Annotated in this window: 48 protein-coding genes (2 of these 48 cut by a window edge); 22 read left to right on the top strand and 26 right to left on the bottom strand. The window is 61.2% G+C overall.

Going from position 1 to position 57,671, the window contains the following annotated elements:
• From feaR to paaY, 3 genes are all read right to left on the bottom strand, one after another.
• Positions 1-83, bottom strand: the start of a protein-coding gene (feaR, locus tag AB7M25_RS09710) for a transcriptional regulator FeaR (protein WP_429519057.1). It extends 832 nt beyond the left edge of the window; 83 of the gene's 915 nt are visible here — the first part of the coding sequence; the start codon lies at positions 81-83; its stop codon lies off the left edge, out of view.
• A gap of 101 nt (positions 84-184) precedes the next feature.
• Positions 185-1,108, bottom strand: a complete 924-nt coding sequence (gene paaX / locus AB7M25_RS09705; RefSeq protein ID WP_007972019.1) for a phenylacetic acid degradation operon negative regulatory protein PaaX — start codon at positions 1,106-1,108, stop codon at positions 185-187.
• Between the two features lie 157 nt (positions 1,109-1,265).
• On the bottom strand, positions 1,266-1,862 hold the full coding sequence (gene paaY / locus AB7M25_RS09700) for a phenylacetic acid degradation protein PaaY (protein WP_429519059.1): 597 nt from the start codon (positions 1,860-1,862) through the stop codon (positions 1,266-1,268).
• A gap of 348 nt (positions 1,863-2,210) precedes the next feature.
• Between paaY and paaF the strand changes: the two genes are divergently transcribed.
• The 15 genes from paaF (at position 2,211) to paaZ (ending at position 18,509) form a co-directional block, all read left to right on the top strand.
• Entirely contained in the window at positions 2,211-2,984 is a 774-nt protein-coding gene (gene paaF / locus AB7M25_RS09695) for a 2,3-dehydroadipyl-CoA hydratase PaaF (protein ID WP_454237220.1), read from the top strand.
• Between the two features lie 40 nt (positions 2,985-3,024).
• Positions 3,025-3,816 carry a 2-(1,2-epoxy-1,2-dihydrophenyl)acetyl-CoA isomerase PaaG gene (gene paaG / locus AB7M25_RS09690; RefSeq protein WP_429383482.1) on the top strand — a complete coding sequence of 264 codons (792 nt, stop codon included), beginning with the start codon at positions 3,025-3,027 and terminating at the stop codon, positions 3,814-3,816.
• A 3-nt stretch (positions 3,817-3,819) separates the two neighbouring features.
• A complete protein-coding gene (gene paaH, locus AB7M25_RS09685) occupies positions 3,820-5,337 on the top strand; it encodes a 3-hydroxyacyl-CoA dehydrogenase PaaH (RefSeq protein WP_454237219.1) in 1,518 nt (505 codons plus the stop codon).
• Positions 5,330-5,776 carry a hydroxyphenylacetyl-CoA thioesterase PaaI gene (paaI, locus tag AB7M25_RS09680; protein ID WP_429392345.1) on the top strand — a complete coding sequence of 149 codons (447 nt, stop codon included), beginning with the start codon at positions 5,330-5,332 and terminating at the stop codon, positions 5,774-5,776. The genes paaH and paaI overlap by 8 nt, the downstream gene beginning before the upstream one ends.
• The gene (gene pcaF, locus AB7M25_RS09675; protein WP_429392348.1) at positions 5,773-6,984 is read left to right on the top strand and encodes a 3-oxoadipyl-CoA thiolase; all 1,212 of its coding nucleotides are present in this window, start codon (positions 5,773-5,775) and stop codon (positions 6,982-6,984) included. The genes paaI and pcaF overlap by 4 nt, the downstream gene beginning before the upstream one ends.
• Before the next feature lie 99 nt (positions 6,985-7,083).
• Positions 7,084-8,409: a phenylacetate--CoA ligase PaaK gene (gene paaK, locus AB7M25_RS09670; protein ID WP_454237218.1), complete on the top strand. Its 1,326-nt coding sequence runs from the start codon at positions 7,084-7,086 to the stop codon at positions 8,407-8,409.
• Positions 8,410-9,179: 770 nt separating this feature from the next.
• Complete coding sequence (gene paaA / locus AB7M25_RS09665) at positions 9,180-10,169, top strand: 1,2-phenylacetyl-CoA epoxidase subunit PaaA (protein WP_218479320.1); 990 nt, start codon at positions 9,180-9,182, stop codon at positions 10,167-10,169.
• A 139-nt stretch (positions 10,170-10,308) separates the two neighbouring features.
• Complete coding sequence (paaB, locus tag AB7M25_RS09660; RefSeq protein WP_007943393.1) at positions 10,309-10,590, top strand: 1,2-phenylacetyl-CoA epoxidase subunit PaaB; 282 nt, start codon at positions 10,309-10,311, stop codon at positions 10,588-10,590.
• An 8-nt stretch (positions 10,591-10,598) separates the two neighbouring features.
• Positions 10,599-11,360, top strand: a complete 762-nt coding sequence (paaC, locus tag AB7M25_RS09655; RefSeq protein ID WP_454237217.1) for a 1,2-phenylacetyl-CoA epoxidase subunit PaaC — start codon at positions 10,599-10,601, stop codon at positions 11,358-11,360.
• Positions 11,347-11,880, top strand: coding sequence for a 1,2-phenylacetyl-CoA epoxidase subunit PaaD (paaD, locus tag AB7M25_RS09650; protein ID WP_454237216.1), 534 nt, complete (start codon positions 11,347-11,349; stop codon positions 11,878-11,880). The genes paaC and paaD overlap by 14 nt, the downstream gene beginning before the upstream one ends.
• A 34-nt stretch (positions 11,881-11,914) precedes the next feature.
• The gene (gene paaE, locus AB7M25_RS09645) at positions 11,915-12,991 is read left to right on the top strand and encodes a 1,2-phenylacetyl-CoA epoxidase subunit PaaE (RefSeq protein ID WP_429383503.1); all 1,077 of its coding nucleotides are present in this window, start codon (positions 11,915-11,917) and stop codon (positions 12,989-12,991) included.
• Positions 12,992-13,165: 174 nt separating this feature from the next.
• Positions 13,166-13,474: a DUF485 domain-containing protein gene (locus AB7M25_RS09640; RefSeq protein WP_007978006.1), complete on the top strand. Its 309-nt coding sequence runs from the start codon at positions 13,166-13,168 to the stop codon at positions 13,472-13,474.
• On the top strand, positions 13,471-15,117 hold the full coding sequence (locus tag AB7M25_RS09635) for a cation acetate symporter (protein WP_454237215.1): 1,647 nt from the start codon (positions 13,471-13,473) through the stop codon (positions 15,115-15,117). Before AB7M25_RS09640 ends, AB7M25_RS09635 begins: the two co-directional genes overlap by 4 nt.
• Before the next feature lie 22 nt (positions 15,118-15,139).
• Positions 15,140-16,393, top strand: a complete 1,254-nt coding sequence (locus tag AB7M25_RS09630; protein WP_454237214.1) for an OprD family porin — start codon at positions 15,140-15,142, stop codon at positions 16,391-16,393.
• A 58-nt stretch (positions 16,394-16,451) separates the two neighbouring features.
• The gene (gene paaZ / locus AB7M25_RS09625) at positions 16,452-18,509 is read left to right on the top strand and encodes a phenylacetic acid degradation bifunctional protein PaaZ (protein ID WP_454237213.1); all 2,058 of its coding nucleotides are present in this window, start codon (positions 16,452-16,454) and stop codon (positions 18,507-18,509) included.
• 142 nt (positions 18,510-18,651) lie between these two features.
• Here paaZ and AB7M25_RS09620 read toward each other — a convergent pair whose 3' ends face one another.
• The 3 genes from AB7M25_RS09620 to AB7M25_RS09610 are packed head-to-tail and all read right to left on the bottom strand — an operon-like array spanning position 18,652 to position 22,121.
• The gene (locus AB7M25_RS09620) at positions 18,652-19,560 is read right to left on the bottom strand and encodes a helix-turn-helix transcriptional regulator (RefSeq protein WP_008049805.1); all 909 of its coding nucleotides are present in this window, start codon (positions 19,558-19,560) and stop codon (positions 18,652-18,654) included.
• On the bottom strand, positions 19,557-20,975 hold the full coding sequence (locus AB7M25_RS09615) for an aminotransferase (protein WP_454237212.1): 1,419 nt from the start codon (positions 20,973-20,975) through the stop codon (positions 19,557-19,559). Before AB7M25_RS09615 ends, AB7M25_RS09620 begins: the two co-directional genes overlap by 4 nt.
• A gap of 39 nt (positions 20,976-21,014) precedes the next feature.
• The gene (locus AB7M25_RS09610; RefSeq protein WP_429561433.1) at positions 21,015-22,121 is read right to left on the bottom strand and encodes a polyamine ABC transporter substrate-binding protein; all 1,107 of its coding nucleotides are present in this window, start codon (positions 22,119-22,121) and stop codon (positions 21,015-21,017) included.
• A 215-nt stretch (positions 22,122-22,336) separates the two neighbouring features.
• On the opposite strand from AB7M25_RS09610, the gene AB7M25_RS09605 reads away from it, so the two are divergent.
• Positions 22,337-23,119 carry an enoyl-CoA hydratase-related protein gene (locus AB7M25_RS09605; protein ID WP_429561434.1) on the top strand — a complete coding sequence of 261 codons (783 nt, stop codon included), beginning with the start codon at positions 22,337-22,339 and terminating at the stop codon, positions 23,117-23,119.
• Complete coding sequence (locus AB7M25_RS09600) at positions 23,116-24,297, top strand: acetyl-CoA C-acyltransferase family protein (protein ID WP_454237211.1); 1,182 nt, start codon at positions 23,116-23,118, stop codon at positions 24,295-24,297. Before AB7M25_RS09605 ends, AB7M25_RS09600 begins: the two co-directional genes overlap by 4 nt.
• A gap of 281 nt (positions 24,298-24,578) precedes the next feature.
• Here the strand turns inward: AB7M25_RS09600 and AB7M25_RS09595 are convergent, their stop codons facing one another.
• The 8 genes from AB7M25_RS09595 to AB7M25_RS09560 form a co-directional block, all read right to left on the bottom strand.
• Positions 24,579-27,929: an ImcF-related family protein gene (locus AB7M25_RS09595; RefSeq protein ID WP_429561436.1), complete on the bottom strand. Its 3,351-nt coding sequence runs from the start codon at positions 27,927-27,929 to the stop codon at positions 24,579-24,581.
• Between the two features lie 10 nt (positions 27,930-27,939).
• Positions 27,940-29,169 carry a hypothetical protein gene (locus AB7M25_RS09590; RefSeq protein ID WP_429561437.1) on the bottom strand — a complete coding sequence of 410 codons (1,230 nt, stop codon included), beginning with the start codon at positions 29,167-29,169 and terminating at the stop codon, positions 27,940-27,942.
• A 2-nt stretch (positions 29,170-29,171) separates the two neighbouring features.
• Positions 29,172-29,435: a PAAR domain-containing protein gene (locus tag AB7M25_RS09585; protein ID WP_429561438.1), complete on the bottom strand. Its 264-nt coding sequence runs from the start codon at positions 29,433-29,435 to the stop codon at positions 29,172-29,174.
• Between the two features lie 132 nt (positions 29,436-29,567).
• The gene (locus AB7M25_RS09580; RefSeq protein WP_429561439.1) at positions 29,568-30,002 is read right to left on the bottom strand and encodes a hypothetical protein; all 435 of its coding nucleotides are present in this window, start codon (positions 30,000-30,002) and stop codon (positions 29,568-29,570) included.
• A gap of 157 nt (positions 30,003-30,159) precedes the next feature.
• Positions 30,160-30,579, bottom strand: a complete 420-nt coding sequence (locus AB7M25_RS09575) for a hypothetical protein (RefSeq protein WP_429561440.1) — start codon at positions 30,577-30,579, stop codon at positions 30,160-30,162.
• Between the two features lie 350 nt (positions 30,580-30,929).
• Positions 30,930-31,646 (bottom strand): hypothetical protein, encoded by a 717-nt coding sequence (locus AB7M25_RS09570; protein ID WP_429561441.1) that lies wholly within the window; start codon positions 31,644-31,646, stop codon positions 30,930-30,932.
• A 4-nt stretch (positions 31,647-31,650) separates the two neighbouring features.
• Positions 31,651-34,320: a hypothetical protein gene (locus tag AB7M25_RS09565; protein ID WP_429561442.1), complete on the bottom strand. Its 2,670-nt coding sequence runs from the start codon at positions 34,318-34,320 to the stop codon at positions 31,651-31,653.
• A gap of 31 nt (positions 34,321-34,351) precedes the next feature.
• Positions 34,352-36,769: a type VI secretion system Vgr family protein gene (locus tag AB7M25_RS09560; RefSeq protein ID WP_454237210.1), complete on the bottom strand. Its 2,418-nt coding sequence runs from the start codon at positions 36,767-36,769 to the stop codon at positions 34,352-34,354.
• A 333-nt stretch (positions 36,770-37,102) separates the two neighbouring features.
• On the opposite strand from AB7M25_RS09560, the gene AB7M25_RS09555 reads away from it, so the two are divergent.
• Both AB7M25_RS09555 and AB7M25_RS09550 read left to right on the top strand, forming a co-directional pair.
• The gene (locus tag AB7M25_RS09555) at positions 37,103-38,224 is read left to right on the top strand and encodes an HlyD family secretion protein (RefSeq protein WP_454237209.1); all 1,122 of its coding nucleotides are present in this window, start codon (positions 37,103-37,105) and stop codon (positions 38,222-38,224) included.
• Entirely contained in the window at positions 38,221-39,813 is a 1,593-nt protein-coding gene (locus tag AB7M25_RS09550) for a DHA2 family efflux MFS transporter permease subunit (RefSeq protein ID WP_104447975.1), read from the top strand. Before AB7M25_RS09555 ends, AB7M25_RS09550 begins: the two co-directional genes overlap by 4 nt.
• A gap of 22 nt (positions 39,814-39,835) precedes the next feature.
• Here AB7M25_RS09550 and AB7M25_RS09545 read toward each other — a convergent pair whose 3' ends face one another.
• The 5 genes from AB7M25_RS09545 to AB7M25_RS09525 all read right to left on the bottom strand — a co-directional run bounded on the left by AB7M25_RS09545 (position 39,836) and on the right by AB7M25_RS09525 (position 44,395).
• Complete coding sequence (locus tag AB7M25_RS09545; protein WP_104447976.1) at positions 39,836-40,276, bottom strand: carboxymuconolactone decarboxylase family protein; 441 nt, start codon at positions 40,274-40,276, stop codon at positions 39,836-39,838.
• Between the two features lie 131 nt (positions 40,277-40,407).
• Entirely contained in the window at positions 40,408-41,850 is a 1,443-nt protein-coding gene (locus AB7M25_RS09540) for a mechanosensitive ion channel domain-containing protein (RefSeq protein WP_429383526.1), read from the bottom strand.
• Between the two features lie 218 nt (positions 41,851-42,068).
• Complete coding sequence (gene ycaC, locus AB7M25_RS09535) at positions 42,069-42,695, bottom strand: isochorismate family cysteine hydrolase YcaC (protein WP_007977984.1); 627 nt, start codon at positions 42,693-42,695, stop codon at positions 42,069-42,071.
• 56 nt (positions 42,696-42,751) lie between these two features.
• Positions 42,752-43,435: an isochorismatase family protein gene (locus AB7M25_RS09530; protein ID WP_007977982.1), complete on the bottom strand. Its 684-nt coding sequence runs from the start codon at positions 43,433-43,435 to the stop codon at positions 42,752-42,754.
• Between the two features lie 93 nt (positions 43,436-43,528).
• The gene (locus AB7M25_RS09525) at positions 43,529-44,395 is read right to left on the bottom strand and encodes a pirin family protein (protein WP_429383528.1); all 867 of its coding nucleotides are present in this window, start codon (positions 44,393-44,395) and stop codon (positions 43,529-43,531) included.
• Between the two features lie 104 nt (positions 44,396-44,499).
• Here AB7M25_RS09525 and AB7M25_RS09520 point away from each other — a divergent pair, with 104 nt between their 5' ends.
• The 3 genes from AB7M25_RS09520 (at position 44,500) to dkgB (ending at position 47,104) form a co-directional block, all read left to right on the top strand.
• Positions 44,500-45,408 carry a LysR family transcriptional regulator gene (locus AB7M25_RS09520; protein ID WP_095968029.1) on the top strand — a complete coding sequence of 303 codons (909 nt, stop codon included), beginning with the start codon at positions 44,500-44,502 and terminating at the stop codon, positions 45,406-45,408.
• Positions 45,409-45,528: 120 nt separating this feature from the next.
• Positions 45,529-46,068: a PaaI family thioesterase gene (locus AB7M25_RS09515; protein WP_102699257.1), complete on the top strand. Its 540-nt coding sequence runs from the start codon at positions 45,529-45,531 to the stop codon at positions 46,066-46,068.
• Between the two features lie 232 nt (positions 46,069-46,300).
• Positions 46,301-47,104, top strand: coding sequence for a 2,5-didehydrogluconate reductase DkgB (dkgB, locus tag AB7M25_RS09510; protein ID WP_429561698.1), 804 nt, complete (start codon positions 46,301-46,303; stop codon positions 47,102-47,104).
• A gap of 3 nt (positions 47,105-47,107) precedes the next feature.
• Here the strand turns inward: dkgB and AB7M25_RS09505 are convergent, their stop codons facing one another.
• The 7 genes from AB7M25_RS09505 to AB7M25_RS09475 all read right to left on the bottom strand — a co-directional run.
• Entirely contained in the window at positions 47,108-50,347 is a 3,240-nt protein-coding gene (locus AB7M25_RS09505) for a transporter substrate-binding domain-containing protein (RefSeq protein ID WP_454237208.1), read from the bottom strand.
• Positions 50,348-50,974 (bottom strand): response regulator, encoded by a 627-nt coding sequence (locus AB7M25_RS09500; RefSeq protein WP_429392394.1) that lies wholly within the window; start codon positions 50,972-50,974, stop codon positions 50,348-50,350. It lies immediately after the preceding gene.
• A 108-nt stretch (positions 50,975-51,082) separates the two neighbouring features.
• Complete coding sequence (locus AB7M25_RS09495; RefSeq protein WP_429383536.1) at positions 51,083-51,484, bottom strand: ANTAR domain-containing protein; 402 nt, start codon at positions 51,482-51,484, stop codon at positions 51,083-51,085.
• Positions 51,485-51,611: 127 nt separating this feature from the next.
• On the bottom strand, positions 51,612-52,328 hold the full coding sequence (locus tag AB7M25_RS09490; protein ID WP_104447983.1) for an MgtC/SapB family protein: 717 nt from the start codon (positions 52,326-52,328) through the stop codon (positions 51,612-51,614).
• A 131-nt stretch (positions 52,329-52,459) separates the two neighbouring features.
• The gene (mgtA, locus tag AB7M25_RS09485) at positions 52,460-55,174 is read right to left on the bottom strand and encodes a magnesium-translocating P-type ATPase (protein ID WP_454237207.1); all 2,715 of its coding nucleotides are present in this window, start codon (positions 55,172-55,174) and stop codon (positions 52,460-52,462) included.
• 570 nt (positions 55,175-55,744) lie between these two features.
• Positions 55,745-57,082, bottom strand: a complete 1,338-nt coding sequence (locus AB7M25_RS09480; RefSeq protein WP_258681976.1) for a lysine N(6)-hydroxylase/L-ornithine N(5)-oxygenase family protein — start codon at positions 57,080-57,082, stop codon at positions 55,745-55,747.
• 147 nt (positions 57,083-57,229) lie between these two features.
• Positions 57,230-57,671: the 3' portion of a sigma-70 family RNA polymerase sigma factor gene (locus tag AB7M25_RS09475; RefSeq protein WP_104447986.1), read on the bottom strand. 41 nt of this gene lie beyond the right edge of the window; only the last 442 of its 483 coding nucleotides appear in the window; the start codon falls outside the window, past its right edge; the stop codon is at positions 57,230-57,232.

The following is a 57,671-nucleotide window of genomic DNA, read 5'->3' as shown; positions in this document are numbered from 1 at the left end:
GCGTTGAAGGCGCCACAGATCTGGTTGATCTGATGGATCCACTGGTCGAACCCATCATGACGCTGTGCTGTTGTAGAAATCATGTCAGGCCTCACGCAGGCTTATTTTTATTGTCTACGTCAATCCACACGACACCGGATGCTTCGAGTCTCCTGAACCGCACCACTCCCTGAACAATGACGTGCTACTTCAGTCCGCCAAAACGCCGATAGAAGCTTTCACCGACATCTGGCAACGGGCCGTCGGCCGTTTCCAGCGCAGCGTTCAGCCATTCTTCGGCCTTGGCGTAGATCAAACGGTAAATGTTGCGGCACAACTGGCGGGCGGCGCGGCCTTCCCAATCGCCGGGCAGCAACTCGTCCGGCAATTGCGGGTCGCGCAGCAGCAGCTTGCGGTACTCGTGAATCAACAACACCCGCGCCAGGAAGCAGTCGGCCGGTTGCAGGTTTTCCTGCTCGCGCAGGGCTTGCCACAGCGGCCGGAACAACTGGATGAACTCGCTGTAATGCGCGGCCAGCTCCTCGATGTTCCAGCTCTCGCGCACTTGCAGGCGCAGGGCCTTGGAGGCCAGTACGTCCTGGGCGGTGGTTTCGAAGACGATGGTGTCTTCCTGGGCGCCGAGGTCGAGCAGGGTCGCGTTGACGTCGGAACGGTCGCTGCGCGGACAGGCCAACACCACCGGCGAAATCGCGCCGAAGCCTTGCCATTCCAGTTCCTCGCGCACCTGTTTGCGTTTGTCCTGGGTCAGTTGCGAAAGCATCACCAGGCACCAGGAGCCATCCCAGGCCGGCATCGTGGTGCTGTAGACCCGCTTGAAGGCCTTGTCGAAACGGCGACGACCGGTGCCGGTCAGGCTGTAGTAACTGCGGCGACCGACTTTCTCGGCGGTCAGCCAGCCTTCCTTGGTCAGGCGAAAAATCGAGGTGCGGATCAGCCGTTCGTTGATGCCGATGGGTTCGAGCAACTGGATCAGGCTGCCCAGCCACACGGTGCCGCCATGGGGTTCGATGGCATCCCCGTACAACGTGATGATCAAGGAACTGGCGCGGATCGGCGTCTGCTCCTGGAAGCGGGTAATCAGGTGGTTCAAGGGAGTCAGGGACGACATGGGCGTTCCGTGCAAAAAAGAAAAGGAATATACCGAAAGCCGACTGGTTAAGCCCAATCCCTTGTAGGAGCCAGCTTGCTGGCGATGGTGTGTCAGTCGCCACCAAGGTAGCTGACACACCTTCGCCAGCAAGCTGGCTCCTACAGGGGTTCGGTGTTCACAGGTTGCTGCTTTTCGGTCGAAGGCCACTGTCACTGATACGCGGGCGATCCGGTTCCGGTTCGCTCAGCGGTTCGCACACCTGCATCTGCTCGAGGCAACGCTGGGCCAGCTGCTGATACTCCCGGGTGCCGGCCTGTTTCCACGCCACTTCCTGATCGCTGAGGCTGCGCCTGATGCTGGCCGGTGCGCCCATCACCAGCGACTGCTCCGGGCATTCGAAACCGGCCTTGACGAACGCCGCCGCCGACACGAATGAACGCGGACCGATCCGGGCGTTGTCCATCACCACCGCATTCATGCCCACCAGCGCATCGGCGCCGATCCGGCATCCGTGCAGCACCGCGCCGTGGCCGATGTGGCCGTTGCGCTCCACCACCGTGTCGCTGTCGGGGAAGCCGTGCATCACACAGGTGTCCTGCAGGTTGGCGCCCTCCTCCAGCACGATCCGCCCGAAGTCCCCGCGCAGGCTGGCCAGCGGGCCGACATAGCAATGCGGGCCGATGATCACATCGCCGATCAATACGGCAGACGGGTGCACATAAGCGCTCGGGTCAACCACCGGAGTCAGGCCATCAAGGCTGTAGCAGGTCATGGCAGGTTCCTTCGCAAAGCGATGCAAATAATGACCTATTTTGTATCACATCACTTTTACCAGCACAAAGACTAAAAACCGTATCACTTGAAATGCCCCTTTCCGACGAAAACCAACGCGCCCCTAAAAACGCTACAAAACCCAATGAACTCAGGGAAAAATCCATTATCAGTGCCCCTTGAACAGAAAGACAAAAAATAGAAAGTCATCCAATTAAGACACATTAAATCAATTTTATTATTGCATTTGCGTATCACGTTGTAGCTATACTTGGGCAAAACCGGCCCCCGAGGCCGATCCAATAACGAGCCGGCACCACGCCGAGCGTGCACCCTGAGGGCATCCGCCATGCCTCTGACCCTTGCCGTCGAACTGATCGAGCCTGGCGTCCGCCTGATTACCCTGCAGCGCCCGCAAGCCCTGAACGCCTTGACCACCGAGTTACTGGGCGAGCTGGCCGCTGAACTGAACATCGCGCAAGCCGACCCCGACACCCGCGCCGTGGTCCTCACCGGCAGCCGCAAGGCCTTCGCCGCCGGTGCCGACATCAAGGAAATGGCCGAACGCAACCTGGTCGGCATCCTCGACGACCCGCGCCAGGCCTCGTGGCAAACCATCACCCGCTTCAGCAAACCGCTGATCGCCGCCGTCAACGGCTTCGCTCTCGGCGGTGGCTGCGAACTGGCGATGCACGCCGACATCATCATTGCCGGGGAAGACGCGCGCTTCGGCCAGCCGGAAATCAACCTCGGGATCATGCCCGGCGCCGGAGGCACCCAGCGTCTGCTGCGCGCCGTCGGCAAATCCATGGCCATGCAGATGGTCCTGACCGGCGAGCCGATCGACGCCCGCCAGGCCCAGCGCGCCGGCCTGGTCAGCGAAGTCACCCAACCGGAATTCACCGTCGACCGCGCCCTGCACATCGCCCGCAGCATTGCGACCAAGGCGCCACTGGCCGTGCGCCTGGCCAAGGAAGCGCTGCTCAAGGCCATGGACACCGACCTGGCCAGCGGCCTGCGCTTCGAGCGTCACGCTTTCACCGTGCTGGCCGGCACCCGCGACCGCGACGAAGGCATTGCGGCCTTCCAGGAAAAACGCGCGCCGACCTTCACCGGTCAGTAATCCAACGAATTCGAACGACTGCCAAGAGAACGCCCAGACCATGAACTTCGAACACATCCTGTTTTCCATCGACGCCGGTGTCGCCCTGCTCAGCCTCAATCGGCCGGACCAGCTCAACAGCTTCAACACCCAGATGCACGGCGAAGTGAAAGAAGCACTCAAGCAAGTGCGGCAGAACCCGGACGTTCGCGTTTTGCTGCTGACCGGTGAAGGCCGCGGCTTCTGCGCCGGGCAGGACCTGAGCGACCGCAATGTCGCGCCGGGCAGTGCCGTGCCGGATCTGGGCGAATCCATCGAGAAGTTCTACAACCCGCTGATCCGCCAGTTGCGCGACCTGCCGCTGCCGGTGATCTGTGCGGTCAACGGCGTCGCCGCCGGCGCCGGCGCCAACATTCCGCTGGCCTGCGACCTGGTGCTGGCGGCGCGTTCGGCCAGTTTCATCCAGGCGTTCTGCAAGATCGGCCTGATTCCCGATTCCGGTGGCACCTGGACCCTGCCGCGCATGGTCGGCATGGCCCGAGCCAAGGCCCTGGCCTTGCTTGGCAATCGCCTGAGCGCCGAACAGGCCGAACAATGGGGCCTGATCTACCAGTGCGTGGACGACGCCGCCCTGCGCGACGAAGCGCTGAAACTGGCCCGCCACCTCGCCACTCAACCCACCTACGGCCTGGCGCTGATCAAACGCAGCCTCAACGCCAGCCTGAGCAACAGCTTCGACGAACAGCTGGAACTGGAGCGCGACCTGCAACGCCTGGCCGGGCGCAGCGAGGACTATCGCGAAGGCGTCGGCGCCTTCATGGAAAAACGCACCCCAAGCTTCAAGGGGCGCTGAGTCATGACCGCATTGAACACCTCTGCACGCATTGCCGTGATCGGCGCCGGGGCCATGGGCGCCGGCATCGCCCAGGTCGCGGCGCAAGCCGGCCATCCGGTGTTGCTGCTGGACAACCGTCCCGGCGCGGCGGCGCAGGCCATCGAAGGCATCGATCGACAACTGGGCAAACGGGTCGAGAGCGGCAAACTGTCCGCCGAATCGCGCAGCGCAACCATTGCCCGCCTGCAAGCGGTGGAAGCCATCGAAGCCCTGGCCGATTGCGAGCTGATCATCGAAGCCATCGTCGAGAACCTCGAGGTCAAGCGTGCACTGTTCCGCCAGCTCGAAGGCATCTGTAGCGAACACTGCATTCTCGCCAGCAACACCTCGTCGCTGTCGATCACCAGCATCGCCGCGCAGCTGGATCATCCGGAGCGCCTGCTCGGCCTGCACTTCTTCAACCCGGCGCCGGTCATGGCGCTGGTGGAAATCGTTTCCGGCCTGGCCAGCAATCCCGTCCTGGCTGAGTGCCTGTACGACACCGCCAAAGCCTGGGGCAAAAAACCGGTGCACACCCGCTCCACGCCGGGCTTCATCGTCAACCGCGTGGCCCGGCCGCTCTATGCCGAAAGCCTGCGGATGCTGCAGGAAGGCGCGGCCGACTGCCCGACCCTGGATGCGCTGATGCGCGAAGCCGGCGGCTTTGCCATGGGCGCGTTCGAGCTGACCGATCTGATCGGCCACGACGTCAACTACGCCGTGACCTGCTCGGTGTTCGACGCCTACTACCAGGACACGCGTTTCCTGCCGTCGTTGATCCAGAAAGAACTGGTGGACGGCGGCCGCCTGGGACGCAAGAGCGGCCAGGGTTTCTACAGCTACGGCCAAGGGGCGGAACGTCCGCAAGCCGCTGAAATCAGCAGCGATGCGAAGGTCGAGGTCTGTGCCGTGGAGGGCAACCTCGGTATCGCTCAAGGCTTGCTCGCACGCTTGCGTGAACAAGGCGTCGAGATCGTCCAGCGTGATGGTCAGGGCTTGCTGCGAGTCGGTGATGCCGTTCTGGCCTTGAGCGATGGGCGCATGGCCTGTCAGCGGGCTCGCGAAGACGGGCTGCGCAACCTGATCCTGCTGGATCTGGCGTTCGATTACGCGAATGCCAAACGCATCGCCATCAGCCATGCGGCAGGCATTGATCCACTAGCGCTCAAACAAGGCGTGGCCCTGCTGCAACGGGCCGGCCTCAAGGTCAGCCTGCTCAGCGACAGCCCGGCCCTCGCCGTTCTGCGTACCGTGGCGATGCTCGCCAACGAAGCCGCCGATGCCCTGCTGCAGGGCGTCGCGTCGGCCGCCGACATCGATCTGGCGATGCGCGCCGGGGTCAATTATCCGCAAGGGCCGCTGGCCTGGGCCGATGCCATTGGCCTGTCGCACATTCTTCAAACGCTGGAAAACCTACAAGCCAGTTATGGCGAAGAACGCTACCGGCCGTCGCTGCTGCTGCGCCGTCGCGTCGCCGAAGGGAGAACCTTCCATGACTAACCATGAAGCCATGACCCTGGCCAGTGAATGCGCGCAATCGCTGTTCCAGCGCGACGCCGCCAGCCAGGCCATGGGCATGCGCCTGCTCTCGGCCGGTCCCGGTTGCGCCCGGGTCGGCATGACCGTGCGCGCCGACATGGTCCAGGGCCACGGCACCTGCCACGGCGGCTACCTGTTCGCCCTCGCCGATTCAGCGTTCGCCTTTGCCTGCAACAGCTACAACGAAGCCACCGTGGCCATCGGTTGCAGCATCGACTACATCGCCCCGGCCCGCCTGGGTGACACGCTGAACGCCGACTGCATCGAGCAGAGCCGCTCCGGGCGCACCGGCAACTACGACGTGCGTATCGAAAACCAGCAGGGCCAGTTGATCGCCCTGTTCCATGGCAAATCCTACAAAGTGCGCGGCCCGGTGCTGACGCAGGAGACCCCCGAATGAATGACGCCCTGATCATCGATGCCGTCCGCACCCCGATAGGCCGCTACGCCGGTGTCCTGAGCAGCGTGCGCGCCGACGACCTCGGCGCGGTGCCGCTGCGCGAACTGCTGCGCCGCCACCCGCAAGTCGACTGGAGCACCGTCGACGACGTGATCTACGGCTGCGCCAACCAGGCCGGCGAAGACAACCGCAACGTCGCGCGCATGTCGGCGCTGCTGGCCGGGTTGCCGGTCAGCGTGCCCGGCACCACCCTCAATCGCCTGTGCGGCTCCGGGCTGGACGCGGTGGGCACGGCTGCCCGGGCGATTCGCAGCGGCGAAACCGGGTTGATGCTGGTCGGCGGTGTCGAATCGATGTCCCGCGCGCCGCTGGTGATGGGCAAGGCCGAGCAGGCGTTTTCCCGTGCGGCCGAGATCTTCGACACCACCATCGGCTGGCGCTTCGTCAATCCGCTGATGAAAAAGGCCTACGGCATCGACTCCATGCCGGAGACTGCGGAGAACGTCGCCGAACAGTTCAACATCTCCCGGGCCGACCAGGACGCCTTCGCCCTGCGCAGCCAGCAGCGTGCAGCGGCCGCCCAGGCCAACGGGCGCCTGGCCAAAGAAATCGTCGCCGTGGAAATCCCCCAGCGCAAAGGCCCGGCCAAAGTGGTCGAGCACGACGAACATCCACGCGGCGACACCACGCTCGAACAGCTTGCCAAACTCGGCACGCCGTTCCGCGAAGGCGGCAGCATCACCGCCGGCAACGCTTCCGGGGTCAACGACGGTGCCTGCGCGCTGCTGCTGGCCAGCCCCGAAGTCGCCAAGCGCCACGGCCTGACCGCCCGTGGCCGGGTCGTGGCCATGGCCACTGCCGGCGTCGAACCACGGATCATGGGCATCGGCCCGGTGCCGGCCACGCGCAAGGTGCTGGAAGTGGCCAACCTGAGCCTGGCCGACATGGACGTGATCGAGCTCAACGAAGCGTTTGCCGCACAGGGTCTGGCGGTGCTGCGCGAGCTTGGCCTGAGCGACACCGATCCGCGGGTGAACCCCAACGGCGGCGCCATCGCCCTCGGCCACCCATTAGGCATGAGCGGCGCGCGACTGGTGACCACCGCCCTGCATGAGCTAGAGGAACGTAACGGCCGCTACGCCCTGTGCACCATGTGCATCGGCGTCGGCCAGGGGATCGCGCTGATCATCGAGCGTCTATCCCACTAAAGAATCGCGATTCCCGAGGAGCCGAGAGGTATCCTTGGGGCATGCACTCAAAGCCCTTGTGCAAAAGGGCTGGAACACAAAAACAATTCGAGTGAACACATGAACATGCCAATTGCCCAAGCCGCGCTGAACCCTGTGCTGGACCCGCTGGAAACCGCCAGCATCGACGAGCTGCGCCAGCATCAGCTGGAGCGCCTGCGCTGGAGCCTGAACCACGCCTACAACAACGTGCCGCTGTACCGTCAGCGTTTCGATGCGCTGGGCGTACACCCGGACGACATCAAGTCCCTCGACGACCTGGCGAAATTCCCTTTCACCACCAAATCCGACCTGCGTGACAACTACCCCTACGGCATGTTTGCCGTGCCGATGAACGACATCGTGCGCCTGCACGCGTCCAGCGGCACCACCGGCAAACCGACCGTGGTCGGCTACACCCAGAACGACATCGACACCTGGGCCAACGTGGTGGCCCGCTCGATCCGCGCCGCCGGTGGCCGCCGTGGCGACAAGGTGCACATCTCCTATGGCTACGGCCTGTTCACCGGCGGCCTCGGCGCCCATTACGGCGCCGAACGCCTGGGCTGCACGGTGATCCCGATGTCCGGCGGCCAGACCGAAAAACAAGTGCAACTGATCAAGGATTTCCAGCCGGATATCATCATGGTCACGCCGTCGTACATGCTCAACATCGCCGACGAAATCGAGCGCCAGGGCATCGACCCGCACAAACTGGCCCTGCGCCTGGGCATCTTCGGCGCCGAGCCGTGGACCGCCGAACTGCGCAGCGCCATCGAAGCGCGCCTGGGCATCACTGCCCTGGACATCTACGGCCTGTCGGAAATCATGGGGCCAGGTGTCGCCATGGAATGCGCCGAAACCAAGGACGGCCCGACCATCTGGGAAGACCACTTCTACCCGGAAATCATCGACCCGATCACTGGCGAAGTACTGCCGGACGGGCAGATGGGCGAACTGGTGTTCACCTCCCTGAGCAAAGAAGCCCTGCCGATGATCCGCTACCGCACCCGCGACCTGACGCGCCTGCTGCCGGGTACGGCGCGACCGATGCGCCGCATCGACAAGATCACCGGACGCAGCGACGACATGCTGATCATTCGCGGGGTCAACGTGTTTCCGACGCAGATCGAGGAACAGGTACTCAAAGTCAAACAACTTGCCGAGTGCTATGAGATTCACCTGTATCGCAATGGCAACCTGGACAGCGTTGATGTGCATGTCGAGTTGAAGGCCGAGCACCAGCACCTGAGCGAAGAACAGCAGAAGGCTGTTTGCGGGGAATTGAGCAAACACATCAAGACGTATATCGGGATCAGTTCGCGGGTTGTTTTGCAGCCTTTCCATTCGATCAAGCGGTCGGAGGGCAAGGCTTGCCACGTGCTGGATAAACGTCCTAAAGCATGACTGCTGCACCCTTTATGGCCCCGCTTATTGCGGGGTTTTTTTTGGTTTTTTTTACACATCCATGGCTGCGGCATCAGTCCTGTAGGAGCGAGCTTGCTCGCGATGGACGTCAACGATAACGCGTGCTGCCTGGATCCCCCCGCTGCCTGGACGTTCTTCGCGAGCAAGCTCGCTCCTACAGTGAAACGAGTACATCCGTGAAATCCGGTCGGCTGGCAGGCCGCCATCGCCGGCAAGCCAGCTCCTACAGAAGAGCAGAGCAAAAGCAGAGCAGCCCACACCGCGCCGCTTCTCACCACTCAACAGGCCGAGCGTTAGCTCGCCTGCAGCTCTTGATCTTGATCCACCCGCCCCCTCGGCAGGCTGAGCGCAGGTGTTCATCCGGGGATGGGCGCGCAGCGCCGTTCGACGCAGTCGAACTCATTGCATGTAGGTCGAAGCGAAGCCGACCGGAGGGCAATGCCCCCGGATGAATACCGCAGCGAAGGAACCCCGAGCCTCAGCGAGGGGCCGTACGTAAGGGGCGAGACTTTTTGGTTCCTTTTGGCTGGGCCGGCACTCCGGGCGTTTGACAAAAGGGACTCGCCGTAAGGGCGAAACCGCCAGCCGCCGCTACCTCAATAACGGATATGTCCCCCCCTCAAAGAACAACCTCCCCCCAAAGCGATACAAAAAACAAATACGACACATCATTTTGTGTTTGATATTAAATTCCGTATCGCTTATAAAGTCCCCATGCCCCAGAACAGATTCAAGGCGGGAACTCAAAAATGTACGCACAGCTCGTAGAAACAGGCGTAAAGCGCATCAAGGACCTCTCGGAAATGTCCGACCAGGAACGCGCCTTCCAGGAAAAAATCGATTCAGAAATCAAGATCGAAGCCAAGAACTGGATGCCAGATGCCTACCGCCAGACCCTGATCCGACAGATCTCCCAGCACGCCCACTCCGAAATCGTCGGCATGCTGCCCGAAGGCAACTGGGTCACCCGCGCGCCGTCGCTCAAACGCAAACTGCAACTGATGGCCAAGATCCAGGACGAAGCCGGCCACGGCCTGTACCTGTACAGCGCCATGGAAACCCTCGGCGCCGACCGTGATGAAGAGATCGCCAAACTGCACAGCGGCAAGGCCAAGTACTCGAGCATCTTCAATTACCCGACGCTGAACTGGGCCGACATGGGCGCGGTGGGCTGGCTGGTGGATGGCGCGGCGATCGTCAACCAGGTGGTGCTGCAGCGCACCTCCTACGGCCCGTATTCCCGGGCGATGATCCGCATCTGCAAGGAAGAGAGCTTTCACCAGCGCCAGGGCTACGAAATCCTCCTGACCATGATGCGCCACGGTAACCAGGCGCAAAAAGACATGGTCCAGGACGCGATCAACCGCCTGTGGTGGCCGTCGCTGATGATGTTTGGCCCAAGCGACGAACACTCGCCGAACAGCGCCCAGTCCATGGCCTGGAAAATCAAGCGCCAGAGCAACGACGAACTGCGCCAGCGCTTCATCGACCAGACCATCCCGCAGCTGGAACTGTTGGGCTGCACCTGCCCCGACCCGGACCTGAAGTGGAACGCCGAGCGCGGCCACTACGACTTCGGCGAAATCCAGTGGAACGAATTCTATGAAGTGCTCAAGGGCAACGGCCCGTGCAACCAGGAACGCGTCGCTGCCCGCCGCAAGGCGATCGAAGACGGCGCCTGGGTTCGCGAAGCCGCCGTCGCCCATGCCCGCAAAAAACAAAACAAGAACGCCGCCTAAGACAACCGTACCCCCTGTAGGAGCGAGCTCGCTCGCGATGGTCGTCAACGTTAACGTTGGTTGCCTGACACCCCGCGGTGCTCGCGGGTACATCGCGAGCAAGCTCGCTCCTACAGAGCCTCAATGTGGAGTAACTGAAATGTCCGAGTGGACCCTCTTCGAAGTTTTCGTGCGCAGCAAGCACGGCCTGAACCACAAGCACGTCGGCAGCGTGCATGCCGCCGACACGACCATGGCCATCGAAAACGCGCGCGAGCTCTACACCCGTCGCAGCGAAGGCGTAAGCCTGTGGGTGGTGCCTTCGGCATTGATCACCGCCTCGTCGCCGGATGAAAAAGACCCGCTGTTCGATCCGTCGGACGACAAGGTCTACCGCCACGCCAGCTTCTACGAGCTGCCGGCCGAAGTCGGGCATATGTGAGGTCGACCATGGACAACAAGACTGATCTGATCGAATACCTGCTGCGCCTCGGCGACAGCGCCCTGATCCAGGGCCAGCGCCTGTGCCAATGGTGCGGCAAGGCACCGGCACTGGAAGAAGAGCTGGCACTGATGAACGTCGGCCTCGACCTGGTGGGCCAGGCGCGCAACTGGCTGGAATACGCCGCCGAACTGCTGGCGGACGGCCGTGACGCCGATGACCTGGCGTTCCGTCGCGACGAGCGCGCTTACCGCAATCTGCTGCTGGTGGAACAACCCAACGGCGACTTCGCGGTGACCATGCTCAAGCAGTTCCTCTACGACGCCTGGCATTTGCCGGTGTTGCAGGGCCTGAGCCAGTCCAGCGACGAACGCATCGCCGGGATCGCCGCCAAGGCGGTAAAGGAAGTGACCTACCACCTGCGCCGCTCCGGCGAGTGGATCGAGCGTCTGGGCGACGGCACCGAGGAAAGTAATCGACGCATGCTCGCGGCGATTCCCGAGGTCTGGCGCTTCACCGTCGAGCTGATCGCCGCCGATGACAGCGAGCAGCGCCTGTGCGACGCCGGCATCACCCCGGACATCGCCAGCGTGGCCGCCCAGTGGCAAGCCAAAGTCGAGCAGATTTTCACCAGCGCCACCCTGCCCGTTCCCGCCGCCCCGAGCTATTTCTACCTGAATGCACGCAAGGGCCTGCACAGCGAACACCTGGGCATCCTGCTGGCCGAAATGCAGTGCCTGCCACGAGCGTACCCCGATGCAACCTGGTGAGCTGATCGCCAGCGACCTCGGCGCCCGGCCGGCGGGGCCGACCGACCTGGCCGCCGCCTGGGCGATTCTGGCTGAGGTCATGGACCCGGAAGTGCCGGTGGTCAGTGTGGTTGACCTGGGCATCGTCCGCGACCTGGACTGGCAGGCCGGTCACCTTCACGTGGTGGTCACGCCGACCTACTCCGGCTGCCCGGCCACCGAAGTGATCGAGAGCGATATCCGTGAAGCCCTGGAACTCGCCGGGTTCAAGGCACCGCAGCTTGAGCGCAAATTGACCCCGGCCTGGACCACCGACTGGATCAGCGCCAGCGGCCGTGAACGCCTGCGCGCCTACGGCATCGCACCGCCCGAGGGCAGCACCAGCAAGCGCAGCCTGCTCGGCGAACGTCCGCAGGTTGTCTGCCCGCAATGCGGCAGCGCCCACACCGAGGTCCTCAGCGAGTTCGGCTCCACCGCCTGCAAGGCCCTGTACCGCTGCGTCGATTGCCGGGAACCGTTCGACTATTTCAAGTGCATCTGAGCGGCGAATCGGCCGTCCCAGCTGGAGAACAACAATGAGTAAATTTCACAGCCTGACCATCAAGGACGTGCGCGCCGAGACCCGCGACGCGGTGTCCATCGCCTTCGAGATTCCGCAGCACCTGCAAGACAGCTTTCATTTCACCCAGGGCCAACACCTGGTGATGCGCACCCGACTGGACGGCGAAGAAGTACGCCGCTCCTATTCGATCTGCACCGGGGTCAACGACGGTGAATTGCGTATCGCGGTCAAGCGTGTGGTCGGTGGACGCTTTTCGGCGTTTGCCAACGAACAACTCAAGGCCGGGCACACCCTGGAAGTGATGCCGCCCGCCGGGCATTTCTGCGTCGAACTCGACCCGGCTCGCCACGGCCACTACCTGGCCGTGGCCGCGGGCAGCGGGATCACGCCGATCCTGTCGATCATCAAGACCACCCTGGAAACCGAACCCCACAGCCGCGTGACCCTGCTGTACGGCAACCGCTCCAGCTCCGGCGCGCTGTTTCGCGAGCAACTGGAAGACCTGAAGAACCGCTACCTGCAACGCCTGAACCTGATCTTCGTGTTCAGCCGCGAGCAGCAGGACGTCGACCTGTACAACGGCCGGATCAACGCCGAGAAGTGCGAGCAGCTGTTCACCCGCTGGCTCGACGTCAAGGCGCTCGATGCGGCGTTTATCTGCGGCCCGCAGGACATGACCGAGACCGTGCGCGACAGCCTCAAGGCCAAGGGCATGCCAGCCGAACGCATCCATTTCGAACTGTTTGCCGCCGCCGGCAGCGAGCAAAAACGTGCGGCCCGCGAAGCCGCCCGCCAGATCGATGCGGCGGTCAGCCAGATCACCGTGATCAGCGACGGCCGCGCCCTGGCCTTCGACCTGCCGCGCAACAGCCAGAGCATTCTCGACGCCGGTAACGAGCAAGGTGCGGAACTGCCCTACTCGTGCAAGGCCGGCGTGTGCTCGACCTGCAAGTGCAAGGTCATCGAAGGCGAAGTGGAAATGGACAGCAACCACGCCCTGGAAGACTACGAAGTGGCCGCCGGCTACGTGTTGTCGTGCCAGGCGTTCCCGATCAGCGACAAGGTGGTGCTGGATTTCGATCAGCTTTGATATCCGATTCACACCAAGCACTTGTGGGAGCGGGCTTGCTCGCGAAGACGGAGTATCAGGCGCCATCCATGTTGAATGTGATGGCCCCTTCGCGAGCAAGCCCGCTCCCACATTGATCGGGTTCCAACCCGAAACGGTTTCACCCAAAACAAAAACAACAAAGGAGCGCGCGTCATGACACCCCAGGAAATAGAACTCATCCGCCAGCACCCGGATTTCATCCAGCTGGTTCGTCGCAAACAGAAGCTGTACTGGTCACTGAGCCTGGCCATGCTGGTGATCTATTACGGCTTCGTGCTGCTGGTGGCTTTCTCCCCTTCCACCCTCGGCCAATCCCTGAGCGGCGGCGTGACCACCGTGGGCATGCTGGTGGGTGTCGTGATCGTCGGGCTGGCCTTCGCGCTGACCGGTTTCTATGTCTATCGCGCCAACAACGTGATCGATCCTTTGAATGAAAAACTCAAGCAGGAGTGCGCCCGATGAGCCGCCTTCTCGCCTTGTTCCTGCTGCCGCTGGCGGTGGTCACTGATATCGCGGTGGCCGCCGACGGCGTTTCCCGCCCGCTGAACTGGAACGCCATCGGCATGTTCCTGGTGTTCGTCCTGTTCACCCTCGGCGTCACGCGCTGGGCCGCACTTCGCACCCGCTCCGCCGCCGACTTCTACACCGCCGGTGGCGGTATGACCGGCTTCCAGAACGGCCTGGCGATTGCCGGCGACATGATCTCGGCCGCCTCGTTCCTCGGCATTTCCGCGATGATGTTCCTCAATGGCTACGACGGACTGCTCTACGCATTGGGCGTGCTGGCCGGCTGGCCGATCATCCTGTTCCTGATTGCCGAACGCCTGCGCAACCTGGGCAAATACACCTTTGCCGACGTGGTGTCCTATCGCCTGGAACAGACCCCGGTGCGCCTGACCTCGGCTTTCGGCACCCTGACGGTGGCACTGATGTACCTGGTGGCGCAGATGGTCGGCGCCGGCAAGCTGATCGAACTTCTGTTCGGCATCGACTACCTCTATGCGGTGATGCTGGTCGGCGTATTGATGGTGTTCTACGTCACCTTCGGCGGCATGCTCGCCACCACCTGGGTGCAGATCATCAAGGCGGTGATGCTGTTGTTCGGCACCACCTTCATGGCGTTCATGGTGCTCAAGCACTTCGGCTTCAGCACCGAGGCCATGTTTGCCGGCGCCACCGCCGTGCATGCCAAGGGCAACGCGATCATGGCCCCCGGCGGCTTGCTGTCCAACCCGGTCGATGCGATTTCCTTAGGGCTTGGCATGATGTTCGGCACCGCCGGCCTGCCGCATATCCTGATGCGCTTCTTCACCGTCAGCGACGCCAAGGAAGCGCGTAAAAGCGTGTTCTACGCCACCGGATTCATCGGCTACTTCTACTTGCTGCTGATCATCGTCGGCTTCGGCGCCATCGTCATGGTCGGCACCGATCCGGCGTTCCGCGACGCCAGTGGCGCGATCATCGGCGGCGGCAACATGATCGCCGTGCACCTGGCCCAGGCGGTGGGCGGCAACCTGTTCCTCGGTTTCATCTCGGCGGTCGCCTTCGCCACCATTCTGGCGGTGGTTGCCGGGCTGGCCCTGTCCGGCGCCTCGGCGGTATCCCATGACCTGTATGCCTGTGTGATGCGCAAGGGCCAGGCCACGGAACAGCAGGAAATGCGCGTGTCGCGAATCGCCACCCTGTGCATCGGTGTGCTGGCGATCATCCTCGGCCTGCTGTTCGAGTCGCAGAACATTGCCTTCCTCTCGGGCCTGGTGCTGGCCATCGCCGCGTCGGTGAATTTCCCGGTGCTGTTCCTCTCGATGTACTGGAAAGGCCTGACCACCCGCGGCGCCGTCCTCGGCAGCCTGTCCGGCCTGGTCTCGGCGATTGTCCTGCTGGTGCTGAGCCCGGCGGTGTGGGTCAACGTGATACATCACGACAAGGCGCTGTTCCCGTACTCCAACCCGGCGCTGTTTTCCATGAGCCTGGCGTTCTTCAGTGCATGGCTGTTTTCCGTCACCGACACCTCGCCCCGTGCAGCCCTTGAGCGCGGTCGTTATCTGGCGCAGTTCATCCGCTCGATGACCGGCATCGGTGCCACCGGCGCCAGCAAACACTGAATATTGGCAGGGAATAAAAATAATGAAGCCCGCACGTAACGCACCTCGTGAATCACTATTTTCGCTGGCCGCCGCATTAAGCCTGCCCATGTTCGCGCCGAGCGCCATGGCCGACTTCATCGGCGACAGCAAGGCCCGCATTGATATGCGCAACCACTACATCAACCGCGACTTCCGTCAGCACAACGCGCCGCAATCCAAGGCCGAGGAATGGGCCCAGGGTTTCACGGCGCGTGTCGAATCCGGATTTACCGACGGCACCTTCGGTTTCGGTCTCGACGCATTGGGAGAGTTGGGGCTGAAGCTCGACTCCAGCCCGGATCGCCGTGGCACCGGGCTGTTGCCGTTTGGCCCGCAGAGCCATGAGCCCGACGACGAGTACAGCGAACTGGGCCTGACCGGCAAATTGAAAGTATCCAAAAGCATGTTGAAGCTGGGCACCCTGCAACCCTTGTTGCCCGTGGCCACTTACAACGACACACGCCTGCTGGGTTCGACCTTTGAAGGTGGCTTGCTGACCAGCCAGGAAATCGACGGCCTGACGGTGAATGCCGGACGCCTGACCATGGCCAACCTGCGCGACTCCTCCAGCAACGATGACATCGGCTACGGCGCCGCCACCAGCGATCACTTCGACTTCGGCGGCGGCAGCTACGCGTTCAGTCCACAACTGAACCTGAGCTACTACTACGGCAAGCTCGACCAGATCTATCGCCAGCAATTTGCCGGACTGCTGCATACGCAAGCGCTGGGCAACGGCTTCAGCCTGCGCAGCGATGTGCGCTACTTCGACAGCCGGGGCGACGGTGCCGAGCGGGCCGGGCGCATCGACAACCGCAACTTCAACAGCATGTTCACGGTGTCCCACGGCGCCCACAAGGTCAGTGCCGCCTACCAGCAACTGTCCGGCGACAGCGCCTTTCCGTTCCTCAATGGCGGTGACCCCTACGTGGTCAACCTGGTGACGTTCAACACCTTTACCCGCGCCGAGGAGGATTCCTGGCAGCTGCGTTACGACTATGACTTCGCGGCGCAAGGCATTCCCGGCCTGACCTTCATGACCCGCTACACCGACGGCCGCCACGTCAAGGCGGGCAGCGTCGACAACGGTCGCGAATGGGAGCGCGACACCGATATCAGCTACGTCATCCAGAGCGGTGTGTTGAAAAACGTCAGCCTGCGCTGGCGCAACGTGACCTTCCGTTCCGGCAATGGCTTGACGACCGACCTCGATGAGAACCGCTTGATCGTCGGTTACACCCTGGCGCTTTGGTAATTCCGAAAGGGCGCGGTCGCGGCCGCGCCACAACCCTTCATCACCTGGAGCAATCGTGATGTCCTCTTCACCTGCAACTCTGCAAAGCTTCATCGCCGGCCGCTGGATCGGCCAACACGGCGCACAAATCCTGCGCAGCGCCATCGACGGCCATGAAATCTTCCGTACCCATGAAGAACGCCCGGACTTCGCCGAAGCCATCGAGCACGGTCGTCGCCAGGGCATCAGCGGCTTGATGGCGCTGGACTTCCAGCAGCGCGCCCAGCGTCTCAAGGCCCTGGCCCTGTACCTGAGCGAGCGCAAGGAACAGCTCTATGCGATCTCCCACCACAGCGGCGCGACCCGTGCCGACAGCTGGATCGACATCGAAGGCGGCAACAGCACACTGTTCACCTACGCCAGCCTCGGTTCGCGGGAACTGCCGTCGGGCAACGTCGTCCACGAAGGCCCGGCGCTGCAACTGAGCAAAATGGGCACCTTCGCCGGTACCCACATCCTCGTGCCGCGCGGTGGCGTGGCCGTGCACATCAATGCCTTCAACTTCCCGATCTGGGGCATGCTGGAGAAATTCGCGCCGAGCTTCCTCGCCGGCATGCCGTGCATCGTCAAACCGGCCAGCGCCACCAGCTACCTGACCGAAGCCGTGGTGCGCCTGATGGATGAATCCGGCCTGTTGCCAGCGGGCAGCCTGCAACTGATCATCGGCAGCACCGGCGACCTGCTCGACCGCCTGCAGGGCCAGGACGTGGTGACCTTCACCGGTTCCGCCGACACGGCGGCCAAGCTGCGGGTCAATCCGAACCTGATCTGCAACTCGGTGCCGTTCACCGCCGAAGCCGACTCGCTGAACTGCGCGATCCTCGCCCCGGACGTGACCCCGGACGACGAAGAATTCGAGCTGTTCATCAAGGAAGTCGCCCGGGAAATGACCACCAAGGCCGGGCAGAAATGCACCGCCATCCGCCGCGCCATCGTGCCGGCCAAACACATCGACGCAGTCGCTACCCGTCTGCGTGATCGCCTGGCCAAAGTGGTGGTCGGCGACCCGTCGGTGGAAGGCGTGCGCATGGGCGCACTGGCTTCCCACGACCAGCAGAAAGACGTGGCCGAGCGCCTTGAAGCCCTGTTGCAGAGCAGCGACATGCTGTTCGGCGCCCGCGACGGTTTCGAACCGCGCGGCGAGAACGTCGACAAGGGTGCGTTCTTCGCCCCTACCTTGCTGCAAGCGCGCGATCCGCATGCCGAAGGCGGCGCTCACGATATCGAAGCGTTTGGCCCGGTCAGCACCCTGATGGCTTACGACGATCTCGATGAAGCGCTGGCCCTGGCGGCACGTGGCAAAGGCAGCCTGGTCGCCAGCCTGGTGACCAAGGATCCGCAAATCGCCGCCAAAGCCATCCCGGTGGCGGCTGCGTTGCACGGGCGCCTGCTGGTGCTGGATCGCCATTGCGCCGGTGAATCCACCGGCCACGGTTCGCCGCTGCCGCAGCTCAAGCACGGCGGACCGGGTCGTGCCGGCGGCGGTGAAGAACTCGGCGGTTTGCGCGCGGTGAAGCACTATCTGCAACGGGCGGCGGTGCAAGGTTCGCCGACCATGCTGGCAGCGGTCACCGGCGAATTCGTGCGTGGCGCCAAAGTCATCGAAACCGATGTGCATCCGTTCCGTCGCTACTTCCAGGACCTGCAGATCGGCGAGTCGCTGCTGACCCATCGCCGCACCGTCACCGAAGCGGACCTGGTGAACTTCGGCTGCCTGTCGGGCGACCACTTCTACATGCACTTCGACGACATCGCGGCCAAGGAATCGCAATTCGGCAAGCGCATCGCCCACGGTTACTTCGTACTGTCGGCAGCGGCCGGGTTGTTCGTATCCCCCGGCGTCGGCCCGGTGCTGGCCAACTACGGCCTGGACACCCTGCGCTTCATCAACCCGGTGGGCATCGGCGACACCATCCAGGCGCGCCTGACCTGCAAACGCAAGATCGACCAGGGCAAGAAGAGCCCGCAGGGGATTCCGCAAGGGGTGGTGGCGTGGGATGTGGAAGTGACCAACCAGTTGGGTGAACTGGTGGCCAGTTATGACATTTTGACCTTGGTCGTAAAACGCGAAGACTGACCATCGCCCTGTAGGAGCCGGCTTGCCGGCGATCGCGATGTGTCAGCGACCACGGTCCCGACTGACAGGCCGCCATCGCCGGCAAGCCGGCTCCTACAAGTTTGCTGGTTGGCCACGGATTTTGTGATCTGCATTGCCGGACTTAATGCTTGCGCAACCACTCGATAAACAACGCAAACAACTCCGACTGCGACCCCACCTCCAGTTTCAGGTACAGGTTCTTGCGGTGCATGCGTACGGTTTCCGGCGAGATGTTCATCTGGCTGGCCGTGGATTTCACTGAATGCCCGCGCAACACCATGTGCGCCACTTCCCGCTCGCGTTCGGTCAGCAATTCACAACCAAAGTTCTCGAACGCCGCCTGTACCCGATGCTTGAGATCATCGCGCAGGCCTTGCTCGTCATCACGCTCGATCCCGGCACTGCGCAGCAGTCCACGCTGGCTGAACTCGCTGATGAACTCACGCACCAGCGGTTCGACGGCGCGCAGCAGGTTCAACTGTTCGTCGCTCAGACACTCACCGCCGAAACCCTGATAGAGGCTGACCGAAATCTTCGTGTCATTGCCGGTATCGACGATGTAGTAGCTGTCTTCCGAACAGCCCGCCTTCAGGTAATAGGATTTGTAATAGTCACTGTCGAAGAAGTTGTCCGGGGCGATTTCCTCCAGGTGATAGAAGCCTTGCGCCAACCCCTGCTCCACCGCCAGGCAGAACGGGTCGAGCAAATAGCCCCCGGAAAAATAGCGCTCAAGAATCGAGACCTGATACTCCTGGGCAATCCCGCGCTGATGCAGCAGCTGGGGCGCGCGGTCCTTGCGCTCCAGGCTGATCATCATCGACTCGACGGACACCAGCTGCGCCAACGCTGACGCCAGGTACTGCAGGGCGTCAGGCTCATCGACATGGGCGAATGCCTCGCGCATTCCCCCATGCCATTTGTGCAACGCCCCGAAGGGCATCGCGATCAGCGTATCGTCGTCTGGTTTGCTCATGCCCCGCAGTCTAGCGGGTGCGCAAGCCCTTGGTAATAGCCTGTTCAGCGAGTTCATTGGCCGAAATACTGGCCGCTCTGCTCAAGCTCGGCCGCCACTTCCAGAATGCAATCGCGCAAGGTCTCGACGATTTCATCGACCTGGGCAAACGTCAGGATCAACGGTGGCGACATCACGTTGAGGTGCATGATCGGCCGCACCAGCAACCCCCGGGCCTGTGCCCGCACGTGGATCTTCTCGCCGATGTTGATCTCGTCGGGGAACAGTGCCTTGGTGTGTTTATCGGCGACGAACTCCACGCAGGCCATGAGTTTCTGGCAGCGCACATCCCCCACCAGCGGCAAGTCGCGCAGGGTGGCCAGGCGCTCTTCCAGATAAGCGCCCACCGTGTCGACATGGGCCAACAGGTTTTCCCGCTCGATGATTTCGATGTTCTTCAGCGCCGCCGTGCAGCACACCGGGTGGCCGCTGTAGGTGAAGCCGTGGGTGAAGCAGCGGCCCTTGCCCGGCTCGGCGATGACCTTCCAGATGCGCTCGGAAAAGATGCACGCGCCCAGCGGCAGGTAAGCCGAGGTCAGGCCCTTGGCGGTGGTGATGATGTCGGGCTGCACGTCGAACACATCCCGGGAAGCGAAGAACTTGCCGAGGCGCCCGAACGAGGTCACCACTTCGTCGGCGACGAACAGGATGTCGTAGCGCTGGCAGACGTCCCACATGCGTTTGAGGTAGCCCCGGGGCGGAATGATCACCCCGCCCGAGCCCATGATCGGTTCGGCAAAGAAAGCGGCGACCTTGTTCGCGCCAATCGACAGGATCTTGTCTTCGAATTCCTTGACCAGGAACTCGAGGAACTGCGCCTCGTCCATGCCGTCCGGCGCGCGGTACGGGTTGGGGTTGGAGACGTGGTGGATCAGCGGGTTGGCGTAATCGAACTCCGGCACCCGGTCGGCGGCCTTGTTGCCGATCGACATGGTCAGGGTGGTGGAGCCGTGATAGGCGTTGAACCGGGCGATGACGTGTTTCTTTTCCGGCTTGCCACGGCAGTTCTGGTAGTACTGGATCAGCCGGTAAGCGGTGTCCACGGCGGTGGAGCCGCCGGTGGTCAGGAACACATGGTCGAGGTCGCCGGGGGCCAGGCTGGCGAGTTTTTCGCACAGCTGGATGGCAACGTTGTTCGACATGTCGGAAAACGGGTTCGAATAGGCCAGCTGGCGCACCTGGTCGGCGATGGCCTCGGCCATTTCCTCGCGGCCCAGGCCGATGTTGGTGCACCACATGCCGCCCACCGCATCGAGAAAGCGGTTGCCCTGGGTGTCGTAGATGTAGGCGCCATCGCCGGCAACGATGTTCAACGAGCCTTGCTCGGCGTGTTCGTCGAACATGTGGTAGCCGTGCATGTGATGGGCCTTGTCGGCCTTGACCAGCCGGGACTCGTCCGCTGGGGAAAAAACACTGCGTGTTGGCGTCGCCATAAATAAACCTCTAACCGAAATGACTCACGATCGAACAAATCAGATGCCGCTTTTCACGGTGCTCCAGACCCGGGTAATCGCCCGCATGTCCTTGGCGTCCTGGGTCTTCTGCGGGAACAGGCGCTTGCGGGTCTGTGCATCGGGGTAGATCGCCGGGTTGTCGCGTACTTCGGCGTTCAACAGGGGCGTGGCCGCCGCGTTACTGTTGGCGTAATTGATGTAGTCACTCACATCCGCCATCACCTGCGGCTGCATCAGGTATTCCAGGAATTTGTGCGCATTGGCGACGTGCGTCGCATCGGCCGGGATGTACAGGTTGTCGAACCAGATGAGCGAGCCTTCCTTGGGGATGAAGTACGCCAGGTTGATCTGCTTCTTGGCTTCTGCCGCGCGGGCCATGGCCGTGGCGTAATCGCCGGACCAGGTCATGGCCATGCACACATCGCCGTTAGGCAGGCTGGTCAGGTAATTGACCGAGTCAAATTTGCGGATGTAGGGCCGCACCGACAACAGCAACTCCTGGGCGGCCTTCAAATCCTCCGGCGCGGCGCTTCTCGGATCGCGCCCCAGATACGTCAAGGCCATGGGGATGACTTCGGTTGGCGCATCGAGCAGGGTCACGCCACAGTCGGCGAAGCGCGAGACGATCTTCGGATCGAAGATCATCGCCAGCGAACCGATCGGCGCGTCCGGCATGCGCTCCTTGATCTTGTCGACGTTGTAGGTCACGCCGTTGCTGCCCCAGGTGTAGGGCGCCGAGTACTGGGTGCCGGGGTCGTAGCCTTGCAGATCCTCAAGGACTTGCGGGTCGAGGTTGGTCCAGCCCGGCAGCTGTTTTTTGTCCAGCGGCTGGAACACCTTGGCCTTGATCAGGGGTGGCGCGAGCGAGGCGTTCAACACGATCAGGTCATAACCGGAATGGCCGGTGAGCAACTTGGCCTGCACCGTTTCATAAGAGTCGAAGGTGTCGTAGACCACCTTGATTCCGGTGGCCTTTTCGAAGTCGGCGATGGTTTTTTCACCGATGTAATCCGCCCAGTTGTACAGCCGCAGCGTATTACTGTCGTCCACTTGTGCGGCGTAGGCATGAAAGGTCAGCGGTACAACAAACAGACTGGAAATCACCTTAAGCAGTGTCTTGCCCATAGCAAATGCACCTTATAGCGAGTTCGGCTCTGGATGAGCGGATGCCTCCACTATTGGTCGATTGGCCGGGCGGAACCATACCCCGAATGGGTGTGTGTCGTTTTTTGGCACACCGGCATGGCAAAAAGCGGCAGCGCAGTTGACCCGTTTTGCCATAGATCGGGATTTGTCCGGCGCTTAAAGTGGCAGCCTGAACCGACCCTGCGGAGCCTGCGATGACAGAATTGATCAAACACGAGCAACGCGACGGCGTGTTGACGCTGACCATCGACCGCCCGGACAAGCTCAATGCGCTGAACAACGCCATGTACACGCAACTGGCCGACCTGTTGCTGGCCGCCGACGAAGACCCGCAGACCGGCGTGATCATCCTCACCGGCGGCCCGGCCTGCTTCACCAGTGGCAATGACCTGGTGGATTTCCTCCAGCATCCGCCGACGCATCTGGACGCCCCGGCGTTCCGCCTGATGAAAGTCGTCACGCGCCTGCAAAAGCCGCTGATCGCGGCAGTCTGCGGGGCGGCCATCGGCATCGGCACCACCTTGCTGCTGCATTGCGACCAGGTGCTGGTCACCCGCAACGCCAAGCTGCGCATGCCGTTCGTCAACATCGGCCTGTGCCCCGAGTTCGGTGCCAGCCTGTTGCTGCCACGCCGGCTCGGTCACGCCCGCGCCGCGAGCCTGCTCCTGCTGGGCAACGGCCTGGACGGCAACGACGCGGTGAACTGGGGCATCGCCAACGAAGCCTTCGATGACGGCGAGCAATGCCTGGCAGCGGCCAGAAAAATCGCCCAGCGCTTTTTGGCCCTGCCCCAGGAGGCCTTGCGCCAGTCCCGGCAGTTGATGAAACAGGCGACGTTGCCGGAACTGGAAGCCACCCTGCGCGAAGAAAACACGCTGTTCATCCAGCGCCTGAATACCGACGAGGCGAAAAACGCCTTGAACGCCCTGCTCAATCGCAGTACAGACAAGAATCCACCGAAAGGAAACCAGCCATGAACACTCCGGAAATCTACGTCGTCAGCGCCGCCCGTACCGCCATCGGTACGTTCGGCGGTTCGCTCAAGGACGTGCCCCTGGCCGACCTCGCGACCACGGCCGTGAAAGCCGCCCTGGAACGAGCCGCCGTGGACCCGGCGCTCGTTGGCCATCTGGTGATGGGCAACGTGATCCCGACCGATACCCGCGACGCCTACATCTCCCGCGTCGCGGCGATCAACGCCGGCATCCCGAAGGAAACCCCGGCCTACAACGTCAACCGCCTGTGCGGTTCGGGCCTGCAAGCGATCATCAACGCCGCCCAGACCCTGATGCTCGGCGATGCCGACATCGTCGTCGGCGCCGGTGCCGAATCCATGAGCCGCGGCCCGTACCTGATGCCGTCCGCCCGTTGGGGTTCGCGCATGGGCGACGCCCAGGTGATCGACTACATGCTCGGCATCCTGCATGACCCCTTCCATGGCATCCACATGGGCATCACCGCCGAAAACGTCGCCGCGCGCAACGGCATCACCCGCGAAATGCAGGACGCCCTGGCCCTGGAAGACCAGAATCGCGCGGCCCACGCGATTGCCAACGGCTACTTCAGCGAGCAGATCGCGACCGTGGAAATCCAGGATCGCAAAGGCGTCAAACTGTTCAGCGTCGACGAACACCCGCGCGCCACGTCCCTGGAACAACTGGCAGCCATGAAGCCGGCGTTCAAGAAGGACGGTTCGGTCACCGCCGGCAACGCCTCGGGCCTCAACGACGGCGCCGCCGCGCTGGTCATGGCCAGCGGCAACGCGGTCCAGGCCAACAGCCTGAAGCCACTGGCCCGCCTGGTCAGCTACGCCCACGCCGGCGTCGAACCGGAATTCATGGGCCTGGGCCCAATCCCGGCCACCCGCCTGGCGCTCAAGCGCGCCGGCCTGACCGTCGCCGACCTGGACGTGATCGAAGCCAACATCGCCTTCGCCGCCCAGGCCTGCGCCGTCAGCCAGGAACTGGACCTCGACCCGGCCAAGGTCAACCCGAACGGTTCGGGCATCGCCCTGGGCCACCCGGTGGGCGCGACCGGCGCAATCATCGCCACCAAGGCCATCCACGAACTGCACCGCACCGGCGGCCGTTACGCGCTGGTGACCATGTGCATCGGTGGCGGCCAGGGGATTGCGGCGATTTTCGAACGCGTGTAATCACCCTGCCTTACGCAAAACTGTAGGAGCTGGCTTGCCAGCGATGACGACCTCAAGGCCCCCCCGACCCTGAGGCCCCCATCGCCAGCAAGCCGGCTCCTACGGACCGCAACCCCCGCATTTCTCCTTGATGTATTTACCCGCCAACAAGTCGCATTTCGTCAATCCGCGCCCTGGATTAGCCCCCAGAACACGCAGCCGTTCCGCGCGGCCAGTGACTGATGAGATCGCTACCCTCCACATCACCGGCTTCGCCGCAAACCGGCTGCCACCAATCGAAATCAAAGCGGCGCCTTTTCCCCCTTGTCCAGAAAGATCTGCGCCGGCAATTCAAAGCCGCGCAACTTGAGCAACGCCAGTGGCCCTGCGCCCAGTTCGGTGCGCAGGTGCCAGGTCAGGTCGAGGCCATCAGGTGCCCTGAGCTGCACGCGGTACTGGCTGTCGGTGTCGTTCAGCGCGGTGACTTTCGCTTGTTCCAGCAGGCGGATCAGCCCCCAGGTGCCTTCGTAGTCGCCGAACAGCCGTTCATTGGCCAGCACACTGATCCACAACAAACGCGTGCCCGGATGCTGGCTGAAGCCCGGCCAGCTGAAGCGCTGCCAGCGTTCCTTCTGGTTGAAGTACTCATGCTTTTCGCCGTTGAGGATGAAGGTGGTCTGCACCACGTCGCGCACCGGCTTGCCGCGCAGCTCGAAACTCAGGCCCATGCCGCCGTCGGTGTAGAGCACGTCGGCGAGGTGGCTGAGCTGGTTGATCGCCGTCAGGAACTTCGGGTTGAAGTGCAGACCCTGGCTGTGCCGCGCGTCGGCCACCCAGCGGCTGCCTTCCTTGCGCAGCACACCGCCCAATTGCTGCTGGAGGAACTGGTCGATGCGCCCGGCGTCGGCGCGGATCATCTGCCCGAGCATCGGCAGCGAGGCGTCACTGCCGGTGGCAGCAAAGGGGTAGCGCCCGGCAAACGCGCCCTGCCAGTCCTTGACGATCGCCCGCTGCCACTGGCTGTTGAGGCCCGCCGTCGAGGGTTGCAGCACCCGTTGCCAGGCCTGCTCCAGCGGCTGCACGAACAGGGTCTGGCCGATCCCGTCCCACTCGGCACCGAGGCTGGCGGCGAGCAGGCTGCCGTAGGCCCGGGTGTCGGTGAGGTCGACGCTGTGGCCCTGGAACACGCTCTGCGCCAGGGCCTGAGTCATGGCCTGCGGGTTCGGCGCGTTGCTCACTTGTTGCAGCTTCAGGCGCACCCGCGTGACCCGGTTGAGGAAGGCTTGCAGGCTCAGGCGCTCGCTGTCGTTGGTGCGCTCGGCGTCCTTGCCCAACAGGCTCAGCAACGGCCCGAAGGTGGCGTCCAGCGGACCGCCCGGACCACTGAGCGACTGCTCGATCGGCGGCACGCTGTCCTGGGCGATCAGCTTCTGCGCCGACTTGATCAACGAATCGCCCAGGGCCTGGCCGCGCATGCCGGCCTGCCCCTGCCAGGCCAAGGTGTTCATCAGCGCGATCAGCGGCGACTGGCGCACGTCGCTCATCAGCGCCAGTTGATCGATCACCTCGCCCAGGCTGTCGACCGGTTGCCAGCGCAGGTGGTTGAGGAAGTCCAGCCAGGCGTTGGCGTAGTCCTGGAAGTAGCGTTCGGTCAGACGCTCGCGCAGTAGCTCCGGGCTCAATTCGACAGCGAGACTGGCGGGATTGTCGCTGAGCACCCAGTCGATTTCTTCGCGACGGGCCTCGGCGATGGCGGCGATGGCCGGACGCACCTGGCCTTCCCAGGCCTGACGAGTGAACACGCCGGGCACTTCGGCCGATGTGACGAACAGCGCCGCTGCCTCGGTGTCGCCGACCATCTGTGGCAGGCTCAGCGCCGGATAATGGTTGGCCGCGTCATCGAGGATTTTGCGGTACAGGCTGGCTTCGCCATTGCGCTGGCCCAACTGGCCAAGCAGCACTTGACGGGCCTGGGCCACCAGTCGCGGGTCGGCTTCGATGCGCCAGGCCGGATGGGCCGACAGTTGCTCGGCATAGAACTGCCACAAGGTGGGGGCCAGGCCCTGCCAGAGTCCCGGCGAGAACCCGGCGCGTTGCGGCTCGGCGTCGGTCAGGGCCTGGGCCAGGAACGCCGCGTCGGTTTTTTCCGGGCGCGCCAGCATCAGGTAGGCCTTGAGTTGCGCGTAGGCCACACCGGCACGCTTGCTGCGCTCGGGGCTGTCCGGCGGCAGTGTGACCAGCGCGTCGAGCCGCGCCTGCAAGTGGGCCACCGCCGGATCGCGCAGCAAGCGATTGTTGGCCTCGACGTAACGCGGCCACAGCATGGCCAGCAGCGCATCGTTTTGATTCAGGCCAAAACGCTGATACCACGGTGTGCCGTGCTCGGCGCGGTAATCCAGGCGAGCGAGTTCGCGGACCAGTTCGTTGAACGCCAGGAATTGCTCATCAGCGCTTTGCGATTGTTCGAGGGTGGTCAACACGGTCTGCACCTGCGCGATCTGCACGCGGTTGGTAGCGAACGACAGCAGCAGGCCAGCGCCCCAGATCACTGCCAGAGCCAGCACCGCTGCGTAGCCGATGCGCACGGCGCTCCAGCCCAGACGGCGACGGTGCACGGCTTTGTCGCCGAGCACGCCCTCCCAAGGCGGCGTAACATGCCACAGACGCCCGGCATCTTCCGCGCCGCCCGGCAACGGCAGGCTGAACCACAAACCGCGCAACGGCACGCTCCGGGCAAAGATACGGAACATCGGCGCCAACGCCTGACGCCAGCGGGCAATGCCCTCGACCTGCAGATCGCGGGCCAGGCGCACCAGAAAATCGTTACCCATCGAGTCTTGCATCTGCCCCCAGCCGGCGTTGCGCAGGGGTTGTACCAGGTTGTCCAGAGCCCCTTCCACCGCCTGCGGCGTCACGGGGATGGGCAAAAGGCAACCGACCGGATGGGTCGGGCGCCGGTCCTGTTTCCACTGGCTGTCGCAGACCTGCCACAAGTGCAGCGGTAGCTGCCAGCGCAGCTTGCGTGCCAGGGCTTGCAGGTGGCGTACGCCGTGGTCCATGGCGCGAGGGTCGGCGCTTTGTGGTTTGTTGAGGGCCCAGATGACGCCGTCGAGGGCACGCCAGCGGCTCAGCCATTGGCACAGGTTCAGTACCCTGTCGCTGGCAACAGTTTGCGTACTGCCGCCCCAGAGCAGGACGATGTCGTGACCTTCCAGCCAATGATGCTTGGCCAAGTCGGGGGCGATGGCGTTGATCTGCTCGGGTTCGCCGACGACCAGGAACACACGAACCTTGAACCGCCAGAGCAGGCCGTGTTGCTCGCGCAGGTGCTCATTGATCGCCGTGATGGTTCGTGCCACCTGGGACTCGACAGACTCCTCGAGGGAGACTGGCGCAGCCTGGCGAGCATCATCCCCCTCGAGCTGAAGATAATCGGCGCGCCCCAGTTGACGCCCCAGCCAATGGTAGCCACCCCGAAACATCACCCCGAGGGTGAGGACCGATGTCACCGCCAGCCAGATCCTGTGCCGGTCACTGCCGGCGGCAATCCCCAGCCATTCGGGATGGAGCCAGAGCACTCCCCCCAAGACCAGACCGGTGAGCAACATCCCACCGATCAGCACACCGATCCCTACAGAGCGTCGAAACTGCATTCGAGACTTCCTATATCGAAAGTGGAGACACCGGCATCAGCACCGTGCTCCAAAGCCCGGCCGTGGCAGCGCCACCACCACTGAAAATGAATTGCGGCCCAGCGCCGCGCTCAACCGTATACGCAGCGGCAGCAATGGCCAGCCAGGGGGAGGCTTTCCCCGGTTGCCTGAGCAACGCATCGAGGTTGCACACACCCTGTGGCAGCTGGACTGGCATGGGCACCTCCCTCAACACGGTGGCGATAGCGGCATGACGTTGCGCATCGATCCCCGCCCGCCAGACCCGTTCGACCGCCTGCGCTTGCAGAGGCACCCAGTCGAGGGCCTGACGCGTGGCGTAGAGCAGATCGGTGTAAGTGGGCTCGCGTTCCTGCTCAGGGCGATGAAGGTAGGCGATCGGTGCCAAAGTGTTTTGCGTCAGACGATTGCCCAACAACAAACTCACGGCCGCTGTTGCCGTGCCTTCGGGTTGTTCAGGGGAAACATGCACGGCCAACACCAGCAACAAAGCCTGATCACCAATGCGCTGATCGAGCCATTGATCTACAGCAGCCAATCCACTGCCCTCGACAGCTACCGTCGATTGGCGGATGCCGGACTCTCGCCATATCCTTTGCCATGCAAAGCGCCATTGCTCCTCTGGCAACTTGCAATCGACCTCAAGTAACAGGGCCAAAGGCTTATCGTCAGACAATTGCTTAAGGATAGGTACCAGATCGGCAAGCCCCTGCCTTAGTAGAGTCAGTAATACCGCTTCCGGATCTTCACCCGAATCTTTAAACAATCGGCTGTGACTCACTGCTGCACCGCCCATACTGGGCGTTTGCGCCTTAACCTCAATCCCTCTCGGGAACGCTTCAAGTCCGGTCGTTTGCTCATCTGTTGGAGCTTGCAGCGAGGTGTACAAATTCACCCCCAAAACTTGCTGAGAGCGCCGCCCCCGACGGATCCTGCGGACCATGTCTTCCTCGCGGGCTTCATCCCATCCATCGGCAGCAGATTGTTCGCCGATGTGCAACAGCACTCGTCCGAAACCCAACACACACCAAGCCAGGAATGGAAGACCAAAAGCAAAGCTAAAAAAATCAGCAGGTTGTTGGCGCAAAGGTTCATCGCTGAACAATAAAGTCGCGCCCACGCCCAGCAGCAAACTCAGTAACAACAAGACGAGCCAAAGCCAGATGCGAGGCCGTGCAGGTCGCATCGCAAGAGCAGGCACCGTATCCAGTTTGACCGGCATGTCTACCTCGCCCCTGCTTCAGGCAATGAGGAAATCAATGCACAACCACAGGCGCATAAATGACCGTCAAAGGCGACCGGAATACCGTTGTCTTTAAACGTAGGATGTCCCTCGGCAATCACTGTGCGGCCATGGCCGGCAGTCGGGCACAACACCGGATCGCCCTCGCGAGCTACCCCGATACCGGTAAATTTCATCGCGGCCGAACCTGAGAGAACGGTGCCGCCACCGGTTGTTTTGTCACCGATACGGATGATGCTTTTCATGTTTTATCCCTAAGAAATTTTTCTATTCATGTTTGTTTTTGTTTAGTGCGACTAGCCTTTACAGGACTTAAGGAATTCGCCATTAACTTGAAGCGCACCCACCAAACTTTAAAATTTATTATGATCATAAATCTAGATACCAGCCTCTTTTAAAATATTTTCCACAAACAATTTTCTATGAGCCACCTCATTTAGAATACAGCTCTCTGACAGGAGCTCTCCTCTCTGCCCCCCCAGCTTAATATATGTGTCGCACAGTTTTTTAATGTACGACACCCATAGCTGATTACTCTTAGTGATCGTTGCAACTAGCTCCTTCGCCGAAGGATCTTTGCTTGCAGCATCAATATTAATTTCAATACTTTTCTTTTGCCTCCCTATTTCCGATTGCACACATAAAACTATTTTTGGGTGAATCGCTTTGGCCTCGTCAATACAAGCGGAATACTCTTGGGATCCTCCACTTGTTTCCGCATGGAACTCGCTACCATTAGCAAAACCAACAAAAAGACTACTTGTCGCAAATAACGCACTTCGTACTGCGATAGAGCCATTCAATTTCAGCACCAGTTATCTCCAGATCTAACAGTTCTCTTTTTCCGTCCACTTCTCTTCCGAGCAGCCTTGCCTGCAATGTTGGTAAACTTGAAAAAAGACGAGAATGCCAAAAACATGATACCAAGCAATTTACTCATAATTTGTCTCGGTAGGATTTGCATGTACGCTAATCCTCTTTAGAATTTTCTTTTTTCTTACAGGAAAGGTGGTCTGCCAGTTCGTGAAAAAATATTACTTCGCAGGACATAATAATTTCGCCCACAGGCTCAAACGGAGTGACTCCGATTTCAAAAAGAAGTCTTCCACCCTTGAACAAACCTTCCTTGAAGTCTACTGCCGCAAAGTCGCCATCAAATTTTTTTCCGTCTAATGAACATATTTCTTTCTGCTCCGAAACTTCTCCCAATTTTCCAGGAACAAGATTTTGAATGAACAAACAAGACTCATTCAGCGGAAGCAGATATCGAATAAAAAGATCACCAACGCTACCGGTTCCCGCCATAGCTACGTTTCTGTAGTCAAAGTCCTTGGCGATAGCTTGATTTGCAAAAACCAGTGCAAAAAGTAAAAAATACGTTTTATTCATTTCAAAAACTCCGCACGTCTTTTGAAGCGGTCATCTGGAACAGTCGCCCAATAGTTTTTGCTTGAAATTACCTCCTTAATGGCGCTGAAGTTATTTTCTACAAAAGGCTTCTGGATGAATGTCCTCGTATTGGTTCCGTAATCGCCTCTATAAATAAGATCAATTAAGACATCCTGAATCTTACCGTCTACCGCACTCCAATTAAGCGTCCCGTAGCTTCCTCTGACGGTGGCAAAAGCGCTCGTGCTGAGCGTCGCTGAAGCGATTGACGGCGCTGAAAAAAGAGGCCATGGCGTGTTTGAGCAGGCTATTGTCGAAGATGACATTCAATGAGAACGGCAATATCCGCCCTACAAACATTTATCAATAGCGATTTTTTTTAAATCACTCCCATCTAATCTCTGCAAAATAATAGGCTCTATAGATTGAAGGATATCGAGATACTTTGGCTTCAAATTGTCTCCACCGGTAAAAACCAGAAAGACAACAGTAGATCCGAAGTCAAAACAACCAAGAGGACCTTTTACATATTTTTGTGGTGACGCATTTTCGAGCGTACTCCTTGATGTGTATTTATCATAAATTTCATAATCACCAATAACTCCAAGCAAGAAACTGGTCGCCAAGCCATCCTTCAACATAGGCTGTGTATCGAATGAATAAATAGAAGACCACCAGCTATTTGAAAGCTTCTCCGCAAGCTCAACATAACCCTCATCAAGCGGAGTGTTTAATTCGCACATTCCAGTGGTCATTCTGGCGCCATTGTAGCTGTTTCGCCCATCTGAATAGACACAGTCAATTACTGCTTCCCGGCCCTTTGCCAGTAGCGTAAAATAAAAGTTATCCCTAGAAAGAACGAGCAATGCAGGGAGTCCATTAATTTCTATTAAGCTGCGATCAACATTATATTCAAATCCGGTGATATTGTGATAAATCGTTTCACCGTGGACATCACGCAATATTATGCTACCATCCTCAAACCCGTTTAAAATTTCCCCCGCAATTGCTTTAGAATCAAAAAACATTAAGATGCTGGAAATTAATACCAATAAGCTTCGCGTCATTTCTTTAAAACTCCGTTGACAATCGAGAAGTCCTCTTGAGAATTAGCTCAAATTTTTCTGCATACGAGGCTATAAGCTCTTGCTTGTCAGTACCATTTATAATTCGCCTAGCGGACAGGTAGTCAACTCCATTTTTATTTAGGTAGTCACTCATTTTCTTTCCTGTAAATAAACCCTTGCTCATGCCGACGATCATTATAGGTATGGAGTATTCAAATCTTCCCGCTGCGTCAGGATTTGAAACAAAATCAAATGAAAGCAAATTTGAGAATTTTCGATAATTATTTTTCCATGTCAGATGCACACAGCCGCGACCTCTATATTTGTACCCGTCACCTTCTTCGGTATTTCCATTATTCCTAGCGGCTACCCTAAGTTTTTCGGTTGGCGCAAGAACAGGGTCATATTTATCAAAATAGGAATACTCTCCAATTTCCGGCTTCTCGCTAAAAAACTCGCCTGTCAAATAATAATACGTTTCATGCCTGACAGTCGCCAGCATATAGGAAATCTCGTAAAGGTTTGCACTCTGAGAGGCAGATTTATAGTAGCTATTTATAGCGCTTATTAGCTTCCTCAAATTACTTTTTGACCCTGCCGTAAGCGCAGGCGTCCCTGAAAAGAAAAGGGTATGTATTTGTCCGTACTGCTGCAAAAAGTCCTCCACATTAATTAATTCGCCAATTATTGAGAAATGACCAAGCAACCCCACCGGATGAAAATGATAAGGCCGCCCCCAAGACGGTAATCCCACTTTCTCTGCCACTTCCCCCCACCAACTCATCTGCTCGATCCGCTGCTTCTCTGCCACCCAGTTCAAGTGCGGCGTCGAGCCGCTATGGCCGAGCAGTTCATCCAATGCATCCCACTTTTGCTCCTGGTAAAACCACTCGCTTTCCTTACGCAGGACCAGCTGCGAGATCGCCTGTGCCTTGGCGGGCAGGCGCAGGGCCGCTTGCAGTTCGTCGGCGGTCATTTTGCCGTCGCAGTTGCGGTGGATGATGTCGCACAGCCGGATCTTCATTCGGCCCTTTTGGTCTTTCTCCGCCAGGTGGCTAAAGCGCTCGTGCTGAGCGTCGCTGAAGCGATTAACGGCGCTGAAAAATGAAGCCATGGCGTGTTTCGGCAGGCTGTAGTCGAAAATGACTTCATAGCCTTCCCACGACCAGGGGCTGAGCCAGGGCGTGACGCCGACTTCCTCACGCACCCAGCCGTTGAGCAGCTTGTCGTCCGCGTCATGAAGCAGGCCATCGAGACGGTACCAGTTGTAGGTTTTCCCGCTGGCACCAGTAGGCACCCGAATTTTCCGCTCGGGCGGCAAGCCATCCAGCAAGCTCTTGGGCACCAGCAGGTCGGCATCACTGCAGGGGTTGTCGCTGCTCCAGATGGGCAAAAGGCTGGCGCTAATGTGATCCTGATGCGCCGCCACGGGCGTGCCCCTGGCAAGCTTCAGCCAGGTCTTGTCCTTGTCCGGCAGGCGCTGGGCCCAGGCGCGGCTGTCCTCGAAGAACTCATCGATGTCATCGCCACTGAACACTTCCAGGTGCAGCTTCTGTTCGGACCGGTCCGCGCCGCTGTCCTGATAATCGCCAAGGTGACCGATCAGGTCCCCAGCCTTGATCGGCACCGGCTGCTCGAGCACCACGATCCGATCTACCGCCTGCGGTTCCTGCAGGCTTTCCAGCGAGTTGAAATGCACATACTGGTTGACCCGTTCCAGCTTGCGGAACGGGCCCTCGCCACTGACCGTGACGACGGTGCCGGTCGGCAGTTTCATCAGAATCTCGCACGGATCTTTCGGTTCGGCGCGAACGCGGACCCACTCTTTCGACGACTTGATGCGGTGCTGGTTGCCTCCAACCGGCTGCAGAATGCTGGCGGCGATGTAGCCCGCCAGCGAACCATCGGCTTTGACGAGTTTGGCGGGGCCGAGACGGTCTTCCAGCATGCGGTAACGCCATTTGCCGATGACCGTCACCACTGCACCGCGCGGCAGGAGGTCGATCACCTTGCCTCCGTCTTCATGACGCACGTTCAGGCCCGGCTCTGGCTGGCCCGCAAGGACGTCGTTCACCGTCTGCTTGACGCGCAGGGCCGTGCTTTGCGGCCAGTAGGCCGGACGTGGGAGGGTGGAGTCTTGATGGTATTTCGCCCAGTCCCGCAGGTGCATGTACAGGCTGTAGAAAGTCAGGCTCGGTGGCGTATCCGCACTGCCCTGGATTTTCGGGGGCTGCAAGCGGTGCCGCACCAGCACGAAATTGCGCGCGAAGGGTTTGTCGACGGTGAGGGTGTCGATGAAGTAGCGCGTCTTGGGCGAGTGCGTATCGACGCGGAAGGCCACCACTTCACCGTCGGCCAGGCAATGCACCGCTTGTTCCTGGGGGATGCCGGTGCCACTGTCGAAATGCACGCCGCCGTGAAACAGCCCGCTGCGACCGATCGGATAGTAACCGGCCGCAGCGCTGGCCAGGTGGGTCAGTTGTGCCAGCGGGCCTTGTGTGTCCTTGAACGGATGGCACCAGTTCTTCAGCGGCGCTGGCGTCTCGGATGGCGGTGGCGTGTGGATGGGCCGGGTATCGCGCGTCGGCAGGATGATCGGCGCGCTCGGCCGATCGAATCGCGCGTCCCTGTGGTTGCGGTGAAGTCCGAAAAGTCGGGCAAGCAAACTGGCCATGTTGAGTGTCGCTCCTTGTTATGCAAAGGGATCAGGCAGAGAAATCCGACAGTCTCACAGACTTGGTTTGGTGCTCGGATAGCCTGGAAAGCGTGGGCATTTCCGGCGTTTGCCTGGCTGGGCCGCTGTACTCGAAATTTGCGGCTTTGATGTTGTGGTCGCCCCTCGTACCGGATTCGATACCGCCCTCATCCAGGCTGAAATAGCTACCACCGCCGTTGAGGATGATTTTTTTCTTGGCGGTGATGCGGACTTCGTCCTCGGTGCTGGTGATCTCCAGGCCATGCCGGGCGATCAGTTCCAGCTGGTCGTTTTGCGCTTGGACGCTTATCGGCCCCTGATTGGCGATCAGCTTGATCCCCAGCTTGCGCACGAACAGGCTCAGGCCTTGGCCGACGCCAATGAACAGGCGCTTGACCACGCTGAGGTCGGCTTCGCCGCCGGCGTTGAGCATCAGGTTGTCTTGCGCCGCCAGTTGCAGGTGCTTCCCGCTGGTCAGGGCGATACCTTGCGGGGCGCTGAGCAGCAGGACCTGGGACTTGAGCTGTTCGAGGTCCTGGCGCAGCAGGTTGAGTTGCGCGGCCACGTCCGCCGGTTCGGCATTGGCGGCCTGGGCGTCGACCGAGAGCTTTTGCAGCTGTTCGCCGGCCTGTTGCAGGCGGCCGACGGCAGCGTCCATGTCCAGCACCGGGCCCTGCGCCTTGGCCTGCGCATCGGCACTGATGAACAGGCCCTTGCCGCCACGAATGGCACCATGACCATCGCTACGCAGTTCAAACCCTTCCCCACGTTTCTTCCGCTGGCCATCCACCAGATGCCCGAGGTTGAGTTGGCTCTTGCCGCCATACTCGGTGCTGAGCTTGACGTGCTCCTGCCCCCGGGTGTCGTCCAGGCGCAACTTGTTGTTGGCCGGCGTGCGCAGCACGTTGCGGTGGTCATTGCGCTGGGTCACCAGGTCGGGGTGCTGGTCGTCGTGCAGGGCATGGGCGATGTAGGGTTTGTCCGGATCGCCCTGTTCGAAGGCGATGGCCACTTCGGTGCCGGCGATCAGCGGCAGGTGCAGGCCGTAGGTGTCGCCGGCGTAGGCGCGGGCCTGGCGCAGCCATTTGCTTTCGCGGCCGGCGGGCCAGGTGTCGCGGTCGAAGAGGAATTTGACCCGGTAGCGCCCTTGCATGTCGATTTCGGTGTACAGGGGGTTGCTCTGGGGGTGAGTAACGCGCGCTGGCAGGGTGCCGGCGATTTGTGGTTTGGCTAGCAAGGGTGGGCGAAAGCACAGGCGCAAGGCGTAGGGCATGGCTTCGAAATCGCAGGTCAGGCTGCGGTCGCGGGCGGCGCGGGTGGTGATCTTTGTGATCACCACCCGGGAGGCGAAGGCCTTGGGGGCGTCGCCGCTGACGGTCAGGACCTGGCCCGGGGCCAGGGTGGCGCTGCTGCTGGTACCGCTGAGGTGGGTCTGGTTGTTGAGGTAGCGTTCGTGGCGCAGGCGCGCATAGAAAAAGCCGCTTTCGCTTTGCAGGTCTTCGTCGCGCAGGTGGGACTTGCCGAGCACGCGGTAGGGTTCGGCGTAGTGGTAGGCGTCGCCGTAGGTGTTGTCGGCGACGCCGCGGGTCGTGGCCACGCCGTGGGTGGCGGGCTCGCCGCGGGTCTGGTCGACCTCGCCGTCGAGAAAGGCACGGCTGTCGTCGGGGTGATAGGCGCGTACGCTGACCTGCTGTTCCACCACCCGGTGGCGGGTTTTCAGGGCCCAGACGCTGTCCTCGACGCTGTTGCTGAAGCCCGACGGCGAGCGCAGCGGCAGTTCGACGTCGAACTGGTAGCAGCGCTGGTCGTCGCAGAACTCGACGACGTCGAAGGCGAGCTCTTCGTGCTGGATGCAGCGGTACCAGATGCCGACGTCGGCCAGGATCCGGCTGATGAAGGCCAGGTCGCTTTCCTGGTACTGCATGACCTGCTCGCGCGGCGGGTACTCGCGCTTGAGGTTGAAGCGAAAGTGCCCGGTGTCGAGACCATGGCGGTCGCGCAGAATGCTTTTGACGATGTCTGGCACGGACTGGTGCTGATAGATCCGCGTCTGCTGGCCGCGATCGAGCAGGGCCAGGCGCGGTTGCAGGGTGACTTCGTAGCGGGCTTCGTCGATTGAGGCGGACAGGCGCTGGCAGGCGGTGATGCGGCCATAGACGGTGCGCAGGGGCTTGGGCGGCCTGGGCACTTCCCAGTCGAACACGGGCACGTTGGACGGTGCGTCGTACAGGCTGAACTCGGCGTACTGGCCGATGAATTTTTCCGCGCCGATGTCGAGGTCGCTGGCGGTGAATTCGATACGGTAGAGGTAGGGTTGGCTAAGGTACTCATGGCCCTCGAAGGTGAGGACGTCAAGGTGGGTGTCGAGCTGGTCGATCTTGAGTGTGTGGCGGTTGTGGCCGATGAGGGTGCGCAGTGCGTTGGACAAAATCAGGCCTCCCTGGGCTTTTGAAGCGGACGGGGAGGCTTCGTTGCCACCCTCGTTGAAGCGCTGGGAAGCTTTCAAGAAGTTGAAAATTGTTGATATAGGACGCTTCCAATAAGCGCGTAGGGGGTTTCCGAATAATGCAGCAGACCACAACGCCCTATGAATCTACCTACAACAGCACAAGAATCCTCGGCATCTCGACACCGACCATGAATGAGTCTTTCTGACCAGGACTCCACCTGACGACCGGCAGCAAAAACCATTTGCCACAAAATATTACATACGTCATATTACATGCATCATAATTAAACGCCGCCTGACAGGTATCCCTCCATGACCAGCATGTCCACCGTAGAACCCGACCTGGACGCCCCGGTGCAACCGGCAAAACGTCCCCTGCTCAAGCGCCTGCTTCTGCCAACAATGGGGATAGCAGCGTTGGTGTTGGCCGGGGTGTATGGCGCGCATTGGTGGACGGCCGGGCGTTTCATCGAAGAAACCGACGACGCCTACATCGGCGGTGACGTAACGGTGATCGGGCCAAAGGTGGCGGGTTATATCGATGAAGTGCTGGTGAGCGATAACCAGAAGGTCAAGGCCGGCGATGTGCTGATCCGTCTCGATTCGCGCGACTACCGTGCCAACCTGGCCAAGGCCGAAGGCGCAGTGGCCGCCCAGGAGGCCCTGCTGGCCAACCTGGACGCCACCGAACAACTGCAACAGGCGGTCATCGGCCAGGCCCGCGCCGGCATCGACGCCGCCGGTGCCGAAGCCACCCGTTCGCGGGATGACGATGCCCGCTACAAAAAACTGGTGTCCACCAACGCCGTCTCGGTGGAAAGCGCCCAGCGCGCCAACGCCACGTTCAAGACGGCCCAGGCGCAAAGCAACCGCGCCCAGGCTGAATTGCTGGCCGCGCAACGCCAGTTGAATGTGATCGACACCCAGAAACAACAAGCCCGGGCCGCCTTGATCCAGGCCAGGGCCGAGCGCGATCTGGCGCAATTGAATGTCGGCTACACCGAACTGAAGGCACCGGTTGACGGCGTGATCGGCAACCGTCGGGCACGGGTCGGCGCCTATGCCCAGGCCGGCTCGCAATTGCTCTCGGTGGTACCGGCCAGCGGCCTGTGGGTCGACGCCAACTTCAAGGAAGACCAATTGGCGCACATGGTGCCGGGGCAACGGGTGGTGATCCGTGCCGACGTGCTCTCGGGGCAGGAGTTCCACGGTCACCTGGACAGCCTCGCCCCCGCCAGCGGTTCGCAATTCAGCGTATTGCCACCGGAAAACGCCACCGGCAACTTCACCAAGATCGTGCAACGGGTGCCGGTGCGGATTCACCTCGACCCGGCCGACAGTGTGCTCGGACACCTGCGTCCGGGATTGTCGGTGACCGCTGAAGTGGACACGCGCAAGGCGCCTGATGCGCCAGCCGTGGCCAGCGCGCCATGAGCCGCGCCCTCGCCGCCCCGGCGCAACCGTTCAATGCCGCGGACATGGCGACGGCCACCAAGGTCTTCGCCTTTGCCAGCATGTGCATCGGCATGTTCATTGCGCTGCTGGATATCCAGATTGTCTCGGCCTCGTTGCGTGACATCGGCGGCGGACTCTCCGCCGGCACCGACGAAACCGCGTGGGTGCAAACCAGTTACCTGATCGCCGAAATCATCGTGATCCCGCTGTCAGGCTGGTTGTCCCGGGTGTTTTCCACGCGCTGGCTGTTCTGCGCATCGGCGGTGGGTTTCACCCTGACCAGCCTGCTGTGCGGCGTGGCCTGGAACATCCAGAGCATGATCGCCTTCCGCGCCCTGCAAGGCTTTCTCGGTGGTTCGATGATCCCGATGGTGTTCACCACGGCCTTCGTGTTCTTCACCGGCAAGCAACGGGTGATCGCCGCCGCGACCATAGGCGCAGTAGCGTCCCTGGCACCGACACTGGGGCCGGTGATCGGTGGCTGGATCACCGACATCTCGTCCTGGCACTGGCTGTTCTACATCAACCTGGTTCCCGGCATCTTTGTCGCCGTGGCCGTGCCGATGCTGGTGAAAATCGACCAGCCGGAACTGTCGCTGCTCAAAGGCGCGGATTACTTGAGCATGGTGTTTCTGGCACTGTTCCTCGGCTGCCTGGAATACACCCTCGAAGAAGGCCCGCGCTGGAACTGGTTCAGCGATCGCACGATCCTGACCACCGCGTGGATCAGCGGCCTGGCCGGGCTGGCGTTCATCGGCCGGACCCTGCATGTGGCCAATCCGATAGTCGATCTGCGCGCCCTGAAGGATCGCAATTTTGCCCTTGGCTGCTTCTTCTCGTTCGTCACCGGCATCGGCCTGTTCGCCACCATTTACCTGACGCCGCTGTTCCTCGGCCGGGTGCGTGGCTACGGTGCGCTGGACATTGGTCTGGCGGTTTTCTCCACCGGGGTGTTCCAGATCATGGCGATTCCGCTGTACGCCTTTCTGGCCAACCGCGTCGACCTGCGCTGGATCATGATGACCGGCCTCGGGCTGTTCGCGTTATCGATGTGGGATTTCAGCCCGATCACCCATGACTGGGGAGCCAGGGAGTTGATGTTGCCGCAAGCCTTTCGCGGGATTGCCCAGCAACTGGCGGTACCGCCCGCGGTGACGCTGACCCTCGGCGGCCTGGCACCGGCGCGGCTCAAACATGCCTCGGGTTTGTTCAACCTGATGCGTAACCTGGGCGGGGCTATCGGCATCGCGGCGTGTGCGACCATCCTCAACGACCGCACCAACCTGCATTTCACCCGGCTGGCGGAAAACCTCAACAGCACCAACGAGGCCCTCAACCAATGGCTGTCCCAGGTCGGCAACAACTTCGCCGCCCTCGGCCAGAGCGGTGACGCCGGGGTCACCGCCAGCCTGCATCAACTCTGGTTGCTGACCTACCGCGAAGCCCAGACACAAACCTATGGCGACGCGTTTCTGATGATCGGGGTGTGCTTCGTCATCGCCACGGCGATGGTGCCCCTGATGCGCAAGGTGCAACCACCGGCCGCGCCGAGTGCCGATGCCCATTGAGGCATCGGCGGTTGGTTGAACATCAGGCCTGAGGCGTTTTACGGAAGCCGACCGCCAGGCGGTTCCAGCTGTTGATGGTGCTGATGGCGACGGTCAGGTCGACCATTTCCTTGGGCGTGAACTGCGCGCTGACCACTTCGTAGTCTTCGTCCGGGGCGTGGGTCAGGCTGAGTTGGGTCAGGGATTCGGTCCACAGCAGCGCAGCGCGTTCACGCTCGGTGAAAAACGGCGCCTCGCGCCAGGCCGTCACGGCAAACAGACGACGCGGGGTTTCGCCACCCTTGATCGCATCGGCGGTGTGCATGTCGATGCAGAAGGCACAGCCGTTGATCTGCGAAGCGCGCAGCTTGACCAGTTCAATCAGGTTTTTTTCCAGCGGCAGCTTCGACACTGCGGTTTCCAGGGCGATCATCGCCTTGAGGGCGTCGGGGCTGGCAGTGTAGAAATCGATACGGGATTGCATGACGTGCTCCAGGGCAAGTGGGTGTGTCGCTACGTTAGTCCCTCGACTGGTCTACACAAATAGCCAATATTCCAGAAGTCGAGGAGGCCACTGGCGTCGTCAGGGTCTTGGACGCGCTTGCCTGGCCTCCTTCACACCCGATTGCGCAACCACCGCAGAAAGCCCTTTTTCTCTACCGCCACCGGCAACTCCTGAGTCAGGATTTTCGCTTTTTGCAGCCGGTAATCGAGCAAGGCCTTCATCGCATCGTTGATGTCGTGACGGGCATCCAGGCACGGCTTGAGGTAGGACTTTTCGATGCGGTACAGGCCGCAGAATGTCTTGGCGGTAAACTGCGCAGGCAGCGCGCTGTCGGTGAGAATACCCGCCTCGCCGATCACCTCCCCCGGCCCCATGCGTCCGGATTCGTAGGGCGTTCCGTGGCGCATCAAGGTCACCGAGATCACGCCGGATTCGATAATGAACAAGTGATCGCTGACCTCCTCCGCTTCCAGGATCACCTCCCCGGCGCGAAAGGTTTGCAGGGTCATGTTCTGGCTGAACGTGTCTTTCTCTTCCTGACGCAGGGTGGAGAAAATCGGCGAGCTGTCCAGCAACGCCCGTTTGCGTGTCGAGTTGATCGGCGGGCTGGGTTCCACGCTCGACAGCAGGTTGACCCCGGATGCCTGCAAGTGCCGGTAGGCCAGGTCGTACAGCTGATTGCGCACCGAGCGTTTCTCGTCCATCGACGCGACAAACCCGCTGATTTCATAGACCACACCGGTGTTGCTGGCACTTTTGAGGCCGACGCTCGGCGAGGGTGTTTCCAGCAGAAAGCGGCAACCTTGCATGGCCCGCTCCAAGGCTTCGATCACCGTGTTCGGCCTCGCGTGGGGACTCACTTCCAGGGATACGGAGATACCGAACATGTCGTTCGGCCTGCTGAAATTGATGATCTTGGCCTTGGCCGCCAACGAGTTGGGAATCACCGCCATGCAGCCCTGAGAGGTCTGCAGGCGGGTGGCGCGCCAGTCGATGTCGGTCACCTTGCCCTCCATGCCGTCGATGGAGATGTAGTCATCCAGTTGATAGGGCTTGGTGGTGTTGAGGACGATCCCGGAGAACACGTCGCTGAGGGTACTTTGCAACGCCAGGCCGACGATGATCGCCAACGCGCCGGAGGTGGCCAGCACGCCCTTGACCGGCAGTTCCAGCACGTAGGCCAGGGCCGCAATCACCGCGATCAGGAAAATCACCGCGCCAAGCAAATCCTGGAGCAAGCGCCCGGTATGCCCGACCCGTTGCATCATTACCGCACCGATCAGCACGGTCAGGGTCCGCGCGCCGAACAACCACCAGCCGATCTGCAAGCCGGTGGCGGCCAGGTGCAGCGGCACGTTATCGGCCCAGGGCGGCGGCTCCATCGGGTTCAGGCCTTCGTTGAACAACAGGAGGCTGAACAACGAAAAAATCACCACCCGCATCAGCAGCCGCCAGGCACTGCCAGCGGTGCTGAGCAAGAACCACAACCCGAGATCGATCAGGATCAGCGCCATGGCGCAGATCAATGGGTGTTCAGTGAGCAATGACAACATCAAGCAACTCCATCCAGGGCCAATGACGCGAAGATCGCATGGATTGGCACTAGTGTAGGAGCAATTGATTTGGCTGGATGAACACGTCTGGCTGGACACACTGAAAAACCTGTGGGAGCGGGCTTGCTCGCGAATTCAGTGTGTCAGGCAACGTTTATGTTGTTTGACACACCGCTTTCGCGAGCAAGCCCGCTCCCACAGGGATCGTCGTAGCTGGACTATTTGCTGTTGGTCAGCGTGCTGTAGCTGGTCATCAGGTTGCGGTAGTCCGGAATATGGTTGGAGAACAGCGTGCCCAACCCTTCGATATCGTTGCGCCAGTCGCGGTGCAGTTCACAGGCCAGGCCGAACCAGGTCATCAATTGCGCGCCCTGGGCGGTCATGCGGCTCCATGCCGATTCGCGGGTCAGTTCGTTGAACGTGCCGGACGCGTCGGTGACCACGAACACATCAAAGCCTTCGGCCAGCGCCGACAGTGCCGGGAACGCCACGCAGACTTCGGTCACTACGCCGGCGATGATCAGTTGTTTCTTGCCGGTGGCCTTGATTGCCTTGACGAAGTCCTCGTTGTCCCAGGCGTTGATCTGGCCCGGGCGCGCGATGTACGGCGCGTCCGGGAACTGTGCCTTGAGCTCGGGCACCAGCGGGCCGTTGGGACCGGTTTCGAAACTGGTGGTGAGGATGGTCGGCAGCTTGAAGTACTTGGCCAGGTCGGCCAGCGCCAGCACATTGTTCTTGAAGCGATCAGGATCGATGTCGCGTACCAGTGATAGCAGGCCGGTCTGATGGTCCACCAGCAGAACGGCGGCGTTGTCCTTGTCCAGACGCTTGTAGGAAGTGGTCATTACAGTAATCCTCGCAGGTTATCGATGCCGATTGGAGATCGGCGTGGGGCAGCCGGTTAGCGCTGGGAATCCAGCGCCTCGTGTTCGTTCGCCACTTGCTGGGCCTTGAGGTAGCTCTCGATCAGCAATTGATAATGCGGCATGGCCTGGGCGTAGACAGCGGCCCACTGCTCGGCATCCGGACGGTTCCATGAGCCTTGCAGCTCAGAGAGCGTAGCCATGATGTCGATCGGCACCACCCCGGCCTGGGCCAAGCGGGCAACGGTCAGATCAGTGGCCAGTTTCGAGTGGTTGCCGGACGCGTCGACCACCGCAAACACCTTGTAGCCTTCATGCACGGCGGCGATGGACGGGAACGCCAGGCACACGCTGGTCAGGGTGCCGGCGATCACCAGGGTTTTCTTGCCGGTGGCTTTGACCGCCGCGTGAAACTCCGGGTTGTCCCAGGCATTGATTTCGCCTTTGCGCGCCACGTATTGCGCATGGGGTGCGGCCTCGTGGATTTCCGGAATCAACGGCCCGTTCGGTCCTTGTGGAACCGAGGCAGTGGTAATCACCGGCATCTTCAGCAAGGTTGCAGCCTTGGCCAGGGCTATGGCGTTGGCGCGCAGTTGCGGCACGTCCATGTCCTTGACGATCTGGAACAGTCCGCTCTGGTGATCGATCAACAGCATCGCGCTGTCGTTGGGATCGATGGTCGGTTTCTGGCCGTTGAAGTTGGCCGCGTAGACAGTACTCATGTGCGTTTCCTCTTTCTTTTGGGCAACAGCCATCCCTGGCCTGAAAACCGGCCTACTCATCCTGTGTAGAGTCGGGTGTTAAAGCGCTGCGAATTAAGCGTGCATCTGGCCGAAGCGACCGGACTGGAAGTCGGCGAAGGCCTGGTGGATTTCTTGCTCGGTGTTCATCACGAACGGCCCGTGACCGACGATCGGCTCGTCGATCGGCTCGCCGCTGAGCAACAACACCACCGCGTCTTCGCTGGCTTCGAGGGTCATCTGATCGCCCTTGCGATCGAACAGGGCCAATTGCCCCTGGCGCACCGGTTCCAGGCCATTGACCTGAACCGTGCCACGCAAAACCACCAGTGCGGTGTTGCGCCCTTCATGCAGGTCCAAGGTGAGCGACTTGCCGGCATTCAAACGAATGTCCCACAGGTCGACCGGGGTAAAGGTGCGTGCCGGGCCCTTGTGGCCGTCGAACGCACCGGCGATCAGGCGCAGGCTGCCGGCGTTGTCCTTCAAGGCGATGCTCGGGATGTCAGCATCGAGAATCGTCTGGTAGCCGGGGTCGGCCATTTTGTCCCTGGCCGGCAGGTTGACCCACAGTTGCACCATCTCCAGGGTGCCGCCGCTTTTGGCGAAACCGTCGGAGTGAAACTCTTCGTGCAGGATCCCCGAAGCAGCGGTCATCCATTGCACATCGCCGGGGCCGATCTTGCCGCCGCTGCCGGTGGAATCCCGGTGCTCCAGTTCGCCCTTGTAAACGATAGTCACGGTTTCAAAACCACGATGAGGATGCTGACCAACGCCACGTCGTTCGGTGGTCGGGGTGAATTCAGCGGGGCCGGCGTGATCGAGCAACAGGAACGGACTGATGTGTTTGCCCAGGTTGTCGTAGGAAAACAGCGTGCGAACCGGAAAACCGTCGCCAACCCAATGGGTCCGTGGACTGGTGTAGATACCGATGATGTTTTTCATGGTGTCTCCTGATGAGGGGGGTGAAGCCATGGACAAAGCTTAAAACCGTGACCTTTGCTGCGCTAGACTGCAAAAATCAGCTTTAGCGTTCTATTTGGAGAACGATGGTGGAAGACCTCAACACCCTCTACTACTTCACCCAGGTGGTGGAGCATCACGGTTTCGCCGCGGCCGGCCGGGCACTGGACATGCCCAAGTCGAAGCTCAGCCGACGCATTGCCGAGCTTGAAGAACGCCTCGGCGTGCGCCTGCTGCACCGCACCAGCCGGCATTGTTCACTGACGGAAATCGGCCAGGCCTATTACCAGCGCTGCCTGGCCATGCGGGTGGAGGCGGAAAGCGCCGCCGAACTGATCGAGCGCAACCGCTCCGAGCCTCAGGGCATGGTGCGTATCAGTTGCCCGACGGCGCTGCTCAACACCTGGGTCGGGCCGATGCTGACCCGTTACATGCTCAAGTACCCGTTGGTGGAGGTGTTCATCGAGAGCACCAACCGCCGGGTCGACCTGATTCACGAAGGCTTCGACATTGCCCTGCGGGTACGCTTTCCACCGCTGGAAAACACCGACATGGTGATGAAGGTGCTGGGCAACAGCACCCAGAGCGTGGTCGGCAGCCCGGCCTTTCTATCGCGCCTGTCGACACCGGCCTCCCCGGCCGACCTCAGCGGCCTGCCGAGCCTGCACTGGGGCGCGGCGCAGCGCGAATATCAGTGGGAACTGTTCGGCGCCGATGGCAGCACGGCGATGATCCGGCATGCACCGCGCATGGTCACCGATGACCTGTTGGCCTTGCGCCATGCGGCGGTCGCCGGGATCGGCATCGTGCACCTGCCCAGCGTGGTGGTGCGCGATGAAATCGCTGCCGGGCAACTGGTGGAACTGGTGCCGGGCTGGGCACCGAAGAGCGGTGTGATCCATGCGATCTTCCCCTCGCGTCGGGGGTTGCTGCCGTCGGTGCGCACGCTGATCGATTTTCTCGGGGAGGAATTCAGCCGCAGTGATATTGCTTAGGGGCAGCGGCAAGTTTTGAGCGGCAAGCAGCAAGCTGATTGGGGGTAGCGGAGATTTTATTTCGGGCATAATATTAAGTTTGATTACGCCCATAATATTGAGCCCACCGAGGACTCCGTCATGCAAAGCCCCAACCGCGACGCCACCCTCGCCCAATGGATCGCCCAGGAACAGGCCATGCGCGCCCGCCTTGCCGGGCCCGGTAGTCTGTCCATGGCCGAGGTCAGCGCGTTGTCCCCCGCCGAGTTTTTCGAAGGCATCGGCAACGGCGAATTGCCCTCCCCGCCGATTGGCACGCTGATGGATTTCATCCCCATCGAATGGTCGGCCGGGCTGTTCATCTTCCAGGGCACGCCGGATGCCCGGCACTACAACCCGCTGGGCACGGTCCACGGCGGTTATGCCGCGACCCTGCTGGATTCATGCATGGGTTGCGCGGTCCATACGCAACTGAAAAAAGGCCAGGGCTACACCACGCTGGACCTGCGCATCAGCTACGTTCGCGCGTTGAACAACGCCAGTGGACCGGTGCGTGCCGAGGGCAAGATTGTGCACTTGGGTCGCTCGACGGCGCTGGCCGAGGGGCGGATTTATGATGTGGATGGGCGGTTGTATGCGACGGGGACCACCACTTGCATGATTCTTGAACCTCGGGGGTAAGGCTTTAGACCGAGTCGCGGCCATCGCTGGCAAGCCAGCTCCTACAGGGTTTGCGCAAACCTTGTGGGAGCTGGCTTGCCAGCGAAGGCGTCGGATCAGACACCATCCCCCCACCAGCCTGCCGATGATTCGTGATTTGCGGTAAACATTGCTTTGCCGCTCCAGCGGTTTTTCTCACGGATGCAGGCGCGGATACTGCCGCCCATTCCCACTGCAACCTCTGGAGTCATCAATGTCCATTCCCGCCTTCGGCCTGGGTACGTTTCGCTTGCAAGGCCAGGTGGTCATCGATTCGGTGAGCACCGCCCTGGCGCTCGGTTACCGGGTGATCGATACCGCACAAATCTACGAGAACGAAGCCGAGGTCGGCGAGGCTATCGCCGCCAGCGGCATCGCCCGGCAAGACCTGTTCATCACCAGCAAGATCTGGGTCGCCAACCTGGCCGGTGATCGACTGATCGACAGCCTGAAGGAAAGCCTGGACAAACTGCAGACTGATTACCTGGACCTGACCCTGATCCACTGGCCGTCGCCGGACGATCAAGTGCCTGTCGCAGCGTTCATGGGCGCCCTGCTCGAAGCCAAACGCATGGGCCTGACCCGGCAGATCGGCGTGTCCAACTTCACCCTCGACCTGATGAAACAGGCGATAGCGGCCATCGGCGCCGAGCACATCGCTACGAACCAGATCGAACTGCACCCGTACCTGCAAAACCGCAATGTCGTCGCGTTCGCGCAGAGCCAGGGCATTGGCATCACGTCCTACATGACCCTGGCGTACGGTGAAGTCCTCAAGGACCCGCTCATCCAGCAGATCGCCGAACGCCTGCAAGCGACGCCGGCTCAGGTCACCCTGGCGTGGGCCATGCAATCGGGTTACTCGGTGATCCCGTCGTCCACTCGCCGGGCCAACCTGGAAAGCAACCTGAAGGCTCGCGAACTGACCTTGAGCGAGGCCGACATGGCCTTGATCGCAACACTGGACCGCGGCCACCGTTTGACCAGCCCCAAAGGCATCGCACCGGACTGGGATTGATCCTCAATCCTGCTCGAGACGCTGGTCCAGGCGGGCCATGGCTTGCTGCAACTGGTCGACAGCGGCGTCGATCAGTGCCGCGCGGCCGTCATTGCACGCCCGCTCCAGTTGTTCGCAACACTCGACCAGGCCAAGCGCTCGCACCATCAGCGCCCCGCCCTTGATCCGGTGTGCGAGTGTCTGCAAACCCGGGCGATTGCCGCTGGTGTGCAAGGCCAGCAAATGCACGCGGTCCTCGCGGTTGGTCAGCGCCAGATCGTGCAGCAGTTGATCGATCAGCTCAGGATCCGATTCCGCATAGCGCTCCAGTCCGCTCAAGTCGAACCCGGCCAAACCTGGATCGTCATTTGCCGCCGGGGGAGCGCTGGAAAACCGCTGGGCCAGCCACGCCTGCAAATCCACCAGGCGAATGGGCTTGAACAGGCAATCGTCCATGCCCGCCGCCTGACACCGGGCTTTCTCCTCGGCCTGCGCATTGGCGGTAAAGCCCAGGATCAGCGTCGGCGACAGCCCCTGCAGCCGCTCTTGCTCACGTATCGCGCCCGCCAATTCATAACCACTGAGCACCGGCATGTTGCAGTCGGTAATGACCAGTTCGAAACTCTGTTCGGAACGCTGTCCGCGCCACTGTTCAAGCCCCTGCGCCCCGTCCTCTGCCAGCACCACACTGTGGCCCAGATAGCTCAGCTGCCGTGAGAGCAGCAGGCGATTGGCCGGGTAATCGTCGACCACCAGGATCGACAACGCCCGGGTCGTGAGTTGCGCCGAGTCCTGGGGCATCCCCCCCGCGGGCAACGCTTGCAGGGCGGGCAGCACCAGGCGGATGTCCACCCGCGTGCCGCGCCCAGGCTCACTGTCGAGATGCAACTGCCCGCCCATCATTTCGCACAGGGTACGACTGATCACCAGGCCCAGGCCGGACCCTTGTCGGGCGGTCTGCTGATTGTTATCGGCCTGCACGAACGGGCTGAACAGGCGTTGCTGGTCGAAAGCGCTGATACCGATGCCGCTGTCCTCGATCCGTACGCTGACGGCCAGATGCGCCGGCGCTTGCGGCCGCGCTCGCAGTGTCAGGCTCACCTGGCCTTCACGGGTGAACTTGATGGCGTTGCTCAGCAGATTGGACAGCACTTGTTTGAAGCGCACGGGATCGAGCATCACATCACGGTCACTGTGTTCGGCGAGCTCGACCCGCCATTGCAGATTCTTCTGAATCGCCAGCCCTTCGAAAACCCGGCAGACCGATGTCACCAGCGCATGCAGGTTGACCCGCTCCGGCGCCAACGACAAATGCCCCGATTCGATCCGGGCGACGTCCAGAATGTCGCCGATCAAATCCAGCAATTGCTGCCCGGCGTTGGACGCCACCTCGATGGCGGCGCGATCGGTCACCCCTTCATCGGCCCGCTTCAGCGCCAGTTCGAGCATGCCGATCAAGGCGTTCATCGGCGTGCGGATTTCATGGCTCATGGTGGCCAGGAACGTGGTCTTGGCCCGGTTGGCGTCGTCCGCCGCGTCCTTGGCTTCCTGCAATTGCCCGAGCAATTGCTGACGCTGGCGAATCTGCCGCCGTTGCCAGACGATCCCGGCCAACGCGAGCAACAGCAAGACACCCGCCAGCGCAAACGCCTGCACGATCGCCTGCCGGTGTCGCAGCCAGTAACTCTGCTCGACCATCGAGTCATACCGCCAGGGTTGAGTCAGCTCGTCGATTTCTTCGGGCGGGATGCTGAGCAGCGCCTTGTCCAGGATCGAATGCAGCTCAGTGGCCTCGCGACTGGTCGCCAGTGTGCTGCGGGCGGGGTCGGTGCCCACGGTGCTGGTCACTTGCAGGCGATCGCGATACTGCCGGGAAATCAGGTAACGGGCGCTGATCAACGAGTTGATGCCGCCGTGGGCCTTGCCCTGGGCGACCATTTCCATGGCGTCCGTCGACAGTGGCGCATCCACCAGCAGGATCTGCGGGTAATGCTTGCGAAGGTACTCACCGGCAATGTTGCCCTGGGTCAGCGCCAGGGCTTTTCCCGCCATGTCATCCAGCGTCCTGGGGCTGTCCGCGGCCGCGCGGGTCACCAGCACCGACGGGCTGCTCAGAAACGCCCGGGTGAACAGCAGTTCATCTTCACGCTGGGAACTGAGGCCGATACCGGCCAGCACATCGATCTGTCCATTCCTGATGCCGGTCATCATCTCGGCCACCGACTTCATGCCGCGGATGTCAAATTGCAGGCCGGTGCGCACACTGATTTTCGCCAGCACATCGACACCGATGCCGCGAAACTTGCCTTCGCTGTCGATAAATGAAATCGGCGGGATATTTTCGTTGATCGCGACCCTCACCCGCGGGTGGCGCTCGAGCCAGAGCTGTTCGGCCACGCTCAATTGCAATGACGGGGTGCCGGGGATAGACACCCCGTTTGCCCCCCAACGACGCAGGATGTTCATTTGTTTATTGGTGGTGATGGCCGCCAGCGCCTTGTTGACGATGCGCAACAGCGAATCGTTGTCGCGCGCCATTGCAAAGGCAAAACGACCGGACTCCATGGGCGAGAAGTCGGTCAGTTGCACGTTGTTCAGGTAGTTCTTGCTGATCAGATAATGGGCATTGATCGCATCGCCCAGGTAGACATCGGCCTGGCCGAAAGCCACGGCCCCCATCGCCGCCAGTGTCGAGGGAAACGGCTGGACCTGCGCCCTGGAATAGAACTGTTGCACGCTGTATTCGGGCAAGTAGTGATACAGCATCACCAACCGCTTGCCGGCCAGAGTCGGGTCAAGCACCGGAGGGAAATCGGTACGCGTGACCAGCACCGGCTGATCGACCGCATACGCACTGGACATCTGTAGCTGAGGGTCCTCGGCTTCAAATCGATTGGCCGTTCCCAGCAGGTCCGCCCGTCCTTCCTTGATGGCCTGCACCGCGTCGGCTCGCGACGGATAACGTTGCACCTCTACGACGACGTTCAACAATTGTTCGAGCAACCCGGCGTAATCGGCTGTCAGGCCTTCGAACACCTTGCCCGCCGTATTGAACTCGAAGGGCGGATAGTCCGGCGCCGAGACAGCCAGCACCAATCGGCCCTTTTGCTGCAGCCAGCGCAACTCGGTGTCCGACAACCCGGCGCTCAGGCCTTCGGCACTCGAGCGTCCCAACAAGGTCAACGACTGTTGCGCACAGACAGTCGATGCCCAGAGAAGAAGGCCCGTCAGCACCCAACCCGCCAGCCGTCGGAGTACGTTCATTCAGATCAGTTGATTGCGCAGGGCGAAATCCCTCAAGTGCACCGACGAGCTCATGTTGAGCTTGAGGGTGAGTCGGGTCTTGTAGGTACTGACGGTCTTGTAGCTCAGGTGCATGATCTCGGCGATTTCCAGGTTTTTCGAACCCCGGGCCAGGTACTGCAGAATGGTCAGTTCACGATTGGAGAGCTTGTCGATCAACTGCTTTTCACTGCGTTGCAACTCCCCCATCGCCACGGAACTCGAAGGGAGCTGGGCGAAATAGGTGTAGCCGGCCATCACCGAATTCACCGCCGCCTTCAGGTCATCCAGGTCCTTGCTCTTGGACACATAGGCCACAGCCCCGGCACGCATGCAGCGGTCCTGATAAAACTGCGCCTCAAGCGAAGTGAACACCACCACGCGACATCGGGTGTTTTCGGCCTTGATGCGATCCATCACCTCAAGCCCCGCCACACCGGGAAGGCCCAGATCAAGCAGCACGACATCCGGTTGATGCTCCCGGATCAACGACAGGACCTCGTCACCCCGGGAGGCCTCGTAAATCTGCTTGAATCCTTCGCCCTTGAGTACGAGTTTGATCATGGAGCGAACCACCGGATGATCTTCCACAATCAGTGCTGACTTCATGACAACTCCCGTGCAAAACAACACGATCGGGCAAAAAATGCCCTCCAGGCACCCCAGCAGCTGGGCACAACGCTGCGCATAGACTTTTGCATGGAAGGCTGGAAAGAACTACCTGACAGAAATGACAGTTCCGACGAACGGTACCCCACAATCAATGACGCTCATCAACTGCGCAATCGACGCCAGGTCAGGCAGAGCGGCCTGGCTGACCTGGACCTTGCCCGCGATGGGCGGCACCGGCGCCTGCTGGTCATTGAAGATAAACCCGTAATGAACCTGCGGGTTGTCGGCCAGGAAACTGAACAGATCCAGCCCTTCGCTGGCCATCGCCCCATTCACGACCACCAGGTCCAGAGGCTCGCCAGCGTATTCCACCAGTGGAAGGAGCTCGTCGAGGCTGTGCACCGGCGCCACCCGAAAGTAGCCGAGCTGGTTGAACAGCCGCTCGATCCGCAAGCGATTGAAGTGCTGCGCATCGGCGATCAGGATGCGCAAGGATTTATCCGGCAAGGTGACCTCCAAAAGGATGTCGGTTTCAAGAGGTCGCAAAGCCTACGGAAGACCCTCCTAGGTTTATGTAGGAATATTCCTAAATAAATGCCGGCTAGTCTGACGCTTGCCAGGGAAACCTTGGCCTTCATTCCGTAGTACTCGGACTCCAGAACGCCTGCACCACCAGGGTCGAGGTCGATATCCGTGCCACCAGGGCATCGAGCTCATCACCGTCAACCGAGGTGGTCGCGAGGGTGGCTTCGATTTCAATTTCATCCGTGCCGAAGGCATGCACATCGACATCGCTGGCCGGGTAGTTGCTGCGCTCCAGCTCGGCTTCGAGCAAGGCCAGCACGGTTTTTTGCTGCGTACGCCGGGCGATGACATAGACGATGTTGGTGACTTCCGCCGAGATCACATCCAGCGGCTGACGGTTGATGTTGTTGACGATCGGCCGCAGCAAGGTGTTGGCCGCGAGCACGAACAGCGTGCCGAGCAAGGCCTCGGCCAGCAGGTCGGCACCGGCGCAGGCACCGACCGCCGCCGAGGTCCAGAGGGTGGCGGCCGTATTGAGGCCGCGCACATTCCCCTCTTCACGCATGATCACCCCGGCACCGAGAAAACCGATGCCGGAAACCACGTAGGCAACTACCCGCACGGCGCCGTCGGCACCGCCGAGCCGGTTGGCCATGTCGACGAAAATCGCCGCGCCCACCGCCACCAGCACGTTGGTACGCAGGCCGGCGGTGCGCTGCCGGTACTGGCGCTCGAAACCGATCAGGCCACCGAGGATGAAGGCCGCGCTGAGGCTGACCAGGGTGTCGAGCAGAGAGGTCAGGTTGAGGTTGTTAAGTGCTTGCATGATGAATCCTTGAAAAATACACGATCCCCTGTGGGAGCGGGCTTGCTCGCGAAAGCGGTGGATCAGTCGATGATGATGGTGACTGATACATCGCATTCGCGAGCAAGCCCGCTCCCACAGGATTTGCGGCCTTATTGCCAGCCAAACCGCCGGATGTAGAACCCCTTCACCGCCTGGGTCAACGCCATGTACGCCAGCAGGATCACCGGCAGGAACACGAAGTACAGCGACGGCAAGGCCTGCAGCTTGAAGTAGTGCGCCAGCGGGCCCATCGGCAGGAAAATCCCCACGGCCATGATCAACCCGGTCATCACCAGCAACGGCATGGCCGCGCGGCTTTGCAGGAACGGGATCTTCGGCGTGCGGATCATGTGCACGATCAGTGTCTGGGTCAGCAGCCCGACCACGAACCAGCCGGACTGGAACAGGGTCTGGTGGTCCGGGGTGTTGGCATCGAACACGTACCACATCAAGGCGAACGTGGTGATGTCGAAGATCGAACTGATCGGCCCGAAAAACAGCATGAAGCGCCCGACATCCGCCGGCTGCCAGCGCTGCGGTTGCTTGAGCATCTCGTCGTCGACGTTATCGAACGGAATGGCAATCTGCGAAATGTCATAGAGCAGGTTCTGCACCAGCAGGTGCATCGGCAGCATCGGCAGGAAGGGGATGAACGCACTGGCCACCAGCACCGAGAACACGTTGCCGAAGTTCGAACTGGCGGTCATCTTGATGTACTTGAGCATGTTGGCGAAGGTGCGGCGCCCTTCCAGCACGCCCTCCTCCAGCACCATCAGGCTCTTTTCCAGCAGGATGATGTCGGCCGCCTCCTTGGCGATGTCCACGGCGCTGTCCACGGAAATACCGATGTCGGCCGTGCGCAGGGCCGGGGCGTCGTTGATGCCGTCGCCCATGAAACCGACCACATGGCCGTTGCCCTTGAGCAGACGGACGATGCGCTCCTTGTGCGACGGCGTCAGTTTGGCGAAGACGTTGGTGGTCTCCACGGCTTTCGCCAGCTCGGCGTCGCTCATGCGTTCGATGTCATTGCCCATCAGCAGGCCCTGCTGCTCCAGGCCGACTTCGCGGCAGATCTTCGCCGTCACCAGCTCGTTGTCACCGGTCAGCACTTTCACCGCCACGCCGTGGGCCGCCAGCGCCTTGAGGGCCGGCGCGGTGCTTTCCTTTGGCGGATCGAGAAAGGCCACATAGCCGATCAGCGTCAGTGCCTGTTCATCGGCCAGGCTGTAGGTGTCGCGACCTTCGATCATTGGCCGCGCAGCAACCGCCACCACCCGCAGGCCCTCGGCGTTGAAGGTGGCCGTGACCTGACGGATGCGCGCCAGCAGTTCTTCGCTCAAGGCTTCATCGACGTCGCCGTGACGCACCCGCGAGCACACCGCCAGCACCTCTTCCACCGCCCCCTTGCAGATCAGCAGGTGCGGTTGATCGCGCTCGGCGACCACCACCGACATGCGCCGGCGAGTGAAGTCGAACGGGATCTCATCAACCTTGCGAAACGCCGTGCCGACTTTCAGTTCACGATGGATTTCGACGTGTTCGAGCACCGCCACATCCAGCAGGTTTTTCAGGCCGGTCTGGTAGTAGCTGTTGAGGTAGGCCATTTCCAGCACGTCATCGGAATCGTTGCCCCAGACGTCGACATTGCGCGCCAGGAAGATCTTGTCCTGGGTCAGGGTGCCGGTCTTGTCGGTGCACAGCACGTCCATGGCGCCGAAGTTCTGGATCGCGTCGAGGCGTTTGACGATGACTTTCTTGCGCGACAGGAACACCGCGCCCTTGGCCAGGGTCGAGGTGACGATCATCGGCAGCATTTCCGGGGTCAGGCCCACGGCAATCGACAGCGCGAACAGCAGCGCTTCGGTCCAGTCGCCCTTGGTGAAACCGTTGATGAACAGCACCAGCGGCGCCATCACGAACATGAAGCGGATCAACAGCCAGCTGACTTTGTTGACGCCGGTCTGGAACGAAGTCGGCGCGCGATCCGTCGAACCGACCCGCTGGGCCAGGGCACCGAAATAGGTGCTGTTGCCGGTGGTGAGGATCACCGCCATGGCCGTGCCGGACACCACGTTGGTGCCCATGAACAGGATGTTGTCCAGGTCCAGTGGGTTGAGCGTGTCGCGGTCCTGCTGCCGGGGAAATTTTTCCACCGGCAGCGATTCGCCGGTCATGGCCGCCTGACTGACGAACAGGTCCTTGGCACTGAGCACGCGGCAATCGGCGGGAATCATGTCCCCGGCAGACAACACGATCAGGTCGCCCGGGACCAGTTGTTTGATCGGCAATTCAATGCGCTGCGCGCGGTGCTCCTCAAGGCCGCGGCGCATCACAGTGGCCGTGTTGCTGACCATGGCCTTGAGGGCATCGGCGGCCTGGTTGGATTTGGTTTCCTGCCAGAAACGCAGCAAGGTCGAGAGCACCACCATGGAGAAAATCACGATGGCGGCTTTCATGTCTTCGGTCAGCCAGGAGATGACCGCCAGCAAGGTCAGCAGCAGGTTGAACGGATTCTTGTAGCAGTGCCACAGGTGCGTCCACCAGGGCAGCGGTTGTTCGTGCTCGACTTCGTTGAGGCCGAATTGCTCGCGCAGGGCATCGGCTTCAGGTTCGCTCAAGCCATCGGTGTGGGAGCCGAGTGTGTTGAGCAACTGGCCGGTGTCGCTGCCGGCAGCGGTTACCAGGGTTTGCGCCAGGGTGGGCGGGACTTCACGGCTGACCGTGGTGTCGGTGAAGGTTTCCAGCAACGCCAGGCGACGGAAGTGCCGGGCGATGTGGCGGTTACGCAGGAAGCCTGCGAAGAATTCCTTGAGGGTAAGTTTCATGGCTGGTGCCCCTTTGGTCAGCCGGGAAACCGTCGAGCAGGCAGGTCCACGCCTATGCCGCCGGAACAACCGGCAAGGCAAGGCCTGGCGCGCCGGTCACGAATGACAGGCGTGTCGATAGAGCGGCGGCCAGGACAAAAAGTCGAAACCACGCACTGTTCAGTGTCGATGAGAGGGACGTCGGGACACGGCCGGGACTGGCCATGATCAGGATGCCGCTGCTCGCTTGTCGGCGAGACAACGGCACAGGAGACTGCGCGTTATCTTGCCGAGAAAATGCCGGTTACCGAGACCGGCCGACAACTGTCACTCGAACAAGTACCCACTGTGGGTCTCCGTAATGGATGAAAACGCGCGAAGCTTACGCCCCGATGTTTGGAGAGTAAACCCGTTACAAAGTCTTGCAGGGGGAAACGCGGGGTTCTTCAGGAAGGGTTCAGGAATCAATATTTGCGGTGTTCTTTCCGGCCCCTTCGCGAGCAAGCCCGCTCCCACAATTGATCTGCGAACACAGGGCAAAATGTGGGAGCGGGCTTGCTCGCGAAGGCGGCCTGTCAGGCGCCGAAAAACTTAGCTCGCGGTCGCCAACAACAGATCCACCACCGATCGCCCATGCCCGCGATGCTTGCCATGCTCATACAACGAACCGGCAATCTCGTCGGCACGGATCGGCAGGATCGACAGCAAGGTGTCGCTCAGCCCGTGGCTGGCCTGGCAGAAGCCCTGCATATAGAGGCCGGCCTTGCAGCGCTCGTCGGTGATCAGTTTGTAATTGCGATCGACTTCGAAGTCACCCAGGTACTCTTCCAGCGGCGCCAGCAGCTTGCGATGCATCTGCCGCTCGTAACCGGTGGCGAGCACCACGGCATCGTAGTGACGCACCGAGACTTCACCGGTGGCGTTGTTGCGCAGCACCAGTTCGACGCCGCGTTCGTTGGCGGTGGCCTTTTCTATGGTGGTCAGGGTATGGAACGCATGACGGGCGATGCCCGAGACCTTCTGCCGGTAGAAGATGCCGTAGATACGCTCGATCAGATCGATGTCCACCACTGAATAGTTGGTGTTGTGGTACTCGTTGACCAGTCGCTCGCGCTCGCTGTCGGGCTGCTGGAACACCAGGTCGGTGAACTCCGGCGAGAACACTTCGTTGACGAAGGGGCTGTCGTCGGCCGGCTTGAGTGCCGAGCCGCGCAGGATCATGTCCACCTGCACCGACGGGAAGCTGTCGTTCAAATCGATGAAGGCCTCGGCGGCGCTCTGCCCGCCACCGATGATCGCAATGCTCATCGGCTGGTTGTTCACGCACGGCTGCTTGGCCATCTGCGCCAGGTACTGGGAATGGTGGAACACCCGGCCGTCATCCTTGAGCGCCTTGAACACTTCGGGAATACGCGGCGTGCCACCGGCGCTGACCACCACCGAACGGGTGGTGCGTACCTGTTGATGACCGCTCGCATCGCGGGAAATCACCCGCAATGCCTCGACCTGATGGTTGTGCAGCACCGGCTCGATGGTCAGCACTTCTTCGCCGTAGCGGCTTTGCGCCGTGAACTGCCCGGCAACCCAGCGCAGGTAGTCGTTGTACTCCATGCGGCACGGATAGAAGGTGCCCAGGTTGATGAAGTCCACCAGGCGCCCGTGAGCCTTGAGGTAATTGACGAACGAATAAGGGCTGGTCGGATTGCGCAGGGTCACCAGGTCCTTGAGGAAGGAAATCTGCAACTCGCTCTGGGTCACCAGGGTGTTGCCGTGCCAGCGGTAGTCGGCCTGCTTGTCGAGAAACAGCACATCCAGGTTGCCCTGGCTCGCCCCGCGCTCTTGCAGCGCGATGGCCAGTGCCAGGTTCGACGGGCCGAAACCGACGCCGATCAGGTCGTGAACGAGGGGCGATGCAATTGCCTGTGTCATTTCCAGTGTCCTCTGGATGTTCCCCGCAAAAGCGGGGCATTGAACCTAAGTGACCTGACAGGCCTTGGGCCGCACAACAGGTCGTCTGTTGAGTAGGAACGAGGACAATGGAACAAAATTTAACGGGGCTTGATGAATCCCGGGGGATCAGTGGCCTTCCCACTGGCGCATCCGCGCACGGCAATGCTTCATGGCATTGACGATGTGCTTTTCCACCAGCGCACGGGAAATGCCCAGTTGCCCGGCGATTTCCAGATGGGACAGGCCATCGATCTTGCGCAACAGAAAACTCTCGCGGCACAGCCGTGGCAGTTCCGCCAGGGCACGCTGGAGCATGTCCAGGCGTTCGCCGTGATCGAGGACCTTGTGCGGTGAAGGCGTGAAGCAGCTTTCTTCGCTGTCGAGTACGTCCAGCGGCTCGGTGCGCCGCAAGGCGTTGCGCCGATGGTCATCGACGACCAGGTTGAGGGCGGTGCGATAAAGGAATGCCCGGGGCTGCTCGATCGGTGTATCGCTGGAACGCTCCAGGACCCGCAGGTAAGCGTCATGCACCACATCTTCGGCCACCTGACGGTTGCCCAGCCTGGCG

It is taken from the genome of Pseudomonas sp. AP3_22 TE3818 (assembly GCF_053628995.1).
Note: the sequence above shows the minus strand (reverse complement) of the source record. Positions and strands in the feature narration are given on the sequence as shown.

Excerpts from the sequence above, each read along its gene's own strand:
- paaX (WP_007972019.1), bottom strand. The coding sequence starts at position 1,108 with ATGTCGTCCCTGACTCCCTTGAACCACCTGATTACCCGCTTCCAGGAG.
- paaY (WP_429519059.1), bottom strand. The coding sequence starts at position 1,862 with ATGACCTGCTACAGCCTTGATGGCCTGACTCCGGTGGTTGACCCGAGC.
- paaF (WP_454237220.1), top strand. The coding sequence starts at position 2,211 with ATGCCTCTGACCCTTGCCGTCGAACTGATCGAGCCTGGCGTCCGCCTG.
- paaG (WP_429383482.1), top strand. The coding sequence starts at position 3,025 with ATGAACTTCGAACACATCCTGTTTTCCATCGACGCCGGTGTCGCCCTG.
- paaH (WP_454237219.1), top strand. The coding sequence starts at position 3,820 with ATGACCGCATTGAACACCTCTGCACGCATTGCCGTGATCGGCGCCGGG.
- paaI (WP_429392345.1), top strand. The coding sequence starts at position 5,330 with ATGACTAACCATGAAGCCATGACCCTGGCCAGTGAATGCGCGCAATCG.
- pcaF (WP_429392348.1), top strand. The coding sequence starts at position 5,773 with ATGAATGACGCCCTGATCATCGATGCCGTCCGCACCCCGATAGGCCGC.
- paaK (WP_454237218.1), top strand. The coding sequence starts at position 7,084 with ATGAACATGCCAATTGCCCAAGCCGCGCTGAACCCTGTGCTGGACCCG.
- paaA (WP_218479320.1), top strand. The coding sequence starts at position 9,180 with ATGTACGCACAGCTCGTAGAAACAGGCGTAAAGCGCATCAAGGACCTC.
- paaB (WP_007943393.1), top strand. The coding sequence starts at position 10,309 with ATGTCCGAGTGGACCCTCTTCGAAGTTTTCGTGCGCAGCAAGCACGGC.
- paaC (WP_454237217.1), top strand. The coding sequence starts at position 10,599 with ATGGACAACAAGACTGATCTGATCGAATACCTGCTGCGCCTCGGCGAC.
- paaD (WP_454237216.1), top strand. The coding sequence starts at position 11,347 with ATGCAACCTGGTGAGCTGATCGCCAGCGACCTCGGCGCCCGGCCGGCG.
- paaE (WP_429383503.1), top strand. The coding sequence starts at position 11,915 with ATGAGTAAATTTCACAGCCTGACCATCAAGGACGTGCGCGCCGAGACC.
- AB7M25_RS09640 (WP_007978006.1), top strand. The coding sequence starts at position 13,166 with ATGACACCCCAGGAAATAGAACTCATCCGCCAGCACCCGGATTTCATC.
- AB7M25_RS09635 (WP_454237215.1), top strand. The coding sequence starts at position 13,471 with ATGAGCCGCCTTCTCGCCTTGTTCCTGCTGCCGCTGGCGGTGGTCACT.
- AB7M25_RS09630 (WP_454237214.1), top strand. The coding sequence starts at position 15,140 with ATGAAGCCCGCACGTAACGCACCTCGTGAATCACTATTTTCGCTGGCC.
- paaZ (WP_454237213.1), top strand. The coding sequence starts at position 16,452 with ATGTCCTCTTCACCTGCAACTCTGCAAAGCTTCATCGCCGGCCGCTGG.
- AB7M25_RS09620 (WP_008049805.1), bottom strand. The coding sequence starts at position 19,560 with ATGAACTCGCTGAACAGGCTATTACCAAGGGCTTGCGCACCCGCTAGA.
- AB7M25_RS09615 (WP_454237212.1), bottom strand. The coding sequence starts at position 20,975 with ATGGCGACGCCAACACGCAGTGTTTTTTCCCCAGCGGACGAGTCCCGG.
- AB7M25_RS09610 (WP_429561433.1), bottom strand. The coding sequence starts at position 22,121 with ATGGGCAAGACACTGCTTAAGGTGATTTCCAGTCTGTTTGTTGTACCG.
- AB7M25_RS09605 (WP_429561434.1), top strand. The coding sequence starts at position 22,337 with ATGACAGAATTGATCAAACACGAGCAACGCGACGGCGTGTTGACGCTG.
- AB7M25_RS09600 (WP_454237211.1), top strand. The coding sequence starts at position 23,116 with ATGAACACTCCGGAAATCTACGTCGTCAGCGCCGCCCGTACCGCCATC.
- AB7M25_RS09595 (WP_429561436.1), bottom strand. The coding sequence starts at position 27,929 with ATGCAGTTTCGACGCTCTGTAGGGATCGGTGTGCTGATCGGTGGGATG.
- AB7M25_RS09590 (WP_429561437.1), bottom strand. The coding sequence starts at position 29,169 with ATGCCGGTCAAACTGGATACGGTGCCTGCTCTTGCGATGCGACCTGCA.
- AB7M25_RS09585 (WP_429561438.1), bottom strand. The coding sequence starts at position 29,435 with ATGAAAAGCATCATCCGTATCGGTGACAAAACAACCGGTGGCGGCACC.
- AB7M25_RS09575 (WP_429561440.1), bottom strand. The coding sequence starts at position 30,579 with ATGAATAAAACGTATTTTTTACTTTTTGCACTGGTTTTTGCAAATCAA.
- AB7M25_RS09570 (WP_429561441.1), bottom strand. The coding sequence starts at position 31,646 with ATGACGCGAAGCTTATTGGTATTAATTTCCAGCATCTTAATGTTTTTT.
- AB7M25_RS09565 (WP_429561442.1), bottom strand. The coding sequence starts at position 34,320 with ATGGCCAGTTTGCTTGCCCGACTTTTCGGACTTCACCGCAACCACAGG.
- AB7M25_RS09555 (WP_454237209.1), top strand. The coding sequence starts at position 37,103 with ATGACCAGCATGTCCACCGTAGAACCCGACCTGGACGCCCCGGTGCAA.
- AB7M25_RS09550 (WP_104447975.1), top strand. The coding sequence starts at position 38,221 with ATGAGCCGCGCCCTCGCCGCCCCGGCGCAACCGTTCAATGCCGCGGAC.
- AB7M25_RS09545 (WP_104447976.1), bottom strand. The coding sequence starts at position 40,276 with ATGCAATCCCGTATCGATTTCTACACTGCCAGCCCCGACGCCCTCAAG.
- AB7M25_RS09540 (WP_429383526.1), bottom strand. The coding sequence starts at position 41,850 with ATGTTGTCATTGCTCACTGAACACCCATTGATCTGCGCCATGGCGCTG.
- ycaC (WP_007977984.1), bottom strand. The coding sequence starts at position 42,695 with ATGACCACTTCCTACAAGCGTCTGGACAAGGACAACGCCGCCGTTCTG.
- AB7M25_RS09530 (WP_007977982.1), bottom strand. The coding sequence starts at position 43,435 with ATGAGTACTGTCTACGCGGCCAACTTCAACGGCCAGAAACCGACCATC.
- AB7M25_RS09525 (WP_429383528.1), bottom strand. The coding sequence starts at position 44,395 with ATGAAAAACATCATCGGTATCTACACCAGTCCACGGACCCATTGGGTT.
- AB7M25_RS09520 (WP_095968029.1), top strand. The coding sequence starts at position 44,500 with ATGGTGGAAGACCTCAACACCCTCTACTACTTCACCCAGGTGGTGGAG.
- AB7M25_RS09515 (WP_102699257.1), top strand. The coding sequence starts at position 45,529 with ATGCAAAGCCCCAACCGCGACGCCACCCTCGCCCAATGGATCGCCCAG.
- dkgB (WP_429561698.1), top strand. The coding sequence starts at position 46,301 with ATGTCCATTCCCGCCTTCGGCCTGGGTACGTTTCGCTTGCAAGGCCAG.
- AB7M25_RS09505 (WP_454237208.1), bottom strand. The coding sequence starts at position 50,347 with ATGAACGTACTCCGACGGCTGGCGGGTTGGGTGCTGACGGGCCTTCTT.
- AB7M25_RS09500 (WP_429392394.1), bottom strand. The coding sequence starts at position 50,974 with ATGAAGTCAGCACTGATTGTGGAAGATCATCCGGTGGTTCGCTCCATG.
- AB7M25_RS09490 (WP_104447983.1), bottom strand. The coding sequence starts at position 52,328 with ATGCAAGCACTTAACAACCTCAACCTGACCTCTCTGCTCGACACCCTG.
- mgtA (WP_454237207.1), bottom strand. The coding sequence starts at position 55,174 with ATGAAACTTACCCTCAAGGAATTCTTCGCAGGCTTCCTGCGTAACCGC.
- AB7M25_RS09480 (WP_258681976.1), bottom strand. The coding sequence starts at position 57,082 with ATGACACAGGCAATTGCATCGCCCCTCGTTCACGACCTGATCGGCGTC.